Origin of the sequence: Nostoc sp. LEGE 12447 (assembly GCF_015206985.1) — a bacterium.
Classification (GTDB): Bacteria; Cyanobacteriota; Cyanobacteriia; order Cyanobacteriales; family Nostocaceae; genus Nostoc.
The window spans coordinates 1-56,781 of the sequence record NZ_JADEXT010000045.1 but is presented as its reverse complement, the minus strand read 5'-3'; the positions used below and the strand labels follow the sequence as shown (position 1 = coordinate 56,781).

At 42.5% G+C, this 56,781-nt stretch carries 62 protein-coding genes and 5 pseudogenes; 42 read left to right on the top strand and 25 right to left on the bottom strand.

The genetic code is table 11. The features are described 5' to 3' along the window. The 25 genes and pseudogenes from IQ274_RS29905 to IQ274_RS29785 all read left to right on the top strand — a co-directional run. Positions 1-286, top strand: a pseudogene (locus IQ274_RS29905) (hypothetical protein); the annotation flags it as partial. 348 nt (positions 287-634) lie between these two features. Then, positions 635-916: a hypothetical protein gene (locus IQ274_RS29900; RefSeq protein ID WP_194144383.1), complete on the top strand. Its 282-nt coding sequence runs from the start codon at positions 635-637 to the stop codon at positions 914-916. Between the two features lie 70 nt (positions 917-986). After that, complete coding sequence (locus tag IQ274_RS29895; protein ID WP_194144382.1) at positions 987-1,256, top strand: hypothetical protein; 270 nt, start codon at positions 987-989, stop codon at positions 1,254-1,256. 167 nt (positions 1,257-1,423) lie between these two features. Next, a complete protein-coding gene (locus IQ274_RS29890) occupies positions 1,424-2,497 on the top strand; it encodes a hypothetical protein (protein WP_194144381.1) in 1,074 nt (357 codons plus the stop codon). A gap of 116 nt (positions 2,498-2,613) precedes the next feature. Further along, a pseudogene (locus IQ274_RS29885) lies at positions 2,614-2,853 on the top strand (DUF1257 domain-containing protein); the annotation flags it as partial. 637 nt (positions 2,854-3,490) lie between these two features. Then, positions 3,491-5,314, top strand: a complete 1,824-nt coding sequence (ltrA, locus tag IQ274_RS29880; RefSeq protein WP_194144380.1) for a group II intron reverse transcriptase/maturase — start codon at positions 3,491-3,493, stop codon at positions 5,312-5,314. A 24-nt stretch (positions 5,315-5,338) separates the two neighbouring features. Further along, positions 5,339-5,551, top strand: a pseudogene (locus IQ274_RS29875) (hypothetical protein); the annotation flags it as partial. Between the two features lie 2 nt (positions 5,552-5,553). Next, positions 5,554-5,766, top strand: a complete 213-nt coding sequence (locus IQ274_RS29870; protein WP_190938217.1) for a DUF2997 domain-containing protein — start codon at positions 5,554-5,556, stop codon at positions 5,764-5,766. 91 nt (positions 5,767-5,857) lie between these two features. Further along, complete coding sequence (locus tag IQ274_RS29865; RefSeq protein ID WP_194144379.1) at positions 5,858-7,480, top strand: AAA family ATPase; 1,623 nt, start codon at positions 5,858-5,860, stop codon at positions 7,478-7,480. 128 nt (positions 7,481-7,608) lie between these two features. After that, positions 7,609-7,962 (top strand): hypothetical protein, encoded by a 354-nt coding sequence (locus IQ274_RS29860; RefSeq protein WP_193950295.1) that lies wholly within the window; start codon positions 7,609-7,611, stop codon positions 7,960-7,962. A 64-nt stretch (positions 7,963-8,026) separates the two neighbouring features. After that, on the top strand, positions 8,027-8,572 hold the full coding sequence (locus IQ274_RS29855; RefSeq protein ID WP_194144378.1) for a WGR domain-containing protein: 546 nt from the start codon (positions 8,027-8,029) through the stop codon (positions 8,570-8,572). Positions 8,573-8,643: 71 nt separating this feature from the next. Next, a complete protein-coding gene (locus IQ274_RS29850) occupies positions 8,644-8,913 on the top strand; it encodes a hypothetical protein (protein WP_194144377.1) in 270 nt (89 codons plus the stop codon). Between the two features lie 114 nt (positions 8,914-9,027). Further along, positions 9,028-9,225 carry a hypothetical protein gene (locus IQ274_RS29845; RefSeq protein ID WP_069067960.1) on the top strand — a complete coding sequence of 66 codons (198 nt, stop codon included), beginning with the start codon at positions 9,028-9,030 and terminating at the stop codon, positions 9,223-9,225. Further along, a complete protein-coding gene (locus IQ274_RS29840; protein ID WP_069067959.1) occupies positions 9,222-9,563 on the top strand; it encodes a hypothetical protein in 342 nt (113 codons plus the stop codon). The genes IQ274_RS29845 and IQ274_RS29840 overlap by 4 nt, the downstream gene beginning before the upstream one ends. A gap of 476 nt (positions 9,564-10,039) precedes the next feature. Beyond that, positions 10,040-10,252 (top strand): hypothetical protein, encoded by a 213-nt coding sequence (locus tag IQ274_RS29835; protein ID WP_194144376.1) that lies wholly within the window; start codon positions 10,040-10,042, stop codon positions 10,250-10,252. A gap of 155 nt (positions 10,253-10,407) precedes the next feature. Next, positions 10,408-10,710 carry a hypothetical protein gene (locus tag IQ274_RS29830; protein ID WP_163934648.1) on the top strand — a complete coding sequence of 101 codons (303 nt, stop codon included), beginning with the start codon at positions 10,408-10,410 and terminating at the stop codon, positions 10,708-10,710. 3 nt (positions 10,711-10,713) lie between these two features. After that, positions 10,714-11,289: a hypothetical protein gene (locus tag IQ274_RS29825; RefSeq protein ID WP_194144375.1), complete on the top strand. Its 576-nt coding sequence runs from the start codon at positions 10,714-10,716 to the stop codon at positions 11,287-11,289. Between the two features lie 23 nt (positions 11,290-11,312). Next, positions 11,313-11,576: a hypothetical protein gene (locus tag IQ274_RS29820; RefSeq protein WP_194144374.1), complete on the top strand. Its 264-nt coding sequence runs from the start codon at positions 11,313-11,315 to the stop codon at positions 11,574-11,576. Between the two features lie 503 nt (positions 11,577-12,079). Continuing rightward, complete coding sequence (locus tag IQ274_RS29815) at positions 12,080-12,490, top strand: hypothetical protein (protein ID WP_194144373.1); 411 nt, start codon at positions 12,080-12,082, stop codon at positions 12,488-12,490. After that, positions 12,490-13,206: a hypothetical protein gene (locus tag IQ274_RS29810; RefSeq protein ID WP_194144372.1), complete on the top strand. Its 717-nt coding sequence runs from the start codon at positions 12,490-12,492 to the stop codon at positions 13,204-13,206. Before IQ274_RS29815 ends, IQ274_RS29810 begins: the two co-directional genes overlap by 1 nt. A 68-nt stretch (positions 13,207-13,274) precedes the next feature. Continuing rightward, complete coding sequence (locus IQ274_RS29805) at positions 13,275-15,191, top strand: hypothetical protein (RefSeq protein ID WP_194144371.1); 1,917 nt, start codon at positions 13,275-13,277, stop codon at positions 15,189-15,191. Positions 15,192-15,342: 151 nt separating this feature from the next. Then, positions 15,343-15,678, top strand: coding sequence for a hypothetical protein (locus IQ274_RS29800; protein WP_194144370.1), 336 nt, complete (start codon positions 15,343-15,345; stop codon positions 15,676-15,678). Between the two features lie 259 nt (positions 15,679-15,937). After that, a complete protein-coding gene (locus IQ274_RS29795) occupies positions 15,938-16,195 on the top strand; it encodes a Bro-N domain-containing protein (RefSeq protein WP_194144369.1) in 258 nt (85 codons plus the stop codon). A 153-nt stretch (positions 16,196-16,348) separates the two neighbouring features. Beyond that, a complete protein-coding gene (locus IQ274_RS29790; RefSeq protein ID WP_152592611.1) occupies positions 16,349-16,807 on the top strand; it encodes a hypothetical protein in 459 nt (152 codons plus the stop codon). Between the two features lie 139 nt (positions 16,808-16,946). After that, positions 16,947-17,114 (top strand): hypothetical protein, encoded by a 168-nt coding sequence (locus IQ274_RS29785; RefSeq protein WP_194144368.1) that lies wholly within the window; start codon positions 16,947-16,949, stop codon positions 17,112-17,114. A 49-nt stretch (positions 17,115-17,163) separates the two neighbouring features. On the opposite strand, the gene IQ274_RS29780 is transcribed toward IQ274_RS29785, so the two are convergent. The 9 genes from IQ274_RS29780 to IQ274_RS38125 form a co-directional block, all read right to left on the bottom strand. Continuing rightward, the gene (locus tag IQ274_RS29780; protein WP_228058441.1) at positions 17,164-17,418 is read right to left on the bottom strand and encodes a hypothetical protein; all 255 of its coding nucleotides are present in this window, start codon (positions 17,416-17,418) and stop codon (positions 17,164-17,166) included. A 130-nt stretch (positions 17,419-17,548) separates the two neighbouring features. Then, positions 17,549-18,367 (bottom strand): hypothetical protein, encoded by an 819-nt coding sequence (locus tag IQ274_RS29775; RefSeq protein ID WP_194144367.1) that lies wholly within the window; start codon positions 18,365-18,367, stop codon positions 17,549-17,551. A 172-nt stretch (positions 18,368-18,539) separates the two neighbouring features. Next, positions 18,540-19,508, bottom strand: a complete 969-nt coding sequence (locus IQ274_RS29770; protein ID WP_199346552.1) for a MarC family protein — start codon at positions 19,506-19,508, stop codon at positions 18,540-18,542. Between the two features lie 193 nt (positions 19,509-19,701). Further along, a complete protein-coding gene (locus IQ274_RS29765) occupies positions 19,702-20,742 on the bottom strand; it encodes a hypothetical protein (protein WP_220186683.1) in 1,041 nt (346 codons plus the stop codon). Positions 20,743-20,768: 26 nt separating this feature from the next. Next, on the bottom strand, positions 20,769-22,094 hold the full coding sequence (locus IQ274_RS29760; RefSeq protein ID WP_194144366.1) for a Dyp-type peroxidase: 1,326 nt from the start codon (positions 22,092-22,094) through the stop codon (positions 20,769-20,771). Positions 22,095-22,113: 19 nt separating this feature from the next. Beyond that, a complete protein-coding gene (locus tag IQ274_RS29755) occupies positions 22,114-22,665 on the bottom strand; it encodes a hypothetical protein (protein ID WP_159402632.1) in 552 nt (183 codons plus the stop codon). A gap of 39 nt (positions 22,666-22,704) precedes the next feature. After that, positions 22,705-22,968 (bottom strand): IS1 family transposase, encoded by a 264-nt coding sequence (locus tag IQ274_RS38130; RefSeq protein ID WP_199346551.1) that lies wholly within the window; start codon positions 22,966-22,968, stop codon positions 22,705-22,707. Next, positions 22,931-23,128 carry a hypothetical protein gene (locus IQ274_RS36845; protein ID WP_069072021.1) on the bottom strand — a complete coding sequence of 66 codons (198 nt, stop codon included), beginning with the start codon at positions 23,126-23,128 and terminating at the stop codon, positions 22,931-22,933. The genes IQ274_RS38130 and IQ274_RS36845 overlap by 38 nt, the downstream gene beginning before the upstream one ends. Next, positions 23,129-23,278 (bottom strand): IS1-like element transposase, encoded by a 150-nt coding sequence (locus tag IQ274_RS38125; RefSeq protein ID WP_416209856.1) that lies wholly within the window; start codon positions 23,276-23,278, stop codon positions 23,129-23,131. A gap of 393 nt (positions 23,279-23,671) precedes the next feature. Between IQ274_RS38125 and IQ274_RS36835 the strand changes: the two are divergent. Then, positions 23,672-23,898: pseudogene (locus IQ274_RS36835) on the top strand (IS4 family transposase); the annotation flags it as partial. Positions 23,899-24,097: 199 nt separating this feature from the next. Here IQ274_RS36835 and IQ274_RS29745 read toward each other — a convergent pair. Both IQ274_RS29745 and IQ274_RS29740 read right to left on the bottom strand, forming a co-directional pair. Next, positions 24,098-24,415 carry a type II toxin-antitoxin system RelE/ParE family toxin gene (locus tag IQ274_RS29745; protein WP_159402633.1) on the bottom strand — a complete coding sequence of 106 codons (318 nt, stop codon included), beginning with the start codon at positions 24,413-24,415 and terminating at the stop codon, positions 24,098-24,100. After that, complete coding sequence (locus IQ274_RS29740) at positions 24,412-24,678, bottom strand: prevent-host-death family protein (protein ID WP_114085662.1); 267 nt, start codon at positions 24,676-24,678, stop codon at positions 24,412-24,414. The genes IQ274_RS29745 and IQ274_RS29740 overlap by 4 nt, the downstream gene beginning before the upstream one ends. A gap of 13 nt (positions 24,679-24,691) precedes the next feature. Between IQ274_RS29740 and IQ274_RS29735 the strand changes: the two genes are divergently transcribed. After that, positions 24,692-24,871: a hypothetical protein gene (locus IQ274_RS29735; RefSeq protein ID WP_147262590.1), complete on the top strand. Its 180-nt coding sequence runs from the start codon at positions 24,692-24,694 to the stop codon at positions 24,869-24,871. Between the two features lie 485 nt (positions 24,872-25,356). Then, on the top strand, positions 25,357-26,862 hold the full coding sequence (locus IQ274_RS29730; protein WP_194144365.1) for an FAD-dependent oxidoreductase: 1,506 nt from the start codon (positions 25,357-25,359) through the stop codon (positions 26,860-26,862). A gap of 28 nt (positions 26,863-26,890) precedes the next feature. Here the strand turns inward: IQ274_RS29730 and IQ274_RS29725 are convergent, their stop codons facing one another. Together IQ274_RS29725 and IQ274_RS29720 are read right to left on the bottom strand one after the other, a co-directional pair. After that, positions 26,891-28,126: an AIPR family protein gene (locus IQ274_RS29725; protein ID WP_114081261.1), complete on the bottom strand. Its 1,236-nt coding sequence runs from the start codon at positions 28,124-28,126 to the stop codon at positions 26,891-26,893. A 187-nt stretch (positions 28,127-28,313) separates the two neighbouring features. Continuing rightward, the gene (locus IQ274_RS29720) at positions 28,314-28,529 is read right to left on the bottom strand and encodes a transposase (RefSeq protein ID WP_228058443.1); all 216 of its coding nucleotides are present in this window, start codon (positions 28,527-28,529) and stop codon (positions 28,314-28,316) included. A 44-nt stretch (positions 28,530-28,573) separates the two neighbouring features. Between IQ274_RS29720 and IQ274_RS29715 the strand changes: the two genes are divergently transcribed. Further along, positions 28,574-29,161, top strand: coding sequence for a Uma2 family endonuclease (locus IQ274_RS29715; protein ID WP_104899379.1), 588 nt, complete (start codon positions 28,574-28,576; stop codon positions 29,159-29,161). A gap of 241 nt (positions 29,162-29,402) precedes the next feature. On the opposite strand, the gene IQ274_RS29710 is transcribed toward IQ274_RS29715, so the two are convergent. Then, positions 29,403-29,654 carry a hypothetical protein gene (locus IQ274_RS29710; RefSeq protein ID WP_194144364.1) on the bottom strand — a complete coding sequence of 84 codons (252 nt, stop codon included), beginning with the start codon at positions 29,652-29,654 and terminating at the stop codon, positions 29,403-29,405. Between the two features lie 88 nt (positions 29,655-29,742). On the opposite strand from IQ274_RS29710, the gene IQ274_RS29705 reads away from it, so the two are divergent. The 5 genes from IQ274_RS29705 to IQ274_RS29685 all read left to right on the top strand — a co-directional run bounded on the left by IQ274_RS29705 (position 29,743) and on the right by IQ274_RS29685 (position 37,007). After that, complete coding sequence (locus tag IQ274_RS29705; RefSeq protein ID WP_228058440.1) at positions 29,743-30,306, top strand: hypothetical protein; 564 nt, start codon at positions 29,743-29,745, stop codon at positions 30,304-30,306. A gap of 208 nt (positions 30,307-30,514) precedes the next feature. Then, complete coding sequence (locus IQ274_RS29700) at positions 30,515-34,786, top strand: strawberry notch family protein (RefSeq protein WP_194144363.1); 4,272 nt, start codon at positions 30,515-30,517, stop codon at positions 34,784-34,786. Between the two features lie 278 nt (positions 34,787-35,064). Further along, positions 35,065-35,871: a P63C domain-containing protein gene (locus IQ274_RS29695; protein WP_194144362.1), complete on the top strand. Its 807-nt coding sequence runs from the start codon at positions 35,065-35,067 to the stop codon at positions 35,869-35,871. A gap of 463 nt (positions 35,872-36,334) precedes the next feature. Further along, positions 36,335-36,586: a hypothetical protein gene (locus tag IQ274_RS29690; RefSeq protein ID WP_194144361.1), complete on the top strand. Its 252-nt coding sequence runs from the start codon at positions 36,335-36,337 to the stop codon at positions 36,584-36,586. Next, positions 36,579-37,007, top strand: coding sequence for a hypothetical protein (locus IQ274_RS29685; RefSeq protein WP_194144360.1), 429 nt, complete (start codon positions 36,579-36,581; stop codon positions 37,005-37,007). The genes IQ274_RS29690 and IQ274_RS29685 overlap by 8 nt, the downstream gene beginning before the upstream one ends. Positions 37,008-37,228: 221 nt before the next feature. On the opposite strand, the gene IQ274_RS29680 is transcribed toward IQ274_RS29685, so the two are convergent. Continuing rightward, complete coding sequence (locus IQ274_RS29680; protein WP_194144359.1) at positions 37,229-37,849, bottom strand: DUF1877 family protein; 621 nt, start codon at positions 37,847-37,849, stop codon at positions 37,229-37,231. Here IQ274_RS29680 and IQ274_RS29675 point away from each other — a divergent pair. Both IQ274_RS29675 and IQ274_RS29670 read left to right on the top strand, forming a co-directional pair. Further along, positions 37,848-38,171 (top strand): hypothetical protein, encoded by a 324-nt coding sequence (locus IQ274_RS29675; protein WP_194144358.1) that lies wholly within the window; start codon positions 37,848-37,850, stop codon positions 38,169-38,171. The genes IQ274_RS29680 and IQ274_RS29675 overlap by 2 nt on opposite strands. Before the next feature lie 138 nt (positions 38,172-38,309). Beyond that, positions 38,310-38,816: a DUF1993 domain-containing protein gene (locus tag IQ274_RS29670; protein WP_194144357.1), complete on the top strand. Its 507-nt coding sequence runs from the start codon at positions 38,310-38,312 to the stop codon at positions 38,814-38,816. A gap of 97 nt (positions 38,817-38,913) precedes the next feature. Here the strand turns inward: IQ274_RS29670 and IQ274_RS29665 are convergent, their stop codons facing one another. Continuing rightward, positions 38,914-39,864 carry an RpoD/SigA family RNA polymerase sigma factor gene (locus tag IQ274_RS29665; RefSeq protein ID WP_194144356.1) on the bottom strand — a complete coding sequence of 317 codons (951 nt, stop codon included), beginning with the start codon at positions 39,862-39,864 and terminating at the stop codon, positions 38,914-38,916. An 89-nt stretch (positions 39,865-39,953) separates the two neighbouring features. Next, positions 39,954-42,200: an ATP-dependent RecD-like DNA helicase gene (locus tag IQ274_RS29660; RefSeq protein ID WP_194144355.1), complete on the bottom strand. Its 2,247-nt coding sequence runs from the start codon at positions 42,198-42,200 to the stop codon at positions 39,954-39,956. 409 nt (positions 42,201-42,609) lie between these two features. Between IQ274_RS29660 and IQ274_RS29655 the strand changes: the two genes are divergently transcribed. Together IQ274_RS29655 and IQ274_RS29650 are read left to right on the top strand one after the other, a co-directional pair. After that, positions 42,610-43,386, top strand: a complete 777-nt coding sequence (locus IQ274_RS29655) for a ParA family protein (protein ID WP_109013003.1) — start codon at positions 42,610-42,612, stop codon at positions 43,384-43,386. After that, a complete protein-coding gene (locus IQ274_RS29650) occupies positions 43,383-44,306 on the top strand; it encodes a ParB/RepB/Spo0J family partition protein (protein ID WP_194144354.1) in 924 nt (307 codons plus the stop codon). Before IQ274_RS29655 ends, IQ274_RS29650 begins: the two co-directional genes overlap by 4 nt. A 192-nt stretch (positions 44,307-44,498) precedes the next feature. On the opposite strand, the gene IQ274_RS37820 is transcribed toward IQ274_RS29650, so the two are convergent. The 3 genes and pseudogenes from IQ274_RS37820 to IQ274_RS38120 form a co-directional block, all read right to left on the bottom strand. After that, positions 44,499-44,828 carry a sigma factor-like helix-turn-helix DNA-binding protein gene (locus IQ274_RS37820; protein ID WP_322745369.1) on the bottom strand — a complete coding sequence of 110 codons (330 nt, stop codon included), beginning with the start codon at positions 44,826-44,828 and terminating at the stop codon, positions 44,499-44,501. Positions 44,829-45,234: 406 nt separating this feature from the next. Further along, a complete protein-coding gene (locus tag IQ274_RS29640; protein WP_194144352.1) occupies positions 45,235-45,504 on the bottom strand; it encodes a hypothetical protein in 270 nt (89 codons plus the stop codon). A gap of 28 nt (positions 45,505-45,532) precedes the next feature. Then, positions 45,533-45,595: pseudogene (locus IQ274_RS38120) on the bottom strand (sigma-70 factor domain-containing protein); the annotation flags it as partial. Positions 45,596-45,976: 381 nt separating this feature from the next. Between IQ274_RS38120 and IQ274_RS29630 the strand changes: the two are divergent. The 3 genes from IQ274_RS29630 (at position 45,977) to IQ274_RS29620 (ending at position 48,175) form a co-directional block, all read left to right on the top strand. Then, positions 45,977-46,936 carry a ParM/StbA family protein gene (locus IQ274_RS29630; RefSeq protein ID WP_194144351.1) on the top strand — a complete coding sequence of 320 codons (960 nt, stop codon included), beginning with the start codon at positions 45,977-45,979 and terminating at the stop codon, positions 46,934-46,936. Between the two features lie 5 nt (positions 46,937-46,941). Next, positions 46,942-47,232: a hypothetical protein gene (locus IQ274_RS29625; protein WP_163938937.1), complete on the top strand. Its 291-nt coding sequence runs from the start codon at positions 46,942-46,944 to the stop codon at positions 47,230-47,232. Positions 47,233-47,503: 271 nt separating this feature from the next. Continuing rightward, positions 47,504-48,175, top strand: a complete 672-nt coding sequence (locus IQ274_RS29620; RefSeq protein WP_194144350.1) for a hypothetical protein — start codon at positions 47,504-47,506, stop codon at positions 48,173-48,175. A gap of 61 nt (positions 48,176-48,236) precedes the next feature. On the opposite strand, the gene IQ274_RS29615 is transcribed toward IQ274_RS29620, so the two are convergent. The 3 genes from IQ274_RS29615 to IQ274_RS29605 form a co-directional block, all read right to left on the bottom strand. Further along, entirely contained in the window at positions 48,237-49,028 is a 792-nt protein-coding gene (locus tag IQ274_RS29615) for a hypothetical protein (RefSeq protein WP_163938877.1), read from the bottom strand. 144 nt (positions 49,029-49,172) lie between these two features. After that, the gene (locus IQ274_RS29610; protein ID WP_114083935.1) at positions 49,173-49,514 is read right to left on the bottom strand and encodes a hypothetical protein; all 342 of its coding nucleotides are present in this window, start codon (positions 49,512-49,514) and stop codon (positions 49,173-49,175) included. A 289-nt stretch (positions 49,515-49,803) separates the two neighbouring features. Continuing rightward, a complete protein-coding gene (locus tag IQ274_RS29605) occupies positions 49,804-54,606 on the bottom strand; it encodes a hypothetical protein (protein ID WP_194144349.1) in 4,803 nt (1,600 codons plus the stop codon). 49 nt (positions 54,607-54,655) lie between these two features. On the opposite strand from IQ274_RS29605, the gene IQ274_RS29600 reads away from it, so the two are divergent. Then, complete coding sequence (locus tag IQ274_RS29600) at positions 54,656-55,186, top strand: hypothetical protein (protein WP_228058439.1); 531 nt, start codon at positions 54,656-54,658, stop codon at positions 55,184-55,186. A gap of 573 nt (positions 55,187-55,759) precedes the next feature. Here IQ274_RS29600 and IQ274_RS29595 read toward each other — a convergent pair. Together IQ274_RS29595 and IQ274_RS29590 are read right to left on the bottom strand one after the other, a co-directional pair. Further along, a complete protein-coding gene (locus IQ274_RS29595) occupies positions 55,760-56,161 on the bottom strand; it encodes a hypothetical protein (RefSeq protein WP_012412939.1) in 402 nt (133 codons plus the stop codon). 86 nt (positions 56,162-56,247) lie between these two features. Further along, a partial coding sequence (locus IQ274_RS29590) for a hypothetical protein (RefSeq protein ID WP_228058438.1) occupies positions 56,248-56,781 on the bottom strand: 534 nt, incomplete at its 5' end.

Genomic DNA, 56,781 nt, shown 5'->3' with positions numbered 1-56,781 from the left:
TAATTCCATCTGCGATTGGTGGAAAAAAGGATTGCCTAACAATAACTTACCAAAGCATACGTCTCATGCACTTGATCGCAATCAATTGATGATGGAGTCGCAACGATTAATTGAAGCTTTAGGTTGGAAAGAGGAAAAGGGCAAACAGTTTCTCATAGATAACTATGGTAAAAAAGGAAGGCAGTCACTAACTAACGAAGAATTTGCTAACTTCGTCAACAAATTGCAGTCTATGCAAGTAAATTATGACGATGAAGTTGGTTTCTGGGAGGATGTGCCTTCTTAATAACTAAATACTTCTTGCGGTGATTACAGCAATTGCGTTCATCTTTATGCTTCCCTATTTACCTTTAAGTAGGGAAGTATATTTAACGAACAGAATTCAGGAGTCAGGAGCCAGAATTCAGAAGAAGGTTAAGCGAGTGGTGGATCTGAATCCCCCACTCATTCTGACTCCTGGATTCAGAATAGCTGAATTCTTCTTCAATCAGTTCTCAAGTCTTGTCTACAGCTAATGAAGAAGGGGAAAGGGGAAAGGTTAAACCTTACTATTCTACACATGGTTTAATTCATGAATCCCTTTAACCCTCCTCCCCTCTTTTTGCTGTGTATTCACTACTATCAATAACAACAAATGACTATTACAATAGTTCACCCCAGTATCGAAAACTTACAACAGTTTTCTGACTTATTCGACATCGAGAAACTATTGCAATCTGAAGGCTTTTTACCGTGGCTTTTAGCAAATGGCTGGAAGTACGACGACGAATCTTGTTTGATTGCAAATATCCTTGATGAGTCAACAAGTCTTGATGAAGTTTGGGACTCCAAAGAGTTTGATTTTAATGCTTTGTCAGATGAATCAAAGGAAAAATTAAATCAGATTATCCGTGAAAAACTCTCCAGTCAAAACTGATTAAATCTGACTGGAGAGAAAAATCGATTCCACAAAAGATTATCACACACTCTACTTCAATAGTAATCAGATGGAATTAAATTTGATTAAAGTCTACGACTCAACGCTTTTAAGCTCCTCAAAAGTTTACCAAATCGACGGTACGCTTTCTCGATACTTGGGTGATGAAGGTACTATCCAACATCCACAGTATCTATTTCTACCTCTGCCAAATCAAAGAAAAAAAGTCAGCTTTCGGCTAAACCAAAACAAACTCATGAGTCGTTGTTATGAAGTCGAAGGCATGACTTATAACAAGCCTGTGGTACAGGATAATTCGCAGCAACTTCAGCTATTTTAGCCATGTCCATACATAAACCACCAGTCATTAAAAGACATATTCGCCTACAGAATAGCTCTACAAAAGTAATCTATAGAGCTACTACAGACATTCGCTCTTTTGAGAAATCACCACAAAGAAAGCTTCGCTTAATCGAAAGTGAAAAATAATGATTGAGGTCAATAATAATGGTACAAGTAATCGACAACACTATCGCTACAAATTTCCTAACTGATGCAGTAGTCGAGCGCCACAATTTCTCACAATTAAATAAAACCCGTATTCGCTTCCGTATTCAGTTGAAAAAAAGTACAAAATCGGCTGCTCCTAAATGGGCAGATGTACTACAAGCTGAAGTTTCTGAAATTGAATCAGACCTTGTTAAAGTTACTAATTCCGAAGTTGGTTTGCGGGGTATCAAGGTATTTAAGAAATTGGATGAAGCTGCTGCCCAATTGAGGCAAGAGATTGCTTCAGTTCAAGAGTGGATGTCTGCTGATACTGGGGATTGGATTTGTCCGATTGATTTGGCTCCACTCGTTTGGAATCAGTTAATCAATATCAGAGATAATATCGCTCCTGGTTTACGCAATCAATTAAAAGCTGATTACGAAGCGGGACTTCTTGATTATCAAGAGCGGATTGATCAGTTCCTCTCACTTAACACCTGGGAATTAGCACAGGATAAGCAAGAGTCAGTCAAAGCTAATTTGTTAAGAGCATTTCCGACTCTGACCGACCTTGAAGACTATTTGCAAGTTGTTATTGGTCGTCCGGTGATTATACCTGCTTTGTCCGAACAACTCAATCAGCAACAAGCCGAGTGTCTAGACCAGATTACCAAGTTCATTCAACAGTATGACCAAAATTTAGAGCAACGATTAAGGGAATCTGCTTTAGCTGGTGGTGAACAACTCGCCGCACAGTTGCTTGAAGAGTTGGCTGATTGGGAACCAGGGAGGAAACCCATACAGTTTAAAAGGAAAATGGAGCGTCATCTGATGAAGGTTCAAGTGCTACTAGCGAATGCTGACCCGGAGGCTGGCAGCAGCTTGGAGGCGATGATGGCGCACTTAGATTCTATCGTTAACGATCCAGCGATTGAGTCTAAAAATCTTGGGTCTGATACGCGCAGTCAATTGCAGCAAAAAATGCAAGAGATCCGCACCAAGTTGTTAGATGAACAGCGCAATCTGCAATCACTTGCGGCTGACGACGTGGGCTTATCGAAAGCTACCGTGATGTCGTTTAAGTTCCGGTAAAAAACAGTCTTGGGCGAAGGTGCATCGCTCAAGACTAAGTACCTTAAACGAAAAATGCAGCATATACATCTCAAAAAGAGTACCGCACTTCTTTCTACTATAGGAACAAAATTCTTATGTCACACTTCTCAACCGTTAAAACCAAGCTTGTTAACCGTGAATGTCTGGTACAAGCTTTACAAGATTTGAAACTGAATCCGCAAGTTCACGAAACAGCACAGCCACTAAAAGGATACTACGGTAGCTCCCAAGGTCAAAGCGCAGAAATCATTGTGTCTGGTCGCACAATTCAAGCCCGTGCAGATATAGGTTTCAAATGGAATCAGTCAAGTGGTGTGTACGACGTAATACACGACGTGCGATTCGTTCTGTCGAAATGAGTAATAATACTCAGGGATGACAGGCATGGATAAGTAGCCCTAATAAGGTATACAGAACCATGACAACTCAATTTCCGTGATGGTGAAATTCCATCCTCCCAGGTGTCAGGGATGACTGCAAGTCCCCTACTTCAGTAAGGTGGCTCTTTACTGGGGTAAAGCGGGGAATTCAAGGCGGTAACTACTAGCCCGATGTGGAACTCCGTCAAAGCGCAGTTAGTCACGGGTAGGCAGACAAATCTCTCGCCTGAATCATCGTGATTACGTACAAGCTAAAGAGGCTGATAAGCTTGCCCCAAAAAGGGGAAGGATAATTAGGTGGCTATGTATTTCTAGTCGCCAAAAGATGGGCAGTGTCGTGATGACCCATTAAGACACCCACAATAAACCCGGTGAATAGAGAGAACCCTAAAACTAACGACAAACGGAAATTGGGAACGAAGTAACTTTCTAATATGCTCTTTAAGAAAAACCGAATTTCTCAAAGCAGGTAGCCAACCGCAAGCTATTAGGGGGAGGGATTGTTCCAGAAGTAAATGCCTTTGGGAAAGCCAAAGGATAAGCCGACAGGAACACGGTGAAGTGGAAGATATAGCATTTAGTAGCAGTAAATATGACTAAAGCCGAACAAAAGTTCAGGATTGTATGGGAAAACGACATACCAACCTGTAAAGGATTAGAGCCTGACATTCAATGGCAGGACATATCCTGGAAGAAATTGGAATGTCGTGTCTTCAAGCTGCAAAAAAGAATATATCAAGCCTCAAGTCGTGGGGATGTCAAAGTAGTTCGCAAACTTCAGAAAACTCTGCTACGGTCATGGTCAGCTAAGTGCATCGCAGTACGAAGAGTAACCCAAGATAATACAGGCAAAAAGACAGCAGGAGTGGACGGGGTTAAGTCCCTCTCCCCAGAAGCACGTCTTAAACTGGTGAAAAGGTTAAAACCAGAGGGAAAATCACGACCCACTAGAAGGGTGTGGATACCAAAACCTGGAACCCAAGAAAAAAGACCCTTGGGTATACCCACAATGTACGACCGTGCATTACAAGCGTTGGTGAAAATGGCGCTAGAACCTGAATGGGAAGCGCGATTTGAACCAAATAGCTATGGCTTTAGACCTGGTAGGGGCGCTCATGATGCGATAGAAGCAATATTTAATGCAATTAGGTATAAACCTAAACATGTATTAGATGCCGATATATCGAAATGTTTTGACAAAATTAACCACTCAGCATTATTGCAAAAAGTTAATACCTTCCCAACTTTACGTCGTCAAATTAAAGCATGGCTAAAGTCAGGAGTGGTAGACGATGGACTATTGATCCAAACCATAGAAGGGACACCCCAAGGAGGAGTAATTAGCCCATTATTGGCTAATATTGCCCTTCATGGAATGGAATATCGGATTAAACAATTTGCTGAAACACTCCCTGGTGAAAAGAGAGCAAACAAATCGGCAATAAGTTTAGTTAGATATGCCGATGACTTCGTAATTCTTCATGAAAATATAGAGGTCATCCAAAAATGTCAGCAAATAATTACGGATTGGTTAAAAGAACTAGGGCTGGAACTAAAACCCAGTAAAACAAAAATTTCACATACTTTAAGTGAAATAAATGGAAACTGTGGTTTTAACTTCCTTGGATTCAACATACGGCAAATTCCCCTTGGAAAATGTCATACCGGAAAGAACACCCACGGAAAACCTCTAGGTTTCAAAACATTAATCACCCCAGGAAAAGAAGAAATTAAGTCCCACTCATACAAAACCGGGAAAATCATTGAGAAACTTAAAACAGTTCCTCAAGAGAAACTAATAGTAATCCTAAACCCAATAATTATGGGATGGGTAAACTATTATGCAACATCTGAATGTTCCAAGGTTTTCAAGAGGTTAGACCATATAGTCTTCGGGCAACTGTGGGCATGGGCAAACAGACGACATCCAAATAAAAATAAAAAATGGATTCGTCATAAATACTGGAAAACAGTAGGCGAAAATAACTGGACGTTCAGAGCAGGTGATGATGGCTGCATATTAAACAGTCATACCAAGGTAAAAAGTATCAAACACGTAAAAGTGCAAGATACAAAAAGCCCATACGATGGTGACTGGATATATTGGGTTAGCAGAATGGGTAAACACCCCCAAGCGCCTTCAAAACTATCAAAAATGCTCCAGGAACAAAAAGGGAAATGCACCCAATGCGGACATTACTTCAAAGATGGAGATATTTTGGAAATCGACCATATTATCCCACGTCATCTTGGTGGTAAGGATAAATATGAAAACTTCCAAATTCTCCATAGACACTGCCACGATGTTAAAACGGCTGATGATTTAAAAGCAGCCAAAGGTATGTGTGACAAGCACCAATTCACTGAGGAGCCGTGTGAGGTGAAAGTCTCATGCACGGTTTTGAAGACGAGTTAGTGAGGTGACTCACTAGCTTAGTTTAACAGTTATGAAACAGTTCCTAAGTTGGGACAAGACTTTTTCAGTAATAAACTAATGCTGGCTTATGGTAAGCATTTGGTTCGTGTCAAAGCTGCCGAGTTACAAGAAAAATTTGGTGAATGTGCGATCGCTGAAGAAACCAACGGCACTGTGCAAACTCTACGGCTGACTTTTGCCGGACATCAGGAAGTTCAACAGTACGTGAGGAGATAAATATGGAACGCTCAATACTGATACATTTCGACAATGCTACAGGTGAAGTTCGTGTGGAGGCTGAGGGGTTTGAGGGTTTGAGTTGTTTATCGGCTACGCAACCGTTTGAATCCGCTTTGGGAGTTGTGAGCGAGAGCGATCGCACATTTAAAAATGAAGCTCAAACCCAACAACTTCGGACTACCCTAAGCAGTCAAACACGGTTGCACCAGTAATCAGTCATCAGTTACCAGTTTTAACTCGGCTGGTAACTGCTGATCATAAAGGCTTCGCCATTTCACAAATGAAGTAGTTGAAATAATTGACATGAAACTCTCAAATCTGCTCTCCACGCTCGATTCACAAATCCCGATCGCCGCAGTTGATGTCCTGTCCCCCGATGAGGCAACTATCATTCAGTGGTTGACAACCGAAGCTAAAGAAAAACTCAACAGTCCAGTTTTCTTTTGGAACCTGGGAGTATCCAGCCTGGAGCAATGCCTGATTGCACCGGATGGTGGGCTGGTGTTTAAGTCGGTGCCGGAGTACAAAAGACCTGCTCATACAGATCCGTTGCTGTTCGTATTCGACTATATAAATAACTTTGATGGCGTTGGCGTGTTTATTCTGGGGGACATACACCCATTTCTTGGCAAGAATTCCCCACAGATGAGTTGGGAAATCTTGACCAGAGTGAAAAACCTTTACCACCGACTCAAACCTACAGAAAAACGGATCGTGCTGCTGGGTCAAAACATCGAACTACACGATTCTTTGTTAAGGCTCATCCCCTACTGTGAAGTGCCACTACCGAACATTGGCCAAATTCAAGACCATTTCGAGTCATATCTGGTTTTTCTTGAAGAATCTGCTACTGAGCAGGATGTCACATTTCGAGTGTCCCTGAGTTATGAAGAAAAAGAAACCTTTGCTCAAGCTGCGCTGGGACTGACGTTAGAGGAAGTCAGCGATTTCTTGCGACTGACCGTTAAAGAGCGTTTGAGCCGGAATGGTATTTTGATTGATGCTACAGTTACGCCTCTAATAGTCGAGTACAAAACTCGGCTCTTGGCTCAAATGGGAATTGAATTGGGAAAACCTGCAACTATCCCCTTTGGCGGACTCGATTTACTGCGCGAATGGCTGATGAGGCGGCGGCGACTGTTCACTATTGAAGCGCGATCGCTGCATCTGCCGCAACCCAAAGGCGTATTGTTGGCGGGGCCTCCCGGAGTTGGTAAAAGTTTACTTGCTAAAAACATCGCAACTATACTGAATTTACCACTCCTACAACTAGACATTGCGTCCCTTTTAGGCTCACTCGTTGGCGAGTCCGAGGGCAATGTCCGCCGCGCACTTAAAACGGCTGAAGCTATTGCCCCATGCGTATTATGGGTTGATGAGATAGAAAAAGCACTTTCGGGGATTGGTGACACAAGTGGAGTTTCCCAGCGAATCCTGGGAAATCTGCTCACATTTATGAGTGAGTGTACGGCTGGCGTGTTTGTTGTAGCTACCTGCAACGACCCGTCAGCACTACCAAGCGAACTCAAGAGGAAGGGAAGATTTGATGAAAACTTTTTTGTTGACTTACCAACCGAACCGGAGCGATGTCAAATCCTGAAAATTCACCTGGAGCGTTTTGGCATTGTGGTCGAAGGCGAATATCTGGAAGCGATCGCTGCAAACACCGCGAAGTTTTCAGGCGCAGAATTAGAAACTCTAGCAGCAGAAGCGGCACTGCTGGCGTTTGACGAAGGGCGACCGCAGCAAGTGACGCTGGGAGATTTAGAGAATTGCAGCCATTCCATTACCCCGCTTGCCGTTACTGATGCTGCTGCTGTGGAGCGAATGCAAGCTTGGTCTAAGACTGCGAGGGCAGCAAGTAGTCCTGTCATCGGGGCAAAACAAGCGTCTTTGCGTACTGCCAAGTTTCGCAACATGAATTGATAAAGTCCGCGATTTCTCCTGTTGTGTTCAAGAGAAATCGCATTGCTCAAAAGAGACAATTGCTACGCCAAAAAGAAAGTGAATTGGCTTGGATTGACAATGATATTTCTAATTTCAAAGTAAATCAAATGGCAAATACAGACTTAGTAACTTATTACGGTCAAACCGAAAAAATCGACCAGTTAGTTGAAAAACATGGTGCATATTTAGAACAACTAGATAGAAAAACGAAACTCTTGCTACGTACAACTTTGTCGCAATATGTTTTTATGCAACAAATATGTACTCCTGATAACTATTTGGTTACAGAAGCTTTGAAAGATGGAGACTTTGAGAGATTCCTGTGTGATGGTATTCCAAAAGTGTTAATAAATCTCTGTTCTGAGCTAAATGGACTAACTGTTGACGATGCTGAAACAATTTTAGAAGCTTTGCAACATCAATTACGTTGGGGTAATGCCCGATTATTGACGATTCAATAACTAATTACAGGTGAATATCTAATTTTTAGATATTCACCTGTTTACTAATTCCAGCATAAAAACTATGGAAACATATCTTGTTTTTGTTGACGCTGTTAACAACAGCAACAAGTTCTGGAGCGCAAAAGCTGAAGGCAGCAACTTAATAGTCCAATGGGGACGTGTTGGTTATCAGGCACAAACCAAAGTCCACACATTAGGAAGTTATCAAAGAGCGGTTGCTAAATTTCACAATCTAGTAGCCGAAAAAAAATCTAGGGGCTACAGAGAAAGTCAGCCACAAATGGATGGCGAACGCAGTATTTCAGATATCAGACGAGCGATACAACTATTAAATACTATACGCCTGGCTGTTGCAAATAGGAACTTCGGTGATAGCTACATACTTGCCCTTAACGAGTATCTGAAAATTGTCCCAACACCATTGGGAATGCAGATTGATCCTTACAGGGTGTACCAAACAGTTGTAGATGTTGACTATCAACAAGAACTACTCAATTCTTTGCTAGTGAATGAACCTGTAGCTGTTCAGATCAAAGAATCGCCGCAATCTGAACCGAAAACTGTCAGCCTCAAGGCTATCAGCAAGAGTTTCTGGCGACATTTGTAATTTTATAAGCGTCACTTTCTAAGAGATGCTAAAAAGCTACACTTCATTTTGAAAAATTGTTTGGGTAAATTATGGAAATCAAGACTATTGCTGTAACTTACACACGTAAGTTCAATTTAGGTGACTACGAATCTTTAGAATTAACTTGCTCACTATGGGGACAAATTGACCCAAAAGAAGAAGATGCACAAGGGACGACACAATTTCTATTTCAACAAGCAAAGGATTCTGTTAAGGAAGCTGCAATCCCAGTAATTAAAGCTTCTAATCATCAAATGAATAAAGCCAAAGCGTACAAGCACTCTGCAACAAATCAATTTGACGATCTTGATAATTTCTAATAACTGAAATTCACCTTTTAAATTCAAAAACACTTTAGTCAAGCATTAATACTGCTTGGCTATTTTTTTTCACCCAGCGCTTTGACCCCCACAAACCACAACAGGAAAGACACCATGCCTAAAAAAGCTAACCCAGTCCCAAAAGACCATTCCCAGTTATGCCTTCAGTACCTAAGTCGTTGCGGTGGCAGCGCTCGGTTATGCAGTATCAATTTTAGCTTGGGAGTGATTCAAACATTGGTCAATCAAAGAAGAGTAAAGATTACGAATACAGGTGCAGGATTTTTTGTGGAGTTGGACGAAGTGAAATGAAAACCCATAAAGTAACTCATCAATCATCTTTGCCTTCAAACACCCGTAATAAATTAGTTCTACGCCGGACTCGAAAAAGATTTAACCCCAAAGTATTCATAGACCGCACGATAGAAACAACTGCAATTGTCTCTCTGCTCTTAACTGGCTTTTCAGGAGTAGGGGCAATGGCTTGCTGGGGGCTGGAGATTATCGAGACTAATAATCCCAACATAATCATCTCTGGTTGGGAGCAACAGAAAAATATTTGCTTGGGTGCAATGCTGGTAAGTTTTTCCGCATTTTTAGGCAGTTCTTTAGTCGGAGCTAGTTTCAGTATTCAACGAGATAAATTTTAGGGAGGGAAACAATAATGGAAATCAGATTAACCACAGCAGAGATTCAGACTATATTACAGGGTTGTCAATATACATTGCAGCTTGTGGGGAGTAGTAAGGATTATCGCAGGCTTCAGTCGTCCGAGTACTTTTCTACATCAAATAATGTGGTATTAAACGATGCGTTCAATGTTTTAGAAGAAATAGTGAACGCAATTGATGGGGTGGAACAGATGACCTAGCCCCGTAGCGGTGGGGTGCAGGGATGGGGTGCAGGAGAAGAGAGATAGCCTCAACAACCTGCATCGTTACAAGCCCCGTTCACTGTATCCCCAACACCCAACACCCAACACCCAACACCCAACACCCTACCCCCCACACCCTTGTTGTTGATCGAATAGCAAACAGAAAAAATCTAGAAATCAAGCAGAGATTTTTCAACACTGGAGGGCTATTCCCTACCACAGACTAACCCTACAACTAGGAGCGATCGCAGTATGGTACAAAACATTGGTATTAAACCAATGCATCCAAGAGAATTCAAAATAATTCACAATGCTTCTATATACCTGATGCATAGGCTTAGTGATTATCCTGAAGAAACAATAAGTCATTGGTTAGCTGACGAAAGTAGTACAAGGTATCAACAGCCAAAACCACAAGTACTTAATCATTTTGGAGCTATCCATAAATTATTATCAGGTACTTAGCGTCAGCCTGACGCTAAGTCATCAGAAAAACCCTACTCACCAGCCGATAGGGTTTTTATTATTAGTATTAGCAGTACCGGAATTCAATCGGAACTCAACCGGAATTCAATCGGAACTCAGTCGGAACTCAATCGGAACTCTAGGAGCCGAAACCATTGCTAATTCAGGGAAGCTGTGTAGTTGAACAATTGTTAACACGAGAGGAGGCAGCCAAACAATTGGAGCCATCAGTTGGAATTAGACAGTTCCAAAAGTATTTAGACTTAGCTTCTTTGTACTTACCAGAATTTGAGGATTTTCGGGACGAAGATAACGGAGGGCTAAACGGACGAGCGAAGTTGACAAACTGGCATTTACCTGTGCTTCAAAGAATTAGAAGTTATGTTTTAGCCAAGGGTTCTTTGAAGAAGGTAGCTATTGAATTAAAAAATCACCCCGAAAAGTTTTTAGGAGCCTAAATCATGATCGTTAAAGAATTTGCACAAGCTCTCAACAAAGTACCAGGAAAGATAGTTGATGAACTACGCCGTCAATATCCAGAGCAAAAATGGACGGTAGATTCACTAGTTCCAGACGAGATTTTAGCTAGATTTCAAGATATTACCAATAGTGAGAGATTACAGCCTCAACAATCACCTGTAGCAGACATACCCGAAGCCACAATCACTAAAGCTGACGAAGCAATTCAACAAGCCTCATACAAGTTGACTGCGGCTGATAAAGAGACTATTTCTGGTGCTATAGCTGTTCAAAATGAGCAATCTAAGATTTTGGGTGCATCAACTGGTGTTACAGGAGCTTTGTTGTTCATGGAATCCTTGATTGGAGCCAAAGGGACGGTGTTGGATGCTTTTGCCGAGCAATCCATGTTGGAAGTTGATAATCAGATTACCGAGATAGATCAGAGTTTGATTAATTTGGCAGAAGAAGCCTCAACAAGGCTGGGGAAGTCTATTCAAAAAAAAGAACAACTCAAGGCGCGACTCAATTTGTTGCGGGAGAGAGTTTCTTCAATGGGGACACAGATCCGATTTTAGAAGCTTATAAAACAGTAGCGGCATTGTTACAAATCCAAAATGAAACTGTTGCTACTGTTGCTGAAATCCGACTGCTTCAAGAACTATTAACTCATCAAAGGAAAAATCAAGTTATGGATATTCTCAGTACGGGATTGTTTGCTACTTCAGTTGTTGGCGCTTTAGGTGGCAGTGCATATCTCGTTGGTAGCGTTGTAGCTACTGGATTAATCGGCAGTGGGATGTTCATTCCCCTGGGATTACTTGTTGGTGCAGGATTGACTTTTCTGGGACGGGCATCAAAGTAACAGTGATGGGCGGGAGTGTTTCACGAAGCTGTTTCACGAAACTGTTTCATGAAACGTTTCAACTGTTTCATCCATGTTTCAGGGCGTGAAACACCGTGAAACAGCATTCCCCCGCGTGAAACGTGAAACATGAAACATGAAACACCAGCTAATTCCTTGCTCGAAAGCCTTTATGGGCGGGATTGTTTCACGAAGCTGTTTCACAGCACTGTTTCATGAAACTGTTTCAACGGTTTCATCAGTGTTTCAGGGCGTGAAACAGCATGAAACAGCATTCCCCCAGCGTGAAACGTGAAATATGAAACACGAAACACTAGCTAATTCCTTGCTCGAAAGGCGTTATGAAGGGTAGTGTTTCATCCAGCTGTTTCACAGCACTGTTTCACGAAACTGTTTCAACGGTTTCATCAATGTTTCAGCGTCGTGAAACATGAAACGCCTCATTTTATGTGTGAAACAGGGGAAAAATTTGTAGTAAGAACGCGCTATAACACAGTAGTCTCATGTATAAGAAACAACTGTACTTAGCTTTGGCTGGTGTTGGCATCTGCATGTTGCCTGTAATCATCCCCTTAGTACCCAAGTTGGGGGCTTATGCAGAGCTTCAACGGCTAAAAGCCTCAGAAGAATTAGAACGTTCCCGCATAGAAGAACGGGCTAAAACCAGTGATGCCTTGTATGAGGCGGGAGTCATGCCCACAAGTCGCAAGTTGAGAATTACCAATTACTTTGATAGCGCTAAACGCAATCCCAGACCAGACACAACCCTTTATCAAGATGACGAGATTATTGATGTTTTTGACGCGACAGGTAGATGTATTGGGCGAATTGAAGAAGGAATTTGGAAGTGGAAATACAAAGCCAAAGGGATTTGTAAAAGCGTTCAAAATATCAAACCAGTGAGGAAAAAGTAATGGCTAATAGTTCATCAAGTGCAGAAACTAATAGTACTGGCAACAGCGATAGTAAGCCTAAAGGTAAGAAGCGATCGCTTGGTGAAATCATTGATTTTTGTGCCAAGGCTGTTGTGATGATTGTTGGCTTACCCATTCGGGCTGCGGCTGCTATCGTTAATCAGTTTGTTGCTAACGGTGGTGCAGGTCGTGCGTTAGTTGGCGGGATTTTATTTATCGGCGGTTCCATGATTAGTGCTGATTCAACTTGGCAATTAATCTTTACTGGGCCCCCTGTTTTACCCTGGTTTGAGCCGGCTTGGAATTGGCTAAATGTACCGTTTGCATTGTTCAACCCGTTTTTTTACCTTGCATTCATAATTTCTGTAGGCGTTCAGGTAATCGAAGCCCACGCCCTACGCGGTAAGAACCCAGATTCAGCTAGGCGGGAACTTCAAGACCACATGGTTTATGACCTTGAAACCAAGCCTAGTGGCAAGATTGACTTAGTAGGCCAACTCTGGGCGGACTACAAAACCGCAGGTATACGCGATCGCTCTAGTGCTGGATTAGTTGTGATTGCGGTTTGGGCGTTTGATATTATCACCACCTTTGCAGCTCGTAACCCATTTGAATTTACAGCCCCACTCATGATTTTGGGTTGCATCTTGTTTAACATCGGCACAATGATGGCGGGTGAAATTGGGTTTGCCATTTGGCGCTTGACAAAGGATTAGAACGGAAACCGCCCAAGAAAGCAATCACTGTAAAAAAGGGCGGCAACGTTTCACCAAGGGAGGCATTTATGCAAAGTAACAATATCCCAAAAATCACAACTAAAGAAACTGAACATTTACGCTCACAGTATCCTAATCTGTCTCACTTGGAAGCTGGAAATATCGCCCAATGGCTGCAAGAGAGAAAAGATGGATTATTTGAAATGGCACGGGCATCTGAGAATGAAGCAGACATGACCCGTGTACTTGGTTTGTTGGCTTCTGGGATTGGAGCGGTTTGTTATGCGGTCAACCCTTTGGCACTAGTTGGTGGTTTAATTGGTGGTGCTGCATGGCTATGGTTTGTTGTCGAACACTCGAACCGCACTAAAGAAATTGCCCCCTTGCCTTTTGTGCGTGGTAATTTTGTAGATGCTCTAACTCGTGCTGGGGATTACGATGCTAGGAGCAATTATCAAGCGGATCATCTTGCTAATACCGTTAAATTTCTAGAACGACAATCAGCAGAAGAATACGCTTTTCTTCATGCTGAGTTTGAAAATATTAGTCAGTATTTAACACAAGTTGAGCCAGGAAAACGTTTTTATGCTTATCGCTGGATGTTTGGCTGGTTTAGCAAGCTCAAGGGTCGTCAGCTACCCACTTATGAAAGCATGGCTCTTCATTTACAGGATGTGACAATTGACAGCCGGGTGAATCGGTCGGAGATAAGTGCCATCGCACAGGCTCAAGCCCAGTTACCACCGACCGTAGATATCAAGCAGTTTCAATCGCTACAGGTAGATATTGGGAAGATGAACCAAGCTGCGGAGTTTTCTAGACCTACAGAGTTACAACCATCTTCCTCTGATGGGCTTGTACCAGAGACTATAATTAATATCCCTCTGACTAATAGGGCAAACGCACTGATCGCTGCTTTAACGAAAAGTGGATTCCAAGTAGAGAATATGATGAGTTCTCAAGTCATTGCGATCGCTGGTACTCAGCGAGGTGGCAAGGGAACCTTAGCAGCAATCTTGGCAACATTATCTACTGCACTTGACCCCGGATTGAACACCCAATACTTTACAGCCGGAGTGGACGTTTACCCCTTCGCTTGCAACTTAACCTCTGCCCTTAAGTACCCCGATATTGATGCAGATGGTGCTGATCAACTCGTCGCTCGTGATTTATTGAAATTTCTTAAAGGTTTAGATGGAAGCGAACCTTACTCCCATAAAAACTTACTGCTAGTAATTGATGAAGCCATGCGGTTGCTGTCATTGTTAGAGGAGAGCGATCGCACCTGGGCGATTCAATATTTACTTTCTCGCTTCGCTAAGTCTGGTGGTACATTAATTATCGTCTTGCATGGCTCTAACCTGACAAGCGTGGTTGGTAAAGCTACGGCTGGGCTGGCAGATACCTTTAAGCAATCGGTTAACTTTATTGGCTGTGTAGCTCAAGCGGTTAGCGCTGGTGGTCTACGCAAAATGAATGTTGCTAGTGGAGAATATTTCAAAGCCAATCCTAACAACTTTGGAGAACCTGTTAGCGGTGGCAATCTGGGCATGATTCCCGAATGGCTAAAGACCTACAAACACCCAGGCAATGGGCAACCAGATCCAGCAAGAACATTACTTCAGTTCTTCCCGGAATTGATTCAACAACATGAAAGGGCAGTCATACCCAGAGGGGAGAAGATTGCTCCATCAGACGCAGTTAATCATCTGGAGTCCATTTTTTCAAAGCCTTATCAAGAAGTGGAATTTCTGGAAGTAGAAGAAATTAAGATTTCTGAGGCTGATTTAGACCAAATTGTGGCGATCGTTGCGGCTACTGCTAATCCTCCAGCTTCTTTTGCTGCTATCAGAAACAGCCGCAAGTGGGGCGACGATAAAAAGAGTGTTCTTTACTTGAGAAATGCCCTGTCACAATTGATTGACACTAACCGATTGTGCGGAAATGAGAAAGATGGTTTCAGCGTTTTTAATGTTAAGCAGTAATCTTCGTCAAAGTTCTCGTTGAGTTCCGGTCAAGTTCCGGTATTCTTACATTTCCAAGTACGGCTGAAAAATAGAGTCTTTTTGTCTCTCCAGTAAGTTTTAATTTTTTCAAAACATTTTCCATAGTGTGGAAGCATTGGGAAGTTTAAAAATGAGCGATAAATTAACCACAGCATTACAAAAATTAGCTATAAGTCCAGTTAAAGCAGACAGATTGGCTATCGAACGCCTAGAAAAACAGTGCGGCGCTTCTTTACAAGAAATTATCAATGAGCTTGAAGATTATGCCATAGTCCATCAATCCATATCGGACGAAAGGGCTAAACCCAAAAATCAGTTGATTATTGCTTGCTGTTATGGCTGTCTTTGGGGCGCAGTTATCGGAATTGCGACGTTATTTATCAAACCTAATATTACTGTAGCGGCGATTGGGTTGGGTTTTACGGCTGGAGTGTCTGGGAAATTGCTGGTTCAAAAAGAGGAATAAGTTGAAGTAGTTGAAGATTGATTTTAATTGTTTAGCTGAACTCTTGGATTCATTAGAGTAAATATGTCTTGGTCTAAATCTATTTCAATGGACGTTGCTAACAAGCTTTTTGACGTAATTGGAGTTTCTTTTTAGCATAACGAATTAGAGGGCGGTTACATCGCTAAACATGAAAGTAAAACCTTAAGAAGAGCAACCTTAACCGCTTGCTGTATGGCTGTTTTAACTGACTGGGTAACAATTAAGGAGAATTGAATTTATGTCGGATTTATCAGTTTTCGTGTTTGAGTCTCAACAAGTCCGATTCCTTGGTACACCAGAGAAACCAGAATGGGTCGCTGCCGATGTCTGTGCAATTCTTGAAATTAAGAACCCAAGTGATGCGTTAGGCTCTTTCGATGAAGACGAGAGGGGTCTAGCTAATGTCTATACCCCTGGTGATGACAACCCTCAAGGACAAGAAATGCTTACAGTGACTGAAGCTGGACTTAATAAGCATTTTTCACTTTCCTTGTAGTCTGGGGAATGGGTTTGCGGAAAGCTCACAGTATTTGACCGATCGCTTGATAAAACGAGGTTTTCACACCCAAACTGAAGCTCTAGCTAACGGCGGCAGGGGGTAGCAATCTGCTCCCAGCAATGGATTGAAGGTTTGAGCTAAAATAAAAACATGGATTATTCAACAGAATCGATTGAAGACTTATCGTGGCGGCTCGAAGAAGTCAAGAATAAATTGTTTACCCTCCAAGATAAAATCGCGCTGGAAAGCAAATCTGGAGCAGACTGCACAGAGGAAGACACAATACAGCTAAAGAATCTTCGTACTGACTGCCGCAATATTGTTAACACAATCGAGTACATATTTGCCAGTACAGGAAAAGAAAAATTAGAAAAAGAAACAGATATGATCTGTGTTTTTGCTCGTGGCGACATTGACGCGGATCACAGCGACATCATGGAAGAATACATAGCAGAAGCAGGCCAAGCTGGGCTTTCACCAGAACGGCACGTTAAATTTATAACTAAAACCTACAAATATTACTCTCAAAACCAAGTTGACATAGGATTTGTTTTAATATCTAAGCCATTACAAACCTATCTTGATACCCTAGAAGATACCCTTCTCTAGCTCTCTATTGATGTTTACTTCGACAATTCAGATTAAATCTTGAGCAGAATTTTGCCCATGTTGTTGCGGTCTTCAATCAGATGGGATGCTGAAATCATATCTTGGGGTTTGAGGCACACCAACAACCCAAGCTCAACAGATGTTGGCGCTTTTGGAGAAAACGAAAGCCAGTTCCATTGATGAGTTTATCCAAACCGAGTTGAAATTAGATGGAGTTCCACCAGAGCTGATCCGAAAAGGAATTGAAAAATTACTCCAAAATTCTCCAATTAAATATAAGTTCAATGCTTGGAATAATCAAAACTGAGGATTTACATCAAGAGAAAGATATCCAACCGAGTGTTTTATCAAAAATTTCAAGCCGCTTTGATAATAACCCATTTCGACTTTCTGGTATTCTTTAGATATTTGTCAGCATAGCAGAAAGCTGCTGCCTTATCGTATTTTGCTATATTCAGTGCTTGTAACAATACTTGTAAAGGAATTGCCACATGTGTGAGCTTTTCGGCTAAGATTATTGATTCTTCTTCTGTTGCTGCTACTGTCGCTTCTAATGGTTCAAAATTTATTTGCTTATTTATACGGTTATCTAACATTGTAGTATCAGTCATAAATGCACCTTCAAAACCTGTATAATGCAGTTTCACTGAAAGGCAGCAGGAATGAATCCGTGTTTATGCGGGACTTATTAATCAGCTAGCTTCATAAATCCGCACAATTGCCGTAGCGAGCGCATTTTGATTAAAAATCTCGTTCGCCATCTTTTTCCAAGATGTCAATTAATTCAAACACTCGCATATTTTCTCCCGTCCAAACTTTATCTAGTAACCGCAAATTTTCAAGAGTTAGGTCGCTCTCTTTCACTATCGATACATTTACTTTGCCCAGTGCCATCAACAAATCTTCAAATACCACTAAGCCATTAAACTCCAAGCCTTGAATCTCGGCTGACGCTAAGGCTGACAATCGCTCACCACAAATCTCAATCATGAACCAATCACAAAAATCTTTTTCCAGCAATGGATGACGACCACCGATCCCTTGCATCAGCCATAGACCATAAATACTGGCTGTCGCATCATCCATTGTAACTAAACGTTTAGCTGCCACCTTCCCAAGATTCTCAAAAAATGGCACACCTAAAGCTTTTTCTAACATCTGCATTGACTCTGGTAGTGCATGAGCTACAACAGAAATTTGGCTATTTTCTAGTTGTTTAGAATGATATTTTTCTAAATATTCATTTGCTTCTTTTGATGCCAACATCCTCCCATCTGGGTGTAAGTTGAAATCAACCCCTGGCTTGAAACCTCCTTTAACTAGTTTTTGAGTCATGCTTGTCGATACATCTTTTACGGCTTGTTGATAACTTTCCTTACCTACGTATTCTTGCAAGAACCAAACAAAATTTGCATACTCTACTTGCACAAGGGCTTCTTTGAGGATTATTGTCTCATCCTCTAATTGTGCTAAGGTTAATATTTTTTGAATTTCTTGCAGATTTTGACAAGAAATCGCTTCTATCAACTGCTGTTTTAGGAGTTCATTTTGCGAATTCATTTATCTCAATGCTCAACAGTACTTCAGTGCGTTAACTATTGTATAGTGACTAATTAAATTACGTTGAGACAAATCCGTGTCATCGAGTTCAGCCTTACCCACTTTAGGCTTGCAACAAAGCCGTGTTGATGTAGGTTGTAAACTCCCAGTGCTACTTCTCCTCCACAATGCATCAGAAGCCAAACAAACGACGAAATACCAGTGCTTCAATCTCTAATCCAGTGATGATCCATTCAATCCCTAATGCCAACTGCAACACCCCCAACACAAAACCAAATATTCGCAGGGTGATAGGTTTGAGGAATGCCAGAATCGGTCGAGCTGCCAACATACCTATAAAATTCAGTAGCATGACCAGCACCAATGTGCCCAAAACCGCTAGCGGGTTAAAGCCAATTTCCTGGAATACTAACATCAACACCAGGGCGATCGCAATGCCAAAGGGCGGCAAAATGACGGGAAAGGTGAGGGGAGACACCACTAGTTTTAGGGAAGGCAGAGAAGAGTCTTCTGGAAGCGGGAGTGGTTGATACTGAGTGATTACCATGTTAAGCGCTACCAAAAATAGGAGAATTCCCCCAGCAATCAGCAACGAAGGCAATCGAATTTGCCAAACACGCACTATGTTTTGCCCAATAATCGCCACCAGTAAAATCACGATCGTTGCTAGGGCAGCACTGCGAAACGCTAGCTGTTGCCGCAGCGATCGATCGGCATTCTGAGTAAGCTGTACAAACGGCGGGATAACTTTGATTGGTCCTAGCGTCACAAAGAAAATGATGAATAGATTGAATACTCCAAATGGGGACTCGATCGATGTGCGGGCAATGCGATCGGCAAGGCGTTGTTTGGGCAAAACAATGGTGTCAGAGACATCTGGGGTATTGGGTGGGACAGTTGCGTCAGGAGATTGCGCGATGAGTGAGCTAACCAAAACCTCTGAAGATTGGCATTGTTGAACGTTAGCACCAGCCGGACAATCAACAGAATCAAATTGAGTAGTGGCTAGAGATGGAAGCGCCAGTTGCAGGGAGAGCGTTAGCAGGAAAAAGGTTAGTACACCAAATCCTCGCTGTGCTAATTTTGAGGAACCAAATCTGATATAGAAAATTGAATTTAGAAACGATTGCCAACAAAACATTAGCTGAAAAACATTTGAAAGTTTGAACAAGCGTTTGGTAGACACATCTTGTGGATTACATAATTTTCGACTAACTCATCGGCAATTAGCAGCTAGCTGCTGGTCTGCGTGAAATTCAACTTCTCGCATCGTTTCATGCCCCGTCAAACAACGACTCCTTGAGGGCATAAAAGCGGAACATCGGGTAGAACATCTAGACATCGACTCGCAGTTTCGCCATATTCCGCCAAAAGTGTCCTAGACTCTCCGTGCCGCCGAATAGTGTGGTGAAAATGGTCGAGTCGGCGAGCAAAATATCGCCGCCACGGTTACCGTTCGGCGGTGCCCAGATGCACGTATTGAATTCCCGATTTCCCTCCGCCGTGAACGGATGCGGTCGGGAAAGATCGATCGGCTGCGTCGCCAGAACATGAATGGACTTCGTGTCCTCTGTCGTCAGCGCATAGTGGGGCAGATGCAGATGGAAGTTGAACGTGGTCACTCCATTCAGCAAACCCAGTTTGTCGAGATCCTTGTGGACGGTCAGGGGTGCGATCTGGTTGCTTCCTTGTACGACGGCAGGCCGGAGTCCAAACTGATTAAGTACGGGCACTTCGAGTTCTTTCATCAGCGATCGCGTGTACTGACCGAAGCGCTGCTGGCGCGGCACGAGTTCGTCGCCGTGATGCTTATACTCCATCTGGCGCTGCTGCATGTCACTCGTGAAGCCCACGTCATGGTGCGGCGCAAGGAGCAGGCACGTGCCTTCCCGGTTAAGCCACTCCCGGATCGCGTCGATTTCTCCCTTCTCGGCCTCTTGCTCGGATACGAGGTGATCCAGACCGAACACCATCAATGTATCCGTGTCTGCCAGAATTCTTTCATCAATCAGGAGTTTGTAACCTGCCTGGTCAATGCGTTGGTAAACGGCGACCGGCTGCCCAGTAATCTCGCCCACGATTTGCTGAAAATCGATGGTTGATCGGTGGAATAGCTCCAGAGTACCAGCGATGCCCTGCAAGAAATTCATCTTATCCCACTCAGATCCCTCAAAGTTCGGCCAGCCGACCCGACGGACTTCGGTCATCGTCGAAAACCGATTATCCAATTCGGTCAGATCTCGGTTGGCTTCCCAAGGATAACTCCACGTCCAGTAAATGCTGAACCGACGTTTGTTCGGCGTGTACGGTCGCGGCACATGGTTCTGGTTGTACGTTCGCCCAACTCGATTGAGCTTGCTCATTTTCACCACCATTCCTTTTATTTGATCGGATTCTAAAGTTACCTGCCACTGCTCAGTGACGCCAGGTACCGAAGCGCCTTCAGTCCAGGCAGAAAGAAGTAAGCCCCACCCCGAACCGTGGTGAATGCCGGAATGCCCTTGATGGTTTTCCGGATTGGCCGCTTCGGGATCTTGAAGTCAAGGGTGCCGTCCTGCGTGCCGATAATCGGATCGCGCTCGTTGCCGAGTTCGTGGAAGTTCTTGTCATTCACCCACACGTTCTGCGCGAACTCGAACTGACGAATCAGGCTCGCGCAGATCACGAAGGCAGCAATGCCACGCTCTATCCTATCTTCCGGCGCATCTTCCGGGAGTGGTGGCCCGTAGGTCGCCCCACGACGGATCATCCGTCGCCGGTTCATGTTCGCCCCTGTATCACGAGGATTCAGGCGACGGATATGGGAGCCGAGGGGTACGGCATAGCCATGCGGGTCCATAGTCGCATAGTTGAAGTCGTTGTTGCGCTGCATATCCACGGCAAGTGCTGGATCGTCCTTGTCTGGGGACAGCACCAGCGGTGCGCCGCTGCGCCAGCGGCCCATCAACTTTGCTGCCACAAGTTCCTGCTCTTCCGGCGTCTGACCGTGCTGGCGCAAGAAGTCACGAAACTCGATGATATGCTCCTGTAGGCGTCGATAGGCCATGTAGCTACCGTTCCGAGAGAGGATCTCAGGTTGTGGCAGATTGGCTGGGGAACCGTATTCGTCTGGGTAGCCCAGGATGAACTCGCCCGCCTTCAGCGGCTCACCGGAACCGGGCGTCGGCTCTTCGCCCGATCCTTCGATGACTGGCTGCGAGAGCCGATCGCGGTAGCCGAAGTGATCGTGTGCGTAGTTGAAAGGCGGCGTTGCCTCCAGATCCAATGCCGAGAGCACTTCCACACCCTCGCACTGCTCGACAAGTCGCTGGTGCTCCGCCTTGCACCGATCGCGCTCTGCGTTATCGCGGGCAAAGAGAATCACAATTGCATGGAGATCCGGACTAGCCACACCTCCCACCCAATTGTCAGGATGATTCGTGCCGGTGTCGCCGAGGATCTCCGCGCGGGCCACCATGCCCTGCTTAAACTCCTCAGGAAACGTGGCCAGTGATGCCTCATCCATACCCAGCGCCCGCAGGCCGTTCCAGGTGAAGGCCACGCTCACCCATCGGTTGTCCTGTTCGACCGAAGCACGAACCTCCGCAGACGACTGTACTTTTTCAAGAATGGCAGCTAGCCATGCTCGTCCACCAACAGGGTTCCGGAACGATAGAAATTCATACCGTCCGGTGAGCGCAGGCACACGAGTCAACAGAATGTGCTGAATGTCATCGAACTCAAGCATATCAAGTCCTCCTGATAGATTACTGCATCTGGTCAAGCATGTCGGAGAACGCCGCCTTGAGTTTGAGGGCTTTCTTGATTTCGTCGGAACTTACGTAGGGATACTCTCCGTATTCGAGGAAGCTTGGACACTGGTGCTCGCGGACGAATTGGATGAACGCCGATGTGTTCGTCTTCCAGTCCTGGGGAAATCCCTCAAGATTCTCGAAAACAGTATTGATACCGTACTGTGAAAAGAGCGCAACGGCATCCTCAGTGTATTTGTCGAAGTCTGTGTCAAAAATGCCCTGGTACATGAAGTATGTGTCCTCGGCGATGTCAAACAGCACCCAGCGCAAGTAATGCAGCTTGAGCACAGCCAGACCGTCCGGCAAATCGGCGATGGTCTTCTCGAGCGTCTTCCCATATTCGCGGATGGTCTCCTCCGTACCAGGTTTGATTTTCGCGATAATCGTGAAGCCGTAGCACGCGGGAGTTTTGGGAAAAATCGGGCCGTATCTTCCCTGCTCCTGTTTGAAGACTCCCTCCTTCGGGATCGCCATGGCGGCGGGTTTCGTCCAATCGTTATGCATATCAATCTTCCTTTCTTAGGTGGTGTTATTAAACTGTTGTTAGACGTTTAAGCCAAACTCGTAGCGATTGATAAAGAGCCCAATAACCAAGTCATGCATTTCCTCAGTCTTAGAAAAGTAAATTGTCTTTCTAGCCAGTCGCTTAAGCCGAGTTCTTAAATTTAGATGTTTATGTTCAATTATTTGAGTCTTTCTCTTGCAAATCTCATGTTTTTCTGGAGGTAAATGCCATTCATCAACTCCCCAACCATCTGTACAGTATTTCCTAACACCAAATGGCTCTAATAAATTTTTTAGCTTCAGAAATACTTAGTCTTGCGCGCTGTCCAAATGCGTAAGCTAAAACTTTTACTGTCAGACGCTCGATAGCACCTACGTAACTCCACATTTCATCTAGTTCAGACTCTTCAATCCCTTCCAAGGCTTCTTCTTCCACTTCCACCAGCTTGATTTCTACCTCCACTTATTCGGATTGAATAGTTGGCAACAATTTTTGATTCACCGATCCAATTTGGGAAATTTTTTTTAATTCTCTGATTACTATTGCCGGGCTAATATGCAACACTCGCGCAATATCGCGAACTCCATTGCCATTGAGTTTCATCTCTATAATTTGATGCTTAACTTGTCTAGTCCGTCTAGGCTGTCTTGTATTGATAAAAAATATCCGGCGCAGGCACTCCCGATTCTGGCACAGGTAACGTTGCTTACCCTCTGGAAGATTTACCGTGTTTAATAATATCTGATGAGCGACAATCAGGACATAGCACAGGAAGCAAGACGGTTATAGGACGGACTTAAATCACTTATTTAACTTAACCCCAGCTTCTATTATTACAGTATTCCAACAGTTTGATAACATTACCAACGGATCTATACTTTTCGGTAGATACAAATCACCTTGAGGGGAGACACAAGACCCCGGAATATTTACAGGCTAAAGAATGTGGCAAATTATGGTAAAACAAAAAGAGCCTTTATTTGCAATAAGTTCTAATTAATGACAATATTACCGGAATTCTACGAAATACACCTGAAGCGGAAACTAGGACGTGCCGAATATTTATTCATAAAAATTCTGATTAATTTACTATAGTCTATTAAAACTGTTAGCCTTGAAGCGTTGGCTACTGGTTTACATATACCAATATTTTTGAAAGTAGAAGAAAGGAAATTCAACGATTTTTATCTTTAAATTATATAAATGTTGAAGAGATATGGTTTCCAATTATTACAGGGCGGCCACATCAGAGCAAAGGCAGTAAAGTAGTTAATCTTTCCCTTTCTGCGTCTGTGATGTTACTTGGAAGACTCATCCCTGCTGGGTGTTTGGTTCTTAACATGTCTACCATGTCGTGCAAGTCCTGATCTTCAAGGCACTCCCCCCTGATTACAGAAGCTCAGACTTCAGCCGGAGGCAAGTCTGAGTAGTTCACTCGGATTCTTCACCTAGATCAGATTGCCGACTGTTGCGAACATGAAGAATTGCTACAGTATTTTCTGACACGAAAAATAAAACTCGATATTTTCTTCGTTTTCCAACCCAAAGTTGCCGAATTTCACGACCAATCACTGGTGCTTCTGGTGCTATGCTACACCGATTAGGAAATTCTTTCAGTGAAGCGATAGCGTCAAGAAGCTCATAATACCAGCTATTGGCTACTTCAGCACTCAGATTGTCGCACATCCAACGATAGGATGTTTCGATTTCTTGAAAGGCAGTGGGTTGAATGAGAACCTGGTAACTCATGGGCGAGGCGGAATGCCTAGTTTTTGTTCTAGGGCTGCCAAGGCTTGGTCGGACAGAATTCCTTCACCCTGCTCAAACTCATCTAGTCCTTTACGAATACCTACTATTGCTTCTAGATAATCAATGCGTTCTAAGAGTTCTCTATATGTGGCTAGTGGATGTTTTGGAGATGTTTTGAGTGATTTCAAAAACCCAAGTAGATCCTCTAGTAGTTCGTTTGGAGTGTTGTCAATTTCTTGTAATAGCAATTCTTTGATCGTCATTACAGTTATATAGATGAGATTTCTGTTTCTAGTATGGCTAATTATAGCTAGAAGTGCAGACGATAGCACTTTAAACGTGTCGGTTCGCAGACTAATTGAAAAATCTCAACGAAATAATCAGGGTTCTGGCGTACCTTGTCGCAAGCCTACTGAAATAAGTAAAAATACCAACGATCATCATCAAGAAAAATAAATACTCATTGAAATACTTGTCGGATTTTTGGGAAAAGGCAAGAGGAAAAGGCAAACAAAAAACCTTTAAACTAGCCTCAGCAACCTTTGTCCAAAACCAAATTCTGAGTTCAAAATTGCATTATTCTCAGTTGTATTGATACTCATTGTAACTATACAACCATCTATTTTTAAAATCTTTAATAGTGTTGCAATCGCTACATTGTAGGTGGGTTATCTCTATTTTTTATATTATTATCTGTCTGATGGCTGATATATCTCTTCTAATTTTTCAAGCAAGCTTATCCATAAGATAGTTTTATTTTATATGCAAAAACGTCTACTTTAAAGATAAGTTTGAAAAGTATTCGTATAAATCAGAATTGAAAAATGAAGTGGCACATTATCCCTTGTTGAAGCAAAACTAACTATTTCAGTCTGACCTTTATTTTGAAAGCTAACTCTGTGATCAAAGAATTGGATTTATCGAACACTATCTCAAAAAATATGCCTAATATATCAGGAAAGCACATTTCTTACTGGATTGACTCAACACCCACAGCTAATTTTCCACCACTTATCAATAATCTATCTGTGGATGTTGCAATTGTCGGTGCAGGTATTGCAGGAATCACTGCTGCAACATTACTTAAACGCGCAGGTAAAACCGTTGCCGTAATTGAATCGCAACAAATATCTACTGGTGTTAGCGGTCATACTACAGCCAAAGTTACCTCACTTCACCAATTGATTTATGCCGATTTGATTAAAAATCATGGTGAAAAAAAGGCACAGATATATGCACAGTCAAACCAAGCAGCACTAGAATTCATTGCTAAAACAGTTACCGAACAACAAATCGACTGTGATTTTAGTCGCCAAAGTGCCTATACTTTCGCAGAAACTGAAGATCATCTCAAGGACATTGAAAAAGAGGTAGAAGCAGCACTAAAAATCGGACTACCCGCCACATTTGTTCGTGAAACTTCCTTGCCCTTTCCTATTGTTGGTGCTGTTAAGTTTGACAACCAAGCACAATTTCATTCTCGCAAATACCTCTTACACCTGATCAAGCAGATTCCTGGTAATGGAAGTTACGTATTTGAAAATACAAGAGTACTCAAGGTCGATGAAGATAATCTTTGTCAAGTTACTACTGACAAGGGAATTATTCAGGCACAAAATGTCATAGTTGCAACTAATATTCCCATTACCGATGAAGGATTATTCTTTGCTAAAACTTACCCCAAACGTTCTTACATCATTGGTGCGCGGATTGCAGAGCAGAAAGCACCTGTGGGAATGTACATCGGTTCAGGAGAAAAATACTACTCTATTCGCACTACTCCTGACAAGAATGGCTTATTGCTACTTGTTGGTGGCGGCGGTCATCAAGTAGGAACAGTGGAGAATACTGAAGAAAAATATCTAGATTTAGAAAATTATGCCCGTTCTCGCTTTGATATCGATTCCATTGACTATCGTTGGTCTACTCAGGATTTTGTATCTTTTGACAAGATACCTTATGTAGGAAAATTAACTCCTCTAAGCAAGCATACCTTTGTGGCAACTGGGTTTAGTCTGTGGGGCATGACTCAAGGAACCTTGTCTGGAATGATACTTTCAGACCAGATTTTAGGCATTGAAAATCCTGCGGCTGATTTGTACGATTCAACCCGCGCCACTCCTTTTCTCACTCCACAAGGTATAAAGCAAAACTTGGAAGTTGGCGCTCATTGGGTAGGCGATCGCCTCAAGGGATTGAATAAATCTCTGCAAGATGTGGCTATCGGTGAAGGAAAACTAGTCACTGTCGATGGGGATAAAGTTGCCGCTTACCGAGATCAAACAGGAGAAATACACGCTGTTTCTGCGGTATGTTCTCACTTGGGTTGTGTTGTTGCTTGGAACAGTGCCGAGAAAAGTTGGGACTGTCCTTGTCATGGTTCACGTTTCAGTTGCAAAGGGGAAGTTTTACACGGTCCGACAGTGAAAGATTTAAAGAAATTTTAGCTTTAACTATTGCCTATTAAGGGTTTCATCATTTCTTATCTGCTTGCACACGCCTTTTTGTACCTTGTGTCACCTTCGGTTCTTCTGACTTACTGGAGTTGACCATTTTAACCAAGTGCTGATTTAGATAACTCTGCGCCGAAATGTACAAACTTTCCCAAATCTCTTGATTGCGGCTGATTTTTGTGCCGACTGTATTCCCTGCTGTTTTCTCCGACACCAAATATTTACGGAAATAGTTATTCCACAAGTGTTGGAGAAAATCTTCAGCAAATTCGTTAAACGGCAGAATCCATTTATAGTCCTTGTCCAAAAATACCCGATAGGACGCAATTATCGGTAATGCCAAGTCAGTTGGCGCACCAAACCCGAAAGAATATTTACTGTCCGGCAACAACGTCGTTTTACGTATATCAATTGATGCTAAATCGTTACTACCCTTTCTTCTGGGGTTGCTGATATGGTCTTGGATTATTTCATAAAGTCTTTGCTCTATCCACAGAGCATGAGTTAACAGAGGCAGTAAGGCGGTTAATCTTTCCCTTTCTGCATCTGTGATGTTACTTGGAAGACTCATCCCTGCTGGGTGTTTGGTTCGTTTATTGCCGTCGGGGTTGTATTTATTTCTGTCGAGGCAGTAAAGGAGCTTCAGCAAATGGGTAACATTGCACTGGGCATTTCTGGGAGCGCCGCTTTGATTCTGGTAATAGGCTATTCTAAATTTTCTATCTTCTGCTCTTTCTAACTGGGCTAGGTACTGCTTGATGAATTTGTAATCACCCCTAGCGTTGACTTTGGAGCGAGAATCTACTGGCGTTGTAGTATTTGAAGCTAGGGCTATGTCTTTGGCTGATTCTTCAGTCAGCCCGATGTGAATCGTAACTTTTACTCTGGCTTCGGTTAGGTCATATTTGTAATTTTTCGCTTGCTCAAAAGCTAAAACTGTATGCCCCCCATTAATAATGCCATCACTACCTCCCTCGTTAGCTTCTAAGACTTCTAGCTCTAGTTCAGTTTTGTTCTTGACAGGTTTAGTTTTATTGGCTGACAGAACGATTCCGCTATGACGAGAGAAGAATTTTTCGGGTTCGGTGGTCAGTGAATCGAACATTTGTCTGTAGGTCGCGCTTTTGCGGTTCGGTTCGCGGATGTTCGGTTCTAGTGGTAGGTCTATCGGGAATGAGTCTACATGGGCGGTGGCGATGATGCAATTGGGGTTGGCTTGAAAATAGTTGTCTATCTTGATGTTCCAAGTCTTGGGCATACAATGTGTGCAATTTCAGGGGAATTTCTATGTTAACCAAAACTAGGGTGCAAGGTCTTGGGTGTAATACCAAGATAAGATACCAAAAAACTGGACTGCCACCGATTGCCCTGCATGAAAAACTACGTTTTTTCGCAGCTACAGTTTGACATCCACCCCGCCGTAAATGGTCGGGGATTCCTAAGACTCACGACTTAGGTTTCTGTTTCTTTCCCTTTCGGCTACGCTCAAGGCAAGCCTTACGGGTATTTCGCAACTGCCCTTCAGCCTTAAGGCTGTCAGGTCTTATGTTCGCTCCACAGACTGAAACTGCGAGTCCCGCAGCCAAAATATTCTTACTTGCGTTAATATCTCTGTCGTGGTGTATCCCACAGTTGGGGCAATTCCACTCTCTTGAATACAGATGGTAAGCTAGAAAGTAGATAACAGTTAAATCGATGATGTCCCATGAACGTTGTCACACCAAAACGATTTACTATTGACGAATATCATCGGCTGATTGAACTGGAATTTCTAAAGGAGAGCGATCGCATCGAGTTGATTCGCGGAGAACTAATTCAGATGGTAGCCAAGGGCACACCTCATACAGTCTGCGGTTCTATCTTATGCCGCCAATTGGATCGGTTGTTGGGCGATCGCGCCGTGATTCGCGGACAAGATCCGATTACTTTGCCGAATCAAAGTGAACCTGAACCAGATGTGGCGGTAGCACGTGGCAAAGACGAAGATTATCTCGCCCATCATCCTTATCCAGAAGATATTTTTTTAGTGATTGAGATTTCGGACTCAACCCTAGATTACGACCAAACAACAAAGTTAAAAATCTACGCAGAAGCCGCAATTTCTGATTATTGGATTGTCAACTTAAATGTTCGCCAACTTGAGCGTTATAGCCAACCCTATCAAAATGCTCAAGGTGAATTCAATTATCTCAGCAAGCAGATATCTTTACCACATCAGTCAGTAGCGATTCCTGGATTTGAAGATGTTTTATTAGACTTGAATCGGGTATTTCCCAAGGTTGTAAATGCCTAGAAATACGCAATTTCCCATACAAGCTTGTACTCTCTCTCAACAGCCGCCAGCAGCTTTGGCTGCAAGGATCACAAATACGGTTTGACAAAATCCCCAACCCTTGTAACAGCGAATCCACAGAAGAGTCACGGCTAGCCACTTCATGCAACTGCCGTAACCGCTTTTTCCGTTGGCGTTTGTCGAACGCGAGTGCGTCTCTGAAAGAGAAGAGAAGATATTGCCCTTACGTCAAAACAAAAAATCACCCACCAATCCCTTTGCCACTCTCATAGTTCATAGCTCTGGGTTTCCTCTTGCCTATAGGGACTACTTTCGATTGCTTGGGAGGTTGAGGAGGGCGGCATTTCTCGCAATATAGAGGTCTAACTCCAAAGGTTTCTCGTTGTGTGGGTTGTTCACACTGCTTACATACGAAGTTAAAAACGCGAGTATGAATTTCCCGCTTGTGCGCTCTGACAGTGTACTCTCGGACTTGGATTTCTTTGCTTGCCATTGCTTATTGCAATTAGTAACTTTTTGGATCTTAGCCTTTGCTAAGAAGATTTCAATGCTCTGGGTAAACATAATCACCCGTTTTGTGAATGGGAATATGGCTACGCCAAAACCAGAGTGAGAGTTGCAACGACCAAACCCAACTGCAACGCCTCACTACATTGAAAAATCACAAACATTTGGAGTTAATCATGGATATCCAAGCTACTCTCACCCTGACGATCCAAGTAGTCGTTATGAGCTTTGTTGCGCTGATGGTTTTCGATTTCATGAATAGTTTGTGGGTTGTACCCTTACCGCCATTCGGATGGCAACTACCAGTTATTGAACAGCCCACAGTTTCCGCAACAGCATCACAACCTACTCCACAACAGGAAATCCAACAAGTCACTCCAAGGGTGATCGCATTTGAGAAGATTTCCGACCCTTGGACTTTAGAACCACAATCCCCTGACCATTCTGTTCCCACGCCAGCAGTTATAATCCCTTTCCCCAGACTCCGACTACTCCCACCTGCCAAAGCACAACCGACCAAACCCAAGCGGACTAAAGCAAAATCCTCCACGTCTAAGAAATTCGCCTCAACTAGTACTAAGCACCAGTCCACCAAGCCACGCAAGATAACTGGAAAGTACCAAAAAAATTATAGTTAACCCGTCCTTAGCTCAAACAATTGTAGATTGCCGAGAAGATAAGAGAATTGACGATAGCGACGCGGAAAGCGACTGTGCGTAGCGTCTTTTAGATTTATTCCACCCACTTGACTGCTGGGCTTGTACCAAAAACATTCAATCTCCAATCTCCAATCTTCTCAGTCAAATGGCTACGCCAAAGCGAAAGTGATGTATTCATATAATAGATATGGTCAGCCTTATAGCCACGCAAGGAACTCTGTTTGACCTAGAAACAGTTCTGGACTACGGACAATCAATCCTCAACGTTGCTCAAGAACTCACCAAATCACTGATTGAGCAACGGACTATCTCCACCAGGACAATCCAAGCCCAGATGAATCGCTACTTTCTAGGCACGGCAGCAGAGGGCGCATGGCAGTGGAAAGACGCTTACGAAGCAGTGGAAGTAGCGCAAATCTTATATCTGCGTCAAAAAGGTTACAAGCTTTTATTAGAGTCGCCGCTAACAGTATTATTAGAATTGGAGAAGTTAATAGCCCTGTGCCCGACGCATACTCGCCGCAGTGAAGAATCAGTACAGCTTCAGCAATTCTCCACCCCTCTGCCGCTTGCTTATCTGGTAGCAAAATCAGGATTTATACAAGCTGATGATTTGATTTTGGAGCCAAGTGCCGGAACTGGTTTGTTAGCACAAATGGCTAAACTGCACAGTGCAAGTCTGATGCTCAACGAGCTTGCACCCGATAGAAGTAAGATTCTGCGGCGATTATTCCCTGGTACACCATTATTCTCAGTAAACGCGGAACAGATCAACGACTATCTGGTTGGCAAGACTCAGCCCTCAGTTGTGCTGATGAATCCACCTTTCTCCGCATCTCCCAAAATCAACAGTCGCAATCCCGACGCAACTAAGAGCCACATCAACTCGGCATTGCAAAGACTGGCTGACGGTGGACGGCTGGTAACAATCACAGCCAATTGGTTCTCTCCGGCTAACCCAAGCTGGCGAGAGACTTTTGTTAAGTGGCACTCGGAAGCACGAGTTTTAATGTCGGTCGGGGTTAACGGCAAGGTTTACTCAAAACATGGGACAACTATCGACACTCGGATTACAGTGATCGACAAAGTTCCGGCTGACTCCAGCGAAATCCCTTGTATTTCAGAAACCTTGGACTTACCCGAACTGCTGGCGTTGATTGAGCAATTACCTGAGCGATCTCCGTGGGAACGCTCAGAAAAAATCAAAGCTGCTGCGAAGGCAATTGTTGTTCAATTGCCAAAACGTACTACAGTTGCACAACCAGAAACTGTTTCCTCTCTTCCAGACGACTTAGTAGTGCTGGAATATGAGGTTATCGAGTGGACGGCTAGTGAGGGTTTGAAAGATACTCTATACGAAACCTATCGTCCACAGCGAATCCGAATCAAGGATGCTTTACCTCATCCCTCGCTTCTTTGTGAAAGTGCAGCCCTAGCGCTTGTCTCGCCACCACCACCCACTTACAAACCGCATCTCCCGCGAAACATTGTCTCACAAGGATTGTTATCTGAAGCACAACTTGAAAGCGTTATTTACGCAGGTCAGGCGCATTGTGAATTTCTGTCTGGCTCTTATATTGTGGATGATTCATGGGATAACGTGACTGTTGCGGCTCAGGGCGAAGAAAACGCTGTTAGATTTCGCCGTGGCTGGTTTCTTGGCGATGGGACGGGTGCCGGTAAGGGTAGACAATGTGCAGGAATCATCCTCGACAACTGGTGTCAGGGGCGTTCTAAAGCCATTTGGGTATCTAAAAGTTCTGCCTTAGTTGAAGATGCCCGTAGAGACTGGTGTGCGCTCGGAGGTAGTGAAAAAGATATCATTGACCTCAGTAACATCAAACTTGGCGACCCCATCCCTTTCACCCAAGGTATTCTGTTCTGCACGTACTCAACTCTACGCTCTCAAAAGAACGGTAAAAGTCGGCTCAAGCAAATCGTTGAGTGGGCAGGCAAGGACTTTGAGGAAGCAATCGTTTATGACGAGTGCCACAGCATGGGTAACGCAATGGCTCAAGAGGGCAAACTCGGTATGGTTGCAGCATCCCAGCAAGGCATTGTTGGGCTGAGGTTGCAAAACGCACTGCCCTCAGCACGGGTTATCTATGTTTCTGCAACTGGTGCAACTAAAGTCTCAAATCTCTCATACGCTAATCGCCTGGGACTTTGGCAGACTGGAGATTTTCCGTTTACCTCCCGTGAGGATTTTGTGGAATCCATTGAGGGCGGTGGTATCGCCGCAATGGAAGTGGTAGCAAGGGATCTCAAGGCTTTGGGACTGTATCTGGCGCGGAGCCTTTCATTCGAGGGAGTTGAGTATCAAACTCTCTACATTGATTTAACGCCGAGGCAGGAACGGAGCTATAACAGCTATTCCGATGCTTTTCAGGTTATTCATAATAATTTAGAAAAAGCGTTAGAAGCTTGTAATATCTCTGGCGCAAAAACGTACAATCGTGCTGCTAAGATGTCTGGCAACTCGCAGTTTGAGTCACACAAGCAAAGATTCTTCAATCATCTGCTGACAGGGATGAAATGCCCTACCCTGATCAAAGCGATTGAACAGGATATTGCTCTGGGGCTAGCTGTTGTCATTCAAATAGTTTCGACTAATGAAGAACTTTTGAAACGACGACTTGATGAAGTTCCGGCTTCCGAATGGAAGGATCTCAATCTTGACTTGACCCCACGAGAATATGTGATGGACTACTTGATGAGTGCTTTCCCTGTTCATCTGCATTCCATTCATTCTGGCGTTGATGGAGAAGAAAGATCCGAGCCGGTCTTTGACGCTGATGGCTCTCCAGTTATCTCCCAAGAAGCTGTAGCCTTGAGAGATGCCTTAGTCGATAAGTTAGCAAGCCTTGATCCAATCCCTGGTGCATTAGAACAATTGCTGTGGCATTTTGGTCACAAGCAAATTGCCGAAGTAACTGGTCGCAGCAAGCGAGTTCTGAAAGATGATTCGGGGCGTTTGTTTGTGGATTCTAGAGGCAGTGGGGCGAATATTGCTGAGACTGCTGCGTTTATGCAGGGTGACAAACAAATTCTCATCTTCAGTGACGTTGGTGGCACAGGCAGAAGTTATCATGCCGATCTAAATGCTGCGAATCGGCGGCGGCGATCGCACTATCTGCTTGAAGCCGGCTGGAGAGCAGACAATGCAATCCAGGGGTTGGGGCGATCGCACAGAACCAACCAAGCATCAGCACCTATTTTCCGACCTGTTACCACTAACGTCATCGGTGAACGCCGCTTTATCTCAACCATCGCTCGAAGGCTGGATAGCTTGGGCGCTCTTACTCGTGGTCAACGGCAGACGGGTGGCAATGGGATATTTGAGGCTAAGGATAATCTGGAGTCTAACTATGCAGAACACGCCCTGTATGAGTTATTCAGACAAATATACCAAGGTCGATTTTATGAAGTGCCTTTAGGAAAGTTCGAGCAAATGACTGGACTGTGCTTAACCTCTCACGAAGGCGGGATGAAAATCGACTTGCCTCCATTGCGGCAATTCCTTAATCGGCTGCTGGCTTTACGCATCGATATGCAAAACATGATTTTCGAGAGGTTTGAACTACTCTTGAGCCAGCAGATTGAAGCAGCGATCGCCGCAGGGGTCTATGAGATGGGTGTAGAGACACTCCGGGCTGAACGGTTTACTGTTGAGAGCCAGGAAGCTGTGTACACCCACCCTGCCACAGGTAGCGTAACGAACTATCTCAAGATAGAACGCACTCAGAAGAATAACATCAGAACGGCTGACGAAATGCTTGAGTTTGCCAGTATGTACCAGGGGAAATTGATGGTTAACACCAAGTCTGGTCATGCTGCTGTGTCAATTCCGACACATAGTATTTACGACGCTGATGGTGGTGTTGTACCAAGAGTGTTACTCGTCCGTCCACAGAAAGAAATCCGTATACCAGTCAAGGATTTAGAATCTTCCACTTGGAAAGCGGTTTGTGTCGATGCGTTCGTCGCAGGTTGGTCGAAGGAAGTAGACACACTGCCCAAGTTCACAACCGATTATCTGCACTTAGTCACTGGTATTTTGTTGCCCATTTGGAAGATACTACCACAGCACAATAGTAGAGTATTCCGACTGCAAACCAGCGATGGACAAAAGATTCTCGGTCGGGTGGTGAATGCTCACGACATTCAAACCGTGCGCGAACAACTTGGACTCAGGAACCAGCTGCTTTCTCCAGAAGAACTTGTGAAGCTGGTACTCAACGAGAGATATACACAGCAGTTGCCAGGTGGTGTAACCTTGCGACGTTCTTTCGTTGCTAATGAACCTCGCATAGAACTGGTTAATGCTATCTCACTGGCAGAGCGACTCTTAGCTGTTGGATGTTTCACTGAGATCATCAACTGGAAAAAGCGGGTGTTCATTCCGGTTTCAGACAAAGCCCCAGCTATTCTAGCGGCTGTGATTGAAATCTTGGGATAATTTCCAACCTCAAAGACCTAGTAGTTCGCTTTCGTGACGAAAGCGGGGTAAAGGGGAAGTGGGGATAAGGGGGAAAGGGTTTAAATCCCAAAACCAGTCCCCTTTTCCCTTTCCCCAGTCATCACAAGCGCATCTTTGGGTTGGCAGACTACTAGATTAAATGTCTGGGTCTTTTTTACTCTCAAAAACTGGGCAGCGATGATAACACCAAGGGAAGTGCAATCTACCATGCAAACGCTCCGCGAGAATTTGATGAAATTTTTGTGGAGAAAGCAATCATGGCTAAGAAAGACTTCACACCCGCCCAAGCCGTTGAGTTATACATCGGCAACTATCGGTTTGATGCTATTAGGATTGTTGAAACGAAAGAGTACCGGATGTCTCAAAATCACATACTTGAGGCAATAGGTATAAATAAGAACTGGCTAACCAGGTTACAGTTTAGCCTACCCCGTGTCTATAAAACCCTTGTAGAACAAGGCTTAAATCAGGTTACACTTTCTGCGGAATATACGGTTAAAACAACAGTAACACGTGCTATAACGTGGTCACTAAAAGATGCCAGAATAATCTGGCGTTATTTCGACACAAAAGGAAATGCACAAGCTCGGAGGTTAATTGATGCCTTATCTGAAGATTCACTCATCAGCAGATTCGAGCAAGTCTGGGGAGAGTCGCGGACAGTTGAGCAACGGCGCATAGACGATTCTCGCATCCTTGATACCCCGCGTCCTTGGACAAAACTTTTTGAAACTGAGTTTGAGGAGAATCTAGCACGGATAAGCAAGCTACATAAAAAGCACATACAAAACGGCAAATATTATTGGGAGTTTGTTTACAACTGGATGACTCCAGAAGAAAAAGCCAAGCTCGATATCGTTAATCCAATTTTGCCTAACGGGAGAAGAAAGTACAAAATACACCAAATGCTATCGAAAGAAACAAAGGAGAGGTTATCTCCCCACGTGATATCAGTCCTGGTTCTGATGAAGTCGGCTAACTCGGTGGCAGAACTGAGGCGGCTGGTGCAGAGGCAGTACGGAATAGATCAGCCTAATCTGTTTGATGGTTGGGAAATCAAGTAGTTAGCGCCTGTCAAGAAACAACTTTTACAATTCATTATCTGGAAAGCTTTCTGAGAAAGCATTTCTAGCTCAAAAAAGGCAAGGTTGTTACTTGACAAACTCTTAGTGTGAATTTGCGGTAAGCTGACAATCCCTTACCGCAACCAAGTTGCACGATAATGTAATGGAAGCATCTGTGTCCGGCTATGTTCAGAAGACATCTATCGCTCCTTCTGTTCTGTTGGTAACTTTAGCTAGCAACCATCTAATATCTAGCAATAGCTCAACCTACCTCACTATTTGTAGTTAGCAGTAAGTGTTAATTCCTAGAGTGGTAAAACTTGCTAGAGGAGATTTTTCATGATTGAAATAGGCGTAAATAGGTAAACCAAAATTTTCAATAATAACGAATTTAATACGTTTAAGTTTTTGCTCTAGTTAGTTTTGCTACGCTAGAATAAAATTATCCTCACTCAACTCCCGTATGACTCTCAGCGAAATTTTATCCACAGTTAACCAACTATCGCATCAAGATAAACTACGACTAATCCATTTTCTCTTATTAGCAGTTGCCAAAGAAGAAGGATGTAGCTTAGAAACAAGTGACGCAGAGAATATACTTTTAAATCAACTCGCCTCAACCAGTGCCACAGTCTGGTCGCCTCAAGCGGATAATAGGTCAATTCAAGCCTTATCAGACCTGTTAGCAACAGCAAAAGAACAGTCCAATGTTTGACGGTCAGCGTTTTTTATTCACAGAGAGAACCGATAGTTTTGGGCGAGTCAGTACTATGCCCTATTTACCATTGACCCTTAGTAATGGCAATAAATCTTTAGAAGTTGTGGCATTATTAGATACAGGTGCAAGTGTAAATGTTCTGCCATATAAAATTGGATTAGAACTAGGAGCAGTTTGGGAACAACAAACCGTACCAATAATTTTAAGCGGAAATTTGGCTGAAAACGAAGCACGGGGGTTAGTTGTATCGGGTAAAGCTGCTAACTTTTCGCCGATATTGCTGGCATTTGCTTGGACTCAATCAAGAGATGCGCCTATAATTCTTGGACACATGAACTTTTTTGCAGAATTCAATGTATGTTTTTATCGCCATGAATTAGCTTTTGAAGTTTGTCCAAGAATTATAGGGGATAAATAACTGACAAACGGTGTTCCTTTTCAAATCAACCCCCACTGATAAAATCAACGGCAGTCAAATCAATCAATGGGTTACGATGCTTGACCTAGACCCTGATGAATACCTGTTTGAGTTGACTAGGTGGAAGAAGCCCCTGAACGCTCGGCGGTACTTCTCTGTCTTAGAGAACAAGCAAAAACAAGCTGCAAAAACTAGTTAGTAGTCATGCTCACCCAAGCGTATCAGTCGGTGACTACAAGAACAGCCTCTGAATGATCTACCACATCTTCGTAGAATCGCTTGAGTGCCGTGAAGTCCCTGACGATCCATTCAAATGCCTCGTCAGTATCCCTCGTCTGGTGCCACTTGTAAAGATGTGCATCGTACATAAGTACCGGAGCGTACTTTGACTTGATATCTTCTTCAGTAATTCCACTAAGCCAAATGTGAATCAACTCGCATTTGTCGGCAGGAGTCCAACGGATGGGGAATCCTTGTGTGCTTCGTGCAGAAGGTAACACGTTTGATTGGCCGGTGATTGCAGTGACAGCCAACGATTCCTCCTCTTCGGAGAGAGCGCATTTCATCAGCAACCATTTTATCCAATCGAATCGCCTAGAAAGAGCGCAGTATCGATTCTCAATTCCGGGGTGCGTTTCGACGAGTTCCTCAAGGGCATCGACAAACTGTTTATATTCAGCCTCACCATAAGGAAATTTGTTGACCCGACTTTGCTGTTCGCGGCGCAGGCTAAAATACCTCCGTACAAACGAAAGATATTCGGCATCAATGTCACTGTTAACGACGTTTTCGAGTAAGGTGCATTTCGAGGGGAGCGCGTTCAGTTGGAGTTCCCAGCCCATGTGTCCATCCTCTGCCAATCCTGTCAAGCTATTTATTATAGTCAAAAAAATTAGTGGGGATGTGTTGATAGTAGGGAGTGAGCGCCACGGTTTAACTTGCGGGAGCAAATCATCAAAATCAGCAAACAATAATGAGCATTGCGCCGTGATACTGAAGTTTGAGGATGCTTACCTCAAAAAGTTTGTCTCAACTGATGACAGATGCCCCACAGTGGACTGGATGGATGGCGTGATAAAGTTGGGCACAGAAAGCTATCGCTCAAAGGTCAGTTTCTCCCAAGCAAAAAGAACTAACTCTTATCGAGCATCCAGGGATTACTAACTATGGGGAAACATTTAGTATCTTTGGATCTGTGACTAAATTGGGTTCCATATTCTTTGACACAATATCATAGTCAATACCCCCTAATATTAGATGGGGCGGCTCAAAGCCGTCTGAACTTTTTCTGGAGAAATCTCAATGACCATTTCAATGTACCAAGCTTTAATACCCGTGTCTATTCGCACACTGAATAACCTTATAAACATTCTTGAAAAAGGTGCTGCTTATGCTGAAACTAAAAAAATAGATCCGAATGTCTTGATTAATAGTCGTCTATCCCCAGATATGTTTCCATTATCAAAACAAGTGCAGATTGCCTCTGACATCGCTAATAGAGGTGCCGCACGGTTAGCAGGAATAGAACCACCTAAATTCGAGGACAATGAAACTACATTTGGTCAACTTATTGACCGTATTCAAAAAACTATCTCTCATTTAAATACTTTTAAACCTGAGCAAATTGATGGTTCAGAAGAGAGAGAAATTACCCTGCAAATGCGTGACAACACTCTCTGTTTTCAAGGAATGCCATTTCTCCTATATTTTGTTTTACCAAACCTTTATTTCCATGTCACAACAGCCTATGACATTCTTAGACACTGTGGTGTAGAACTTGGCAAAGGAGACTTTCTTGGTCAGCCTTAAGCTGTTGACTGATTACTATTGTGGACTTACTTCTTTAATATAGTTTTTCGTCTTAGTTCTACAAGATCCGTGCATCATCTGACGAAAGTAATTCTACTTAATCAATTAAATACTCTTGCATGTCGCTTTGTCGATGGCGGAGAATACTTATAGCTTTGACCTGGATTTGACGAATCCGCTCTCGACTGAGGTTTAGCTGTTGGCCAATCTGAGCGAGATTGAAATGCTGATCATTCTCTAGCCCAAAGCTTAAAGTCAACACTTGACGCTGTATAGGTGTCAATGGTTCTAAGAATTTAGCCACGTCTTGGGATAGAAGTTCTTGGGTAAGGAGTTTTTCTGGTGAAACACCAACGTCTGTTAAAATTTCGCCCAATTCTGTTTCTTGCTCATCTCCAATTTTTTTATTTAAAGAAATGGCTGTACGAGAGGCACTGAGATATTCTCGAAGCTTATCGGGGCTGATGTTTAATGATGTAGCTATTTCTTCAGCAGTGGCATGGCGGCCGAGTTTTAGAAAGCTTTCTCGCTGCACCTTCTTAATTTTATTAAGGATTTCGGTTAGATGAACAGGCAATCTAATAGTCCGGGATTGTTCTGCAATTGCTCTGGTTATAGCTTGGCTAATCCACCAGTAGGCGTAGGTCGAGAGCTTATACCCCAGGTTCGGGTCAAACTTTTCTATACCCCGTTGTAACCCTATTGCTCCTTCTTGGATCAAATCTAAAAATTCCAAATTGCGGTTCTGGTATTTCTTGGCAACAGAAACTACTAGTCGCAGGTTAGCTGTCATCATTTTTTGTTTAGCTTTTTGACCAAGGTGTAGTGCTGCTCGGACTTGTGCTTCGGTTTTTTCAACAGCATTGGCTAATTGAGTCAAAGTTGGTTCATGGTCTAGCTGTTGGGTGAGTTCATTTTTAGATTGCTCAATGGCAATCATTTCTTGTACCTGTCTACCATAAGCAATTTCTTCGTCTGGTTTTAATAGAGGATACTTACCAATTTCTTGCAAATAGATGCGAACCATGTCTGAACTGAGGCTGGACATACAAACTTTTGGGCTTTTTTTACCGGGCGATTTAAAAGTATAAATCAAATAATTCGATAAACTTTTCTATTTTTAATAATCAAAATTCATCACCAATGCAGTCCTGGGTGAAGTAACCTCTGCTGTAACCGTGTGTACCGCCGTTGGTCATCAGTAGAGCGCACCGCTAGAGATATCGCTTTTTTTGCGCCAACTACGATCGCTAATTTCTTGGCACGAGTTATACCAGTGTAAAACAGGTTCCGGGTCAACATCATATAGTGCTGCATATAGATTGGCAGAACTATCACCGGATATTCTGAGCCTTGGCTTTTATGAATCGAAATGCTCCAGGCAAGGGCAATTTCATTCAGGTCAGCGTAATCGTAAACCACAGTCCGCTCACCATATTGCACTGTAACTTCCTGCTCGACAGTATCAATGGTGAGGATTATTCCCAAGTCGCCGTTGAAAACTTCGCGGTTGTAGTCGTTGGTTAGCTGGATAATGCGATCGCCCTCGCGTAACAAATTTCCACCTCTGTTAATCTCCACTTTGTTGGGGCTGGGTGGATTAATCAACTGCTGCAAGACTGTGTTTAGGTTGCGAGTCCCAACTACTCCCCGTGTCATCGGGCAAAGCACTTGGACATCAGTGGCAGGATTAAAACCTAAGCGGGGAATCAAATCGGTAATCAACTCGCAGATTGCTTGCACTCCATGTTCAGGCTGATGTCCGCCTCCATGCCAAATACAGTCGGACATAGGATTATCAGATATAGGCTCAATTGTGGGATACTGTCCCCGGTTGATTTGGTGAGCAGCAATGATAATTGCACTTGTTTGAGCTTGGCGGAATACCTGAGTTAACCGCACTACTGGCACGCAACCAGAATTAATCAAATCAGCGAGTATTTGACCTGGGCCCACAGATGGTAACTGGTCAATGTCACCCACCAACAACAGTAAAGCGCCAGCTAATACTGCTTTAAGCAAGGAGTAAGCCAGAAATAAATCAAGCATCGAAGCTTCATCAGCGATAATTGCCGTGTGGGGTAAAGGATTTTCGCTATCGCGCTTGAACCCCCTTGAGCGCGGGTCAAATTCTAACAAGCGATGTATGGTTTTGGCTTCTAGCCCAGTCATCTCACCCAAGCGTTGAGCAGCTCGTCCAGTTGGTGCTGCCAAAGCAATAGATTTACCCATCGCTTTCCACAGGCTGACAATGGTGTGGGTGGTGAAAGTTTTTCCAACCCCAGGCCCACCAGTGAGGATCATGATTTTGGAATAGGCTGCTGTTTCTACAGCTTGGCGTTGCTGTTCTGAAAGCTGAATTTTACGGCTAGCAGTAAAGCGGTCAATCCAGCCACGCACACGCTCAATGTCAGTGTCAACAGGCTTTTCCAAGCGTTGGCGTATCAGTTGAGCTAAATTCTGCTCCGTATGAAAGTAAGTCGGCTTATAGCAAAGTAGCCTTTTTTCTTCATCCCGCTCTCTAATCAGCTCGTCTGCCAGAGCCATATCTTTAATAATGATCGCAACCCCTTCTTCTGTGGGCTGATGAGATTCGGTTGTCAGCAGTTTGATTACCGACTCAATCAGTTCGCTTTGTGGCAGGTAACAGTGACCATCTTCGGCAGCTTCACTTAGGCAATGGATAATCCCCGCACGGTAACGAAATTCTGAGTCAGGGGCAATTCCGATATTCCGTGCAATCTTGTCAGCAGTTAGAAAACCAATCCCGTAAATGTCGGCTGCTAACTGATAAGGGTTATTGGTAACAGTGGCAATTGCTTCATCCTTATATTGCTTGTAAATCTTCACACCATAAGTGGTAGAAACGCCATGCCCTTGGAGAAACACCATCACTTCTTTTATGGCTTTCTGTGTCTCCCAGGCATTTTTAATTAACTTAATCCGCTTTTTGGCAATACCCTGGACTTCAATCAGCCGTTCAATCTGGTTTTCGATAATGTCGAGCGTTTCTAAACCGAAGTGAGCAACAATCCGTCTTGCTGTGACTGGGCCTACACCTTTAATCAGCCCACTACCCAAGTATTTTTCAATTCCAGTGAGAGTAGCTGGTTTGGTTTCTTTATAATTAACTACCTGGAACTGTGGCCCAAATTGTGGATGATCACGCCAGAAACCAGTTAGCTGTAAAGTTTGACCTGGTTGAATATTAGCAAAGCTGCCGACGATTGTTGTGAGTTCGTTGCTACGGGGGCGGGTCAGTCTTGCCACTGTGTAACCCGATTCAGCAGAGTAAAAAGTTAAACGTTCTACGACTCCGGTGATTGTTTCGTGTTGAGGAAAGGCGCTTACTTGTTGAGGGTAAAGATTCGGTGGAGTGGACATTGCTTATCATCAGATGCCGCACATCATTATAATACTAGAAATCAGTTAATTATAGTACATAAATACTAAGTTGCCTGCCTGAAATTAGTGTAATGAAGAAGCACCAAATACATCAGATACTATCTTCAGAAACAAAGAGAAATTGACACCGCACGTTCCCTCTACCTTGATTTTGATGAAATACATCTAACTTTGTGGTAGAACTACGGTGGCTAGTTGGACAGCAGCGCGGAGTAGCCCAGCTTAATTTATTTAAAACGAAGTGATGATAAGCTTTTGAGTTGATTCAACTATATAAGCTTATGAAAGTCCAAATTTAGATAGTCAAATATTATCTGTGCTTACTCCGTTGTCGTTATAATCTAGTTTTCAAGAAAAAGTTAGCCGAAATTATAAGTGAGCCAATTTAGTGAGCCTTATTATTTGTTTATTTAATCAAGCTGGTGGAGTTGGGAAATCCACTCTAGCGATTAATCTTGGTTATCACTTAGCACAATTAAAGCCTGCTAAAACCAAGCATCACTACCGAGTTCTTTTAATTGATATAGATCCTCAAGCTTCACTTACTAACTTTATGGGAATTGCGCCTGAATCCCAAGAAAAAACCATTTATAATGCAGTGATTGATCAGGAAGCACTACCAATTCTTAAAGAAATTCATGGGATGGATTTTGTTCCGTCATCTCAGGATCTGACTTCAGCTGAATTAGAGTTAGTAGTAGCAGATATGCGTGATTTACGTCTTAAATATGCTTTGGAACCTGTAAGCGAACAGTATGATTTTATTTTGATTGACTGCCCCCCTAGTTTAGGCATTCTTACTTATATCAGTTTAGTGGCATCAACTCACGTTTTAGTGCCGATCCAGACGCAATACAAGGCATTCTTAGGGACAGAATTACTCTTAAATACAGTAACACGCGTTAAGTCTCTTCCAAATCGAAAGTTAAAAATTGCTGGGTTTATCCCAACGATGTTTGATTCACGTAATAGCCAAGATGAACGAACACTATTAGCTATTCAAGAACAACTGTCACAGGTTGGGATAGTCTATGACCCAATTCCTCGATCTACTGCTTTTGCTGATGCTGCTGAAGAAAATGTTCCTCTGGCAATCTTTAATCCTAAGCATCCAGCTTTATCAATCCTAAAAAAAATTGTTAAAGGGCTGGAGAAATTATTATGAGTATAAAGCGTGATAAGCCTTATGGTCGCCGTCTTAAGGGATTAGAAGCTTTGATTGGCGAGTCTGTAGACTCTCTTCCCTGTGGACAGTTTGTCACTATCGAAAAAATTCAACTCTCTGTTCAGCAGCCTCGCCGTTATTTTGATCCAAAAAAGCTAGAGCAGTTAGTACAGTCGGTTAAAGAACATGGCATCTTAGAACCATTGTTAGTCCGTTACTTATCTGATGATAAATATGAGTTGGTAGCTGGAGAGAGGCGTTACAGAGCAGCTAGTTTAGCAGGATTAACTGAAGTACCTGTAATTGCACGTTCGTTAAATGATCAGGAAGCCCTGCAACTGTCATTGGTAGAAAATTTACAGCGAGACGATCTCAATCCTATTGAAGAAACAGAAGGTATTTTAGAACTTATAGCACTTCAACTAGATAAGAAAGTGCCAGAAGTTATATCTTTACTTTATAAAATGCAAAATATTTTGGCGGGAAAAGTTACTGATAACGTTATCAGTAATTCTCATGCAGAGGATGTAAAAATGATTTTTACAGGCTTGGGGCTTATGGAATGGGAGTCGTTCACTGCTAACAGACTTCCTCTCTTGCGGTTGCCTGATGAAATTTTAGAAGTTCTACGCCAAGGAAAAATTGAATACACAAAAGCTAAAGTAATCGCTAAGTTGAAAGAAAAGACAGAACGTATTGCTTTATTGGAAGAGGCGATATTACAAAATTTATCATTAAATGAAATTCGAGAACGGTTGAAAACCCGTAAGTCGTCAACAGAAGAGAAGGAATTAGAGAAGCAAATAGATTCTACCTATAAGAAAATGAAAAAATCAAAGCTATGGGATAATCCCAAAAAGCGCAAGAAGCTTGAATTATTGTTTGCTCAAATAGAGATTTTAATTAACGAGGATGATTAAAACTGGACTAGAAGTTACTGCATCTTATTCTGTCTAAGACTCAGATGTCCCAAATGTGAGCAAACGGCGATTAGACTGAATATGCCAGAAGTACTTTCAACAACAGCGATTCCTTCTCCTTTGCCATAAACAGTTTTAACTAGCCAAATAATCTTTAATTTTGTCTTGCTCACATCGTAAAGCTTTGATACCTTATCCATGAGCAGAGTGTACCTTGGAATGACTGAGATTGAGTTTTTGTGCAACCTGTTTTGCAGTCAACTTATCCTCGCCCGACAACCCAAACTGTAACATTAAGACTTGGCGTTGATTTGGTTTCAAGGTAGCTAATAAATCCTGTAAATCTGACCGGAGAGATTCTAGAGCAACATACTCTTGTGCGGAGATTCTTTCGTCGGGTAACATCTCTTGCAATTGGTTTTCTTGCCCCTCTCCAATTTCTAACTCCAAAGAAACTAACAGACGAAATGCGTTTAGGCATTCGAGAACTTTTTTAGGTAATACGTCAAAATAATTCGTAATTTTTACAACCCCTTCGGGGCGGGGAGTAGGAAATATATTAGCCCGGAAAAAGGTTTAAAGCCTCGCTCGACCTTAAGCGATAAAATCCTTGTATTGCAGTATTGGTTTAAACCCCGCTCCTTGTGAATCGCTTAGTTTCCCCACTCCCGACTCCCTTTCATCCCAAGACTGTTCACGCAGCGTTCCGTAGGAAAGTCGCCTGCTCTGAAAAAAGGAATTATGTTTTTTATCTCCATCAATGAATTGAGTTACTCAGTCCATTAATTACGAGTTACGAATTACGAATTAGTAATTACTTAGTCATGGGGTAGGCGAATAGTGTGGAATTGTTCTGTAACTGCTCTGGTAATTGCCTGCCGAATCCACGCCTTTTGCATAGGTAGAAAATTTATAACCGCGATTCGGATCAAACTTCTCTACCACATGAAAGTAAACCGATAGCTCCCTCTTGAATCAGATCCAAAAATTCTAGATTACTCAAACGATACTTTTTAGTGACTGCAACCATTATTCGGAGGTTGGCAGTAATCATTAAATGTTTTGCCGATTGGTCTTGTTCAAGGATTTGGGTTAATTCTGCTTCTGTTTTATTTACTTCGCTAGAGAGTTCAGACCCATTCGGAGAAGGCTTTATCCGTTGCACGAGAAGATTTTTTTGCTGCTCAAGAGCCAGCATAGACCTTACTTCTTTTACGTAGAAAATCTCAAGTTTTAGACGATAGCCTCTTGAAGCGACCAATTTCTCGTAGGTAAATTCCAAGTGGATCAGAGCTTTAGCTAGACATCTTGCAGGGAAATAAATTGCTAACAAAAGATTGACACTTATAAATCAAAGAGTCAACGATGATCTAAATTAATTTTTGCTGCGTTGATAGAAAAGATTCCAAAAAAATCATGGGGGCTGTATGGGGGCTGTGTGTACCCCAAGATTGTTTAGAGGCTTGAACAAAATTTGACTCCCACATGGGGGTTATATAGGGGCTATATGGGGTACATTTAATTGGGTGAGGTTTTACCCCACTTAGCCCCCAAGAGGTTACGATAAGTTCTTCAGGCTGGAGCCGAGGAGCAAGAGAAAATCTTTGCATTAACAATTATTATTTATCAAGATAACTTTTTTAATCAAACCGTATTGACTCGTCCCATATATGTCTAACATTCACACCTTGCAAAAAATTTTTCCTGCTGGCTTTGATAACGGCTATGGAAGCCTAAAACTTTTAGTCGATGGCTTTGAAGTAGTTCGTGTCCCCAGCTATATAACCAATGCCGAGATGGAAGACGTACCTGGGAGGGTCGTTTTTAACGGTAGTGCTTACACAGTTGGAGAATCAGCTTTCCGTACAGGAAATTATTTTGACCGAAACACTGATAACAATGAAAACAAAGTCAATAATGCACTGTTGACATTATTCGGTGCATTGGCACATCTACCACACCGTAAGGCTTGGCATTTAAAATTAGTCGTTAGCTTACATGATGTTGGTCTAGCTGACGAATTGCAAAAAGTACTAAACGGAGAATATCAGCCAATACTTGCTGGCAAAGAATCAGAGGTGAAAATAGAAGTCCTGAAAGTCGTACTAGAAGGGATGGGTGCATTGTTTGGGCATCAACTACCCAAAAAATTAACCATTTTAGATTTTGGCAATGGCACAACTTTGTATTCTCGTTACAACCAAGGCAAACGAGAAGTTCACACCGCCTACCCCACAGGCGTAGAAGTTCTCATCAATGATATTTCCCAAAAGATGAAACATTTAAATGGCGGAAAAATCGGGGATGCATCCAAAATCCGATTTTGTCTGGAAATGGGGCATACTCGGTACAGCCGTGACATTGATATCAAAGATGTTTACAGCGCTTGCTTAAAGGATTGGTATGAAAAATACTTGAAGAAAGTGGTGAATCAGACACTTGATGCCAAACACCAGGGGGATGAAATCTGGGCAATTGGTGGAGGCTGCCTGTTACCTGGATTTAAGAAGCTTTTAGAGAAAAACGGGTTCAAAATACTGGACAACCCAGTAGAAGCTAATGTATTTGGGCTTTTAGAAATGGCAAAAGCCATCAGCAGCAAGAATTCGCCTACTACATCTATTAAATGATCACAATGACAGAAAAATTTGACTTAGCTCCGATCAAAATTCGGCTCAAAGAAAATTATCGAGAACGCATATTTGCAGAGTCCCAACAACTAGGTAAAAGTTACCTGGAGACACTTTACTTTATTATTGATTGCTATTTTGTTTTCATTAAGGCTGGATTAGCTACACAACAAGTAGCTTTCACGCCGATTACTAATGAGCCGAACAAACTTCCTTCAATGACTTCGACTCCATTGGCACAAGAGAAAGAAGAAGATTCTTCAAGCGAAACATTCAGCCTTGACTTTGATTTGTAACCATCAAATGAAGTTCGCAACGGTAAAGAAATACAAGACCTATTTTTCTAATAGTATAGCTTGTATTGATTGCCTTATGAGGCTTCTAGCGATCGCCCTCCCGGAGACTGATAAAAGAGAGATAGTATTTATATACTACTGAACTGATCCCAGCCCAAGGCATCATCATGTCAAATTTGAGATACTTGAGGTAACTAATGTCTCAACAATAATTTTATAAATTACACAATTGGCTCTAATGATCATAAGCATCACTATAATCATTTTAATAATGCTTGCCGGATATTGGTTTGTTTTTTATCACGATCAAAAGATAAAGCGCATCAAAAGTAACTTAGTGCTGGAAGTTGATGGAGCAGATATTCGTTACCCAAATTTACCTTTAGGTAACTTTGGTATCTTTTTTGAGGTTAAGGAGAATCGAAGAATCCAGGTCATTTTTCCAAAGCTCACACCCGAAGGCATTGAGTACATTTATTCCTGGCATAATCTTCAATCTATACGTATTCCAACTTTCGATAAAATTGATATTGATAAAAAAGCAAATCTCAAAGTAGCTCAACAACTAGCCTTCCTAATTAAAGAGCATATCCAATTTGTCGAACCAGAAATTTTAAAATTAAGAAAGCAGTGGCACAAAACCAACAATTTACTGGATTTAGTACTTACGTCAGAATTTTATGCTAGTCAACAGGGAATTTACAAAAGAGCATTATTTCAAATTGAGAACTTACTCGATAAAGCTGAAGAATTACAACAAGTCTATATTGGCTTTATTAGAGAACTTTTGATTGGCAGACAAGTTGCACAATATGACCCAAATCTCCTTCCAAATGACAGCTTTGCTATTGAGAATAAGTATAAAAGAATTAGAGAAGAGTACCAATATATGAAAGATACAGCGACAGCGTATGCTGAACTTCTACGCACAAGCCAAGTTTAATAATGTAGCGAATGGCAAAGCCACCAAAAGCTGGATATGGTGAGCTTTGCTCTAAACCAGTTTATTCCTCCTGGTCTTCATCTTCGTACTCCTCTTCATCCTCGTCATATTCATAATCAGCATAGTCTTTCCCGTGTTTTTCGTACCACAGGCGTTCTTCCTCTTGAGCCGCCTCTCGCTGTATCCTTTTCCGTTCTGCCATCTCTGCTTCTAAACGTTCTTGCTCTAATTTCTGCTTCTCAAACCTTTCTCTTAAGAGCCTTTCTCGCTCTTGGGTTTCTTGCTCTACCCTCTCCCTCTCAAGTCTGATTAATCGCTGCTCAACTCGCGCACAGTAAAAATCTAAAGCCTTACCCGTCGCGGCTCCAGTAACTGTACCACCTGCTAGAAAAATGAGTCCGGTTTTCCAGCCTTCAATCGGGCCACCGCTCCACTGCAAACTTTTTTGATTGAACCACACCAGCACAGAGAAGACAGAGATTCCAACTACCGTATTGATCAGCGCAAAAATTCTCGGTGTCATCTCAGTCTGTCGCAGGATCAGCCACTGCCCCAGCCAGAGTATTGCACCAAAAATCACCGCAGCGATCCCGCTCATGACCAAATGATCTGGATATCTGAACGGATCTAATGCCATGTTAATAATCAATGGCACAAATATCAGCAGACAGAGCAAAAAGCCAATGAATAAACCAGCAACACTTATCAGGCTCCAGTAGCGACCGAGATAACCGAGGCGGAATTCTAGTATCCACTCTTGTACTGGAAGCATTGTTATGTAAAACGCGATTCCTGCACTAACGTAATCGAGCATTGGCAGTTGTTTTACCTTTGTATTTAGCGTATTTGGCATAGCCGTGCCAAAACGGACAAGAAAGAGAACCTAAGACGAATTGAAGCGATTATTGCTGAAAGGTTTCTCGCTGCCTGCGATCGCCTAGCCAATAATTAAATTCGCCTTACTTCAATTTCACCAGGGGTCTACTGCTTACGTATCTCAAGAATTATTTCTAATCAACTGCAACAAGATTGACTCAAGGCTTTGTAGTGCAGCGTTAGTAGTGCGCTGATGTTCCTTGAATGCTTGTAAATGCTCCTCTGCTTGCTGCTGGTGTGACTCAAAGTTTCGCTGATGTTGTTCGTGACTATCACGTAATTCAAGTAACACATCATCCAAAATTGCACTACGACCCAGAACACGGTCAACGTTACTGGTAAGCTCTCTCATTTCTTGACTGAGTACATCCAGTTGTGCTTGCGTGTTTGCTTGTCTTTCAGCTACACCCAAGATTATTTGCTCAATACGGTCTAGTCGGTTAGGGAAAGGTGCGTCGGTCATTTTTCTTGTGTTTAACTTCTATAATTTTACTTCTATAACCGGGTTTAAGATTTGCAGCGCTCCAATTCAGGTGGTAAAGGTCTACTATTAATAATTCATTCATTTGCCCGTAAACCAAGTTTGGCACGAAATTCTTTGGCGTATTTTGCGGGAAGAATTCAGTCCTTCTGAATTCAGAAGGACTGAATAGTTAAAGAATTAGGAGAACATTTGATAAACAAATATACCAATCATTTTATATTCCTGATAAATTCTGACTCCTGACTCCTGGGTACTGAATTCTTACAATCTATCTTTGTAACTCTATTTGTTGCCCTTGAGATTTAGCTAATATTTTATCAATTTGAGTATTAGCATCCTCAAAAGTTTGCAATATCTGTGGAGTTACTTTATTAGTCTGCACCTTGCCAGATTGTAAGTTTAAAATTACCTCCCCATTTTTCTGCGAAATAGTTAAATCTCTCTGCTGGGTATTGAAAGCCAAGTCATAAATTTTTCCTTGAACTTGAGTGGCATTTTCATTAGACTTACCCCAGATCATGCCAATCCTTTGAGCAATTTGAGTCAGTCGACTGATTCTTTCAAGCTCAAATGTATCTTGATTCATTACTGTCAACGCTTCGGCTGATAATTGCTCACCAGCTTTAAATTGATTGGCAACTTCCACAATGCGTTTTTTGTAATTCTCCGACTTCCCTAACTTATCTGCGGCATTGTACCAATTTCTCAAATCATCAATAGTAACTGTTGAGGACTTCTTCACACCTAGAAGTTCGGTTTTTGTACTATTAGTAATATCTGGTGTAGAAGGAGTAGTGGAGAGTGATGGAGTTATAGATTGGTTAGGTGGGGATTGTGCTGTTTGTTCTGGTGGTTTCAAAAACTGCGGTCGTGTAGCGAGGGAATTAACTCTTTGTTGATAGTCACTATTTGATTCAATCACAGCCCCAAATTTCTTGGTCATGCTCGACAAAGTTTTGACAGGGATGGAGCTATCAACCAAGTTAAATACGGCTAGACCTTTTTTAGTTTCCTTGATAACATCTTCTATTGGTACTTGTTGACATTCAACTTTTTGAGCAGTTAACCATTTAGTCACAGTCTCAGCTTTCTGGTTATCAACAGCCAAGCCCATGATTCCAAGTTTTTTGTTTGATTCTGTCGAAAATAAGAAAGTAGGACGTTCTTTAATTTTTTGCAGTATCGGCGCAGTACTATCAATCATATACAGTTGTTCAGAATTAACCGATTGAGTCCCAAAAACCTGAAATTCCTTCGTCCACTTCTGGGGATATTCAACGGTCTTAGGGTCAATTTGAGCGCAAATAACAGAAAAATTACTTTCAATAATAGTGGGTGCGGGTGTAAGTTGTCCGGTTTTGAGCAATCCAAGCTGTCTGAGCGCGTCTTTGTCTTTCTTGAAATGTAATACCCCCAAGGGTTCACCATTTAAAAATACAGCATCTCTAGTTTTAGAAGCTGAGGTTTCGATAGTCAGTTTTCGGTAATCTTGATCATTGAATGTCTGACCAGAAAAATCATAAAAGTTGATTTTATTGATTTTGAGGAGATTACCATTTGGGGACTCACCTAGCACAAAAGCTTGATCTCCAGCTTCGGAGATAGAGGTAAGTTTCAACTTCAGGGGATTACCATTTTTTAGGTAATTAATTTCTTTTAACTGTTGGGCAGAATCACTGTCTAACTCACCCAGAGTCAAAGCATCAATTTTGATTTTCACTGTTTTGTCAGGAATCGGTACAGTGCCAAATTCTAAGTTTACGGGTTCGGCGTTAAAAACAAGTCCTGCGTAAGAGAAGTTCTTGAGTTCACGGATAGTAATTTCAACCGATTCGTTTCCTGGTAGCCCAATAGTTGCTTTGGCAGTAGCAGGTTCTACCCCAATGAAATTAGCTTGCGCCTTTGTGCCAATTGGTAACATTCCAGCCCTGGTTTCGAGCATAGCTAATTCTTTATATTCGCCGTCACTATCCTGTACAAATAACAATCTGGAAACGTGGCGTTCGTGTCCCGGTGGGTGATGAGAGGCTCTGATTTCTACCGGGTGTTTTTCGGTTGGATTCCAGTCTCGACCCAAAAATTGATTTGCTTCATTATTAAGTGTGACTAACTTCGGTTCGCTAAATTGCAGTTTCTCCAAGCGGGAGATAATCTCATTGGGGAAAGCAGCGAAAGCAAAATTAGAGACTTTTTTAGCGATCGCCTGGGGACTTGCGTTTTCTTTTCTTGCAACTTCGAGTTCATCTTGCCGGGATGCACAGATGTTCCAAGTGGCTGCTGCGGATGCAAGTTTTTCTGACTCTGGGATTTTCGCGTAAAATGCTTCTGCCGTCTCCTGCGCCAAGGCAAAGAGTAGTTTAGTTTGGCTTCTAGTAAGTTCTGGTTTTAGTTCTAGGAGTTTAGCTCCCTGCATGGTCATCCCCGCCTTGAGGTTGTGGTCAGTCACAGATTGTTGGCTAACTGTCCCAAGATGACGGTATGCGGGTTTCCCATCTTTATCGATTTCTCCATTAATCTGGGCGACTGCTAGTAATTTGTGGGGGCGTTCTTTAGTTCGCCATTTCTCTGGTATTTCATCTAGCCGAATGTTCAACGTCTCGGCTTTCCAGATTAAAGGATGCCCGTAATGGGTGAGATTGCTAATTTCGAGTTGCACCCCTTGTGGAGTTTGAATGATTGCTGATGGGCCTTTCTCTGTTTCACACCGTTGCTCCATACGTACCGCAGCGTTAAATTTCTGGTCAAACTCGTACTTGGCTGCGATCGCTGCAAATTTCTGCTGTGGTGTAAATTCTACCCCTTTGAATAAGTCTTTAAACTGGACTATAGGACGCGATTCTAACTGTGATTCTTGGAAATATTTATTGGTTTGGCTAATTAATAATTCTACTGGTGAGTAACCTTTTGGTGTTATACCTGTACTTAAATAAACTGAACGCGACTTTTTATCTTTAATATAGTTAACATCACGATACAAGTAGCGATTGTTTTCCCTGATTTTATCCATCTCAGGTTTTTTTGCACTTTTGAATAAATCAACCGCTATTTGATTCTGATAACATCCCTCACCAATCATTTCTCGGTACATCAGGCGGTTAACATCCATTGCCTGCTGGATAATCTCTGGCGTTCTGTTAGGATTCTCTGCTAGAGCTACAACAGATTGCATGAAGGGTTTGTACTCTGCTCTAATTGGTTTGGGCTTCTGGTCATATTCCTGTTCAAATAAACTTTGATAATGGCTAGATACTTGCTCTAAATATTCTGATTTTTGTTCTAAAGTACCGTAAGTCTTTAGTACCTCAATTTCTGATTCTAATGCCTCCAGTGCCGTCACTTGATTGTTGATTATACCCACGCTGATGCTATCGCTCATGTGGATGGCAATTTCTTCAAATGGGCGCTGGCTTCCATCGCTGGGATCATAAAATGACTGTTTTTTGAGCTTAACTGTCGGAGCATAAGCATTCTGGGGTTGGTTTCTGTACTCGGCTTCGGCTGTTAAGTTAGGGTATTTACTAGCTAGTGCTACACCAATGCAGTCACCATCAAAATCTCGTGCTTGCCGTTCTGATTCGGTTTCGGCTGGGTCGATAAAATCAACATCAACCAACAGTGCTTCTAATTCTGTAATTCTGGCTTGTATACGCTTGTGGTCTTCGTCATTAACTACAATTATGCCTTCTAAGGGATCACCATCTGGAGCAAGACGGTCTTCAACGTGTTTATTAGTAGAGACACACAATCCATTAGAGTTGAGGAAGGGAGAACGAAAGTTAAGAACTTTTTCTTGCTCATCAAGCCAAGGGACACAAATTTCACCATTTTTGAGTTCCTTGGAGGGAATAATCATTCCTCGGTCAAAAGTAAGCGTTTTCCCAATAGCAATATCTCGCCACTCACTTTGTACAAATCGACTTAATTCCTGCTTTACCTTCTCAGTTTCTAAAAGCTGTTGATGCCCTAGTAAATCAGCTTTAATGAGTTTGTACATAAACAAGTCATCTTTGCCGGGATCATCATCCAATTCCTGATCTGCATCTAAGTCATCATTTGTCCCTAAGTTTTTAACATCTGTTTCTTGATTGATAATGTCTGATGTTTTTAACTTATTTTGGCTCAATGATTCTTTACGTTTTTCGTATCTTTCACAATAATAAGCAGCAACAAGTCTTGGATCATCTTGAATAGAGGTTAATCTTTGAGATTGTACCTCTAGCTCTTCGGCAAAATCTTTAATTCCTTGGGGGAAAGATGCCAGCAGTTGGGAGATAGACATCTGTCCTTGTTGAGATTGCCCTTTTTCAGCTAACCAAATATTTTGCTGATATAATCCTGGCTTAATCTGCGGTTTAGTGGCCCCTTCGGGTCTATCCTTGTCTGCTCCCTTAAAACTGCTTGCGGGGAGAATTATGTCTATTTCTGGTTTGTTATTTGGATCTGCATATTTGATTTCGTCTAACCTGTATGGTCGCAATGTTCCTTTGCCAAAACGGTATTTAGTAGTATCCTCTCCAACTCCATCCACCCAACCAAATCGATGCTGAATTACACGATAGCTTTTATCTGCTTGGGATTCTCTTAAGGTTACTTTGTCATAAAGTTGTGTTGAAATCTGCCCATAACAGTCACCAACTAATTTATATGCCAAATCATTCGATAATATCCCTCCATTTTCACCAGCCTTTTCAGTAGAATCATCTACTACCAGAATGCTTAACTTTTCGTGAATTGCATTTTTACAACCCCCAAGGAAGATTGAACCATAAGCTCCACGGTCTTTACTATCTGGACAAATTTTTTGAATCGTTTCTAAACATTCTTGATCTCCATAAAGTAAGCGAGTCTTAGAAGATAGCAATAAAATCTGTCCATCTGGATGATTCTTTAATTCTTCGGCGGTGCTGTATTCATCTGAGTGTCCAAACGAGAATTCTTTGCCAGGAAAGTAAAATTCTAATAAGGTATTACTGAGCTTTTCAGTTAAAATTGATTGAGAGTTACTTTTGTTATCCTCTGTATAGATCCACTGATTTAAACGAGGATCGAAATGTTTCAATTCCAGAGTCATAAATGTTAAGTAAATTGATGAAAATTAATCAATTTCTGAGGAGATTTATATGTCAAGGATTAAGCGTTGGATAAATATGCATAAGAAAGAGTTCCATCCAGATGGCAGCTTGAAAAATGAAGCTCGACAAGAAATGTTATCTGTGGGAATGAGTAACGAGGCAATTGATGATTATGCCTCTAGGCTAAAAGCAAGATACGACGAGTGGAAGCACCTGGACGAGACTGATCCAGAGCCGTGGCCAATCTACACAGCCTACGATTTCTTCACTGAACAAGAGAAAAAGGAGTTTAACCCAGATGGTTCTCTCAGACCTGAATATATAGAATATGCTCAGAAAATTGGCATCAGTGAAAGTGCCCTCGAACAGCTTGAGTGGCGCAAGAAAATGGAGGTTGATCATTATAATAAAATGTCTGCCTCACACGTAGAACAAGGCATTAACTTTGGTGCATGGTTGATGAGAGGAAGAATTGAAGACAGCAGAACTTACGTCCAACGTCGGCAGCAGATGGAGCAAGACCTGCGTAACTTTGAGGATGTTGACAGTTTGCCTTTCGACAAGGACACCTCTTATTAAAGTAGGTGACTTACGCTGTAAAGAAAGTTTTCATCCATCAAATGCAGTGATTTGAACTGAATATGGGAAAAAAAAGCGATCGCCTCACCTTGGGCATGAAAGTAAATATTTATCGAAACAGAATTCAGGAGTCAGGAGCCAGAATTCAGTTGGGTATTCTGTGCGACTGGTGGATAGCGCCGGCGGCAAGCGAGTCATCGAGCGTCACGAGCGTTTTGATTCTGACTCCTGAATTCTGACTTCTGAATTCTTCTTCAAAAACTGCCTTTTTACTCCGTTAACTTGAAATATTTTAGAGATTGTTGATGGAGTACCATAGTCAGTAATCGCAGTGCAGTAAATAAAAAGGAGTCAGGAGTCAGAATTCAGGAGTCAGAATACTCCACCCATGAAGGGATGAAGTTTTAATTCAGGAAGAATATTTTAATTTTTTCGCTTGACTTCGGGCGTTAGTGTAGCGGGACGAAGTACGGTTTTAACCAATATTTATGAACCACTCGTACAGAATTCATGCTGAATTCTGACTCCTGACTTCTGAATTCTTCTTATAAATATACCGCCCTGTCATTGTGTTTATCTATGATGTTTTTTACTGTGTGGTGGGGTGTTTTTTGATAATTCTTTGCCAAGAGATAATTCCGACGAAGAATTATTAGATATTGGTGAAGTAGCTATTTTATATATGGCAAAACAGCAAGAAATAGCGACTATTGAGATTAAAGTAGCCTGACCAATTATTTGCCAGCAGTTGAAAGTCAGTTGAGGCTGAACTCGCTTAAAGAAAACAGACTCCAACTTCTGGTGAGTCGTACAATTTTTCAAGTACTCCAAAACTTGCAGACATTGAGAGATATCTTCGCCTTTATGTACTTTTTGGCACAGCAGAATTTCTAAGCGTTCAATGCGACGTTCTGGAGTAGATAAATTAATATCGTCCCAATCATCCCAAAGTTTAATTTCTTTTAGTTCGTTCATAACTTCATCCCTATATCATAACTATTGATGCTGTTCCAAAGATAGGGAAAACCAAAACAGACACTTTCTCTTTCCCAAAAACTTAATTACTTGCGTCGTTTAGATTTGCTCTTATTACGTTCATACTCAGCAACGATATCCTTTGCTTGTCCCGGAAGAATCACACTTTGATTATTGAACCGCATTTGATATACCTGATAACAGAGACTTTTGCTATTAGGACAAGACAAGAAAGTTGGTAGATTAATGATTGCCACGGATGTAGCAGTTGCAGAAATCAAAACGCCACAGATGAAAAAGAAAATCCCAGAGCGGCCAGAACCGACCCAACCACCGAGCCAAAAAACAAGTCCTTTGAACTGTTCAAAGCGTTTTTGACGAAGTTTTTGACGTTCTAGTTGTGCTTCGTTCCATGCCTGTATTTTTTCCAGCTTGTGGGCAGCTAATTTATTGGCTTTAGCATCGGAGGCTTTTTCGACTTGAATATCAATAGTGCGTTCTTTGGCTGCAATTTCTTGTTTTAATCGGTATTCATTCCATTCTTGGATACGTTGGGCGACAGCATCGGCATTGGCGAAGAAGGCAATGAGGGTGTCGTCTCCCAATTCATTCCAGATAAC

Bases quoted from the DNA above. Each gene is read 5' to 3' on its own strand.
- IQ274_RS29795 (WP_194144369.1), top strand. From the start codon at position 15,938: ATGTCGGATTTATCAGTTTTCGTGTTTGAGTCTCAACAAGTCCGATTC.
- IQ274_RS29610 (WP_114083935.1), bottom strand. From the start codon at position 49,514: ATGACCGACGCACCTTTCCCTAACCGACTAGACCGTATTGAGCAAATA.
- IQ274_RS29595 (WP_012412939.1), bottom strand. From the start codon at position 56,161: ATGAACGAACTAAAAGAAATTAAACTTTGGGATGATTGGGACGATATT.
- IQ274_RS29845 (WP_069067960.1), top strand. From the start codon at position 9,028: ATGCCTAAAAAAGCTAACCCAGTCCCAAAAGACCATTCCCAGTTATGC.
- IQ274_RS29640 (WP_194144352.1), bottom strand. From the start codon at position 45,504: ATGCTGGCTCTTGAGCAGCAAAAAAATCTTCTCGTGCAACGGATAAAG.
- IQ274_RS29615 (WP_163938877.1), bottom strand. From the start codon at position 49,028: ATGCCAAATACGCTAAATACAAAGGTAAAACAACTGCCAATGCTCGAT.
- IQ274_RS29785 (WP_194144368.1), top strand. From the start codon at position 16,947: ATGTTGGCGCTTTTGGAGAAAACGAAAGCCAGTTCCATTGATGAGTTT.
- IQ274_RS29765 (WP_220186683.1), bottom strand. From the start codon at position 20,742: ATGGTGGTGAAAATGAGCAAGCTCAATCGAGTTGGGCGAACGTACAAC.
- IQ274_RS29850 (WP_194144377.1), top strand. From the start codon at position 8,644: ATGGAAATCAAGACTATTGCTGTAACTTACACACGTAAGTTCAATTTA.
- IQ274_RS29810 (WP_194144372.1), top strand. From the start codon at position 12,490: ATGGCTAATAGTTCATCAAGTGCAGAAACTAATAGTACTGGCAACAGC.
- IQ274_RS29630 (WP_194144351.1), top strand. From the start codon at position 45,977: ATGTCTAACATTCACACCTTGCAAAAAATTTTTCCTGCTGGCTTTGAT.
- IQ274_RS29665 (WP_194144356.1), bottom strand. From the start codon at position 39,864: ATGTCCAGCCTCAGTTCAGACATGGTTCGCATCTATTTGCAAGAAATT.
- IQ274_RS29840 (WP_069067959.1), top strand. From the start codon at position 9,222: ATGAAAACCCATAAAGTAACTCATCAATCATCTTTGCCTTCAAACACC.
- IQ274_RS29780 (WP_228058441.1), bottom strand. From the start codon at position 17,418: ATGACTGATACTACAATGTTAGATAACCGTATAAATAAGCAAATAAAT.
- IQ274_RS29890 (WP_194144381.1), top strand. From the start codon at position 1,424: ATGGTACAAGTAATCGACAACACTATCGCTACAAATTTCCTAACTGAT.
- IQ274_RS29690 (WP_194144361.1), top strand. From the start codon at position 36,335: ATGACTCTCAGCGAAATTTTATCCACAGTTAACCAACTATCGCATCAA.
- IQ274_RS29900 (WP_194144383.1), top strand. From the start codon at position 635: ATGACTATTACAATAGTTCACCCCAGTATCGAAAACTTACAACAGTTT.
- IQ274_RS29715 (WP_104899379.1), top strand. From the start codon at position 28,574: ATGAACGTTGTCACACCAAAACGATTTACTATTGACGAATATCATCGG.
- IQ274_RS29870 (WP_190938217.1), top strand. From the start codon at position 5,554: ATGGAACGCTCAATACTGATACATTTCGACAATGCTACAGGTGAAGTT.
- IQ274_RS29730 (WP_194144365.1), top strand. From the start codon at position 25,357: ATGCCTAATATATCAGGAAAGCACATTTCTTACTGGATTGACTCAACA.
- IQ274_RS29735 (WP_147262590.1), top strand. From the start codon at position 24,692: ATGAGATTTCTGTTTCTAGTATGGCTAATTATAGCTAGAAGTGCAGAC.
- IQ274_RS29745 (WP_159402633.1), bottom strand. From the start codon at position 24,415: ATGAGTTACCAGGTTCTCATTCAACCCACTGCCTTTCAAGAAATCGAA.
- IQ274_RS29625 (WP_163938937.1), top strand. From the start codon at position 46,942: ATGACAGAAAAATTTGACTTAGCTCCGATCAAAATTCGGCTCAAAGAA.
- IQ274_RS29675 (WP_194144358.1), top strand. From the start codon at position 37,848: ATGTGTCCATCCTCTGCCAATCCTGTCAAGCTATTTATTATAGTCAAA.
- IQ274_RS29680 (WP_194144359.1), bottom strand. From the start codon at position 37,849: ATGGGCTGGGAACTCCAACTGAACGCGCTCCCCTCGAAATGCACCTTA.
- IQ274_RS29825 (WP_194144375.1), top strand. From the start codon at position 10,714: ATGATCGTTAAAGAATTTGCACAAGCTCTCAACAAAGTACCAGGAAAG.
- IQ274_RS29605 (WP_194144349.1), bottom strand. From the start codon at position 54,606: ATGACTCTGGAATTGAAACATTTCGATCCTCGTTTAAATCAGTGGATC.
- IQ274_RS29775 (WP_194144367.1), bottom strand. From the start codon at position 18,367: ATGAATTCGCAAAATGAACTCCTAAAACAGCAGTTGATAGAAGCGATT.
- IQ274_RS29755 (WP_159402632.1), bottom strand. From the start codon at position 22,665: ATGCATAACGATTGGACGAAACCCGCCGCCATGGCGATCCCGAAGGAG.
- IQ274_RS29800 (WP_194144370.1), top strand. From the start codon at position 15,343: ATGAGCGATAAATTAACCACAGCATTACAAAAATTAGCTATAAGTCCA.
- IQ274_RS29740 (WP_114085662.1), bottom strand. From the start codon at position 24,678: ATGACGATCAAAGAATTGCTATTACAAGAAATTGACAACACTCCAAAC.
- IQ274_RS29835 (WP_194144376.1), top strand. From the start codon at position 10,040: ATGGTACAAAACATTGGTATTAAACCAATGCATCCAAGAGAATTCAAA.
- IQ274_RS29620 (WP_194144350.1), top strand. From the start codon at position 47,504: ATGCTTGCCGGATATTGGTTTGTTTTTTATCACGATCAAAAGATAAAG.
- ltrA (WP_194144380.1), top strand. From the start codon at position 3,491: ATGACTAAAGCCGAACAAAAGTTCAGGATTGTATGGGAAAACGACATA.
- IQ274_RS29770 (WP_199346552.1), bottom strand. From the start codon at position 19,508: ATGTTTTGTTGGCAATCGTTTCTAAATTCAATTTTCTATATCAGATTT.
- IQ274_RS29790 (WP_152592611.1), top strand. From the start codon at position 16,349: ATGGATTATTCAACAGAATCGATTGAAGACTTATCGTGGCGGCTCGAA.
- IQ274_RS29670 (WP_194144357.1), top strand. From the start codon at position 38,310: ATGACCATTTCAATGTACCAAGCTTTAATACCCGTGTCTATTCGCACA.
- IQ274_RS29710 (WP_194144364.1), bottom strand. From the start codon at position 29,654: ATGGCAAGCAAAGAAATCCAAGTCCGAGAGTACACTGTCAGAGCGCAC.
- IQ274_RS29865 (WP_194144379.1), top strand. From the start codon at position 5,858: ATGAAACTCTCAAATCTGCTCTCCACGCTCGATTCACAAATCCCGATC.
- IQ274_RS29760 (WP_194144366.1), bottom strand. From the start codon at position 22,094: ATGCTTGAGTTCGATGACATTCAGCACATTCTGTTGACTCGTGTGCCT.
- IQ274_RS29860 (WP_193950295.1), top strand. From the start codon at position 7,609: ATGGCAAATACAGACTTAGTAACTTATTACGGTCAAACCGAAAAAATC.
- IQ274_RS29705 (WP_228058440.1), top strand. From the start codon at position 29,743: ATGGGAATATGGCTACGCCAAAACCAGAGTGAGAGTTGCAACGACCAA.
- IQ274_RS29660 (WP_194144355.1), bottom strand. From the start codon at position 42,200: ATGTCCACTCCACCGAATCTTTACCCTCAACAAGTAAGCGCCTTTCCT.
- IQ274_RS29685 (WP_194144360.1), top strand. From the start codon at position 36,579: ATGTTTGACGGTCAGCGTTTTTTATTCACAGAGAGAACCGATAGTTTT.
- IQ274_RS29695 (WP_194144362.1), top strand. From the start codon at position 35,065: ATGGCTAAGAAAGACTTCACACCCGCCCAAGCCGTTGAGTTATACATC.
- IQ274_RS29815 (WP_194144373.1), top strand. From the start codon at position 12,080: ATGTATAAGAAACAACTGTACTTAGCTTTGGCTGGTGTTGGCATCTGC.
- IQ274_RS29805 (WP_194144371.1), top strand. From the start codon at position 13,275: ATGCAAAGTAACAATATCCCAAAAATCACAACTAAAGAAACTGAACAT.
- IQ274_RS29650 (WP_194144354.1), top strand. From the start codon at position 43,383: ATGAGTATAAAGCGTGATAAGCCTTATGGTCGCCGTCTTAAGGGATTA.
- IQ274_RS29895 (WP_194144382.1), top strand. From the start codon at position 987: ATGGAATTAAATTTGATTAAAGTCTACGACTCAACGCTTTTAAGCTCC.
- IQ274_RS29700 (WP_194144363.1), top strand. From the start codon at position 30,515: ATGGTCAGCCTTATAGCCACGCAAGGAACTCTGTTTGACCTAGAAACA.
- IQ274_RS29600 (WP_228058439.1), top strand. From the start codon at position 54,656: ATGTCAAGGATTAAGCGTTGGATAAATATGCATAAGAAAGAGTTCCAT.
- IQ274_RS29725 (WP_114081261.1), bottom strand. From the start codon at position 28,126: ATGCCCAAGACTTGGAACATCAAGATAGACAACTATTTTCAAGCCAAC.
- IQ274_RS29855 (WP_194144378.1), top strand. From the start codon at position 8,027: ATGGAAACATATCTTGTTTTTGTTGACGCTGTTAACAACAGCAACAAG.